General features: G+C 64.0%; 49 protein-coding genes and 3 pseudogenes (1 of these 52 running past the window's edge). 11 read left to right on the top strand and 41 right to left on the bottom strand.

Going from position 1 to position 56,780, the window contains the following annotated elements; all coding sequences use genetic code 11:
* Positions 1-279 precede the first annotated feature (279 nt).
* The 6 genes and pseudogenes from O7A05_RS00005 to O7A05_RS00030 form a co-directional block, all read right to left on the bottom strand.
* Complete coding sequence (locus tag O7A05_RS00005; protein ID WP_224709358.1) at positions 280-687, bottom strand: carboxymuconolactone decarboxylase family protein; 408 nt, start codon at positions 685-687, stop codon at positions 280-282.
* Positions 688-1,055: 368 nt separating this feature from the next.
* Positions 1,056-2,552 carry a sugar ABC transporter ATP-binding protein gene (locus O7A05_RS00010; RefSeq protein ID WP_337090902.1) on the bottom strand — a complete coding sequence of 499 codons (1,497 nt, stop codon included), beginning with the start codon at positions 2,550-2,552 and terminating at the stop codon, positions 1,056-1,058.
* The gene (locus O7A05_RS00015) at positions 2,552-3,607 is read right to left on the bottom strand and encodes an SMP-30/gluconolactonase/LRE family protein (RefSeq protein WP_337090903.1); all 1,056 of its coding nucleotides are present in this window, start codon (positions 3,605-3,607) and stop codon (positions 2,552-2,554) included. The genes O7A05_RS00010 and O7A05_RS00015 overlap by 1 nt, the downstream gene beginning before the upstream one ends.
* A pseudogene (locus tag O7A05_RS00020) lies at positions 3,604-5,726 on the bottom strand (ABC transporter permease). Before O7A05_RS00020 ends, O7A05_RS00015 begins: the two are co-directional and overlap by 4 nt.
* Positions 5,727-5,807: 81 nt before the next feature.
* Entirely contained in the window at positions 5,808-6,833 is a 1,026-nt protein-coding gene (locus O7A05_RS00025) for a sugar ABC transporter substrate-binding protein (RefSeq protein WP_337090904.1), read from the bottom strand.
* Between the two features lie 86 nt (positions 6,834-6,919).
* A complete protein-coding gene (locus O7A05_RS00030) occupies positions 6,920-7,906 on the bottom strand; it encodes an ABC transporter permease (RefSeq protein ID WP_337090905.1) in 987 nt (328 codons plus the stop codon).
* A gap of 444 nt (positions 7,907-8,350) precedes the next feature.
* Between O7A05_RS00030 and O7A05_RS00035 the strand changes: the two genes are divergently transcribed.
* Both O7A05_RS00035 and O7A05_RS00040 read left to right on the top strand, forming a co-directional pair.
* Positions 8,351-9,352, top strand: coding sequence for an ornithine cyclodeaminase family protein (locus O7A05_RS00035; RefSeq protein WP_224600711.1), 1,002 nt, complete (start codon positions 8,351-8,353; stop codon positions 9,350-9,352).
* Positions 9,349-10,845: an HAL/PAL/TAL family ammonia-lyase gene (locus tag O7A05_RS00040; RefSeq protein WP_337090906.1), complete on the top strand. Its 1,497-nt coding sequence runs from the start codon at positions 9,349-9,351 to the stop codon at positions 10,843-10,845. The genes O7A05_RS00035 and O7A05_RS00040 overlap by 4 nt, the downstream gene beginning before the upstream one ends.
* 18 nt (positions 10,846-10,863) lie before the next feature.
* Here the strand turns inward: O7A05_RS00040 and O7A05_RS00045 are convergent, their stop codons facing one another.
* The 13 genes from O7A05_RS00045 to O7A05_RS00105 form a co-directional block, all read right to left on the bottom strand.
* Positions 10,864-11,667 (bottom strand): 3-methyl-2-oxobutanoate hydroxymethyltransferase, encoded by an 804-nt coding sequence (locus O7A05_RS00045; protein ID WP_337090907.1) that lies wholly within the window; start codon positions 11,665-11,667, stop codon positions 10,864-10,866.
* Between the two features lie 34 nt (positions 11,668-11,701).
* Positions 11,702-12,016: a MocE family 2Fe-2S type ferredoxin gene (locus tag O7A05_RS00050; protein WP_337090908.1), complete on the bottom strand. Its 315-nt coding sequence runs from the start codon at positions 12,014-12,016 to the stop codon at positions 11,702-11,704.
* 29 nt (positions 12,017-12,045) lie between these two features.
* Positions 12,046-13,137 (bottom strand): fatty acid desaturase family protein, encoded by a 1,092-nt coding sequence (locus tag O7A05_RS00055; protein WP_337091413.1) that lies wholly within the window; start codon positions 13,135-13,137, stop codon positions 12,046-12,048.
* A gap of 24 nt (positions 13,138-13,161) precedes the next feature.
* Positions 13,162-14,076: a sugar phosphate isomerase/epimerase family protein gene (locus tag O7A05_RS00060; RefSeq protein WP_337090909.1), complete on the bottom strand. Its 915-nt coding sequence runs from the start codon at positions 14,074-14,076 to the stop codon at positions 13,162-13,164.
* Between the two features lie 50 nt (positions 14,077-14,126).
* Positions 14,127-15,215, bottom strand: coding sequence for a Gfo/Idh/MocA family protein (locus tag O7A05_RS00065; protein ID WP_337090910.1), 1,089 nt, complete (start codon positions 15,213-15,215; stop codon positions 14,127-14,129).
* Positions 15,216-15,292: 77 nt separating this feature from the next.
* Entirely contained in the window at positions 15,293-16,357 is a 1,065-nt protein-coding gene (locus O7A05_RS00070; RefSeq protein ID WP_337090911.1) for an ABC transporter ATP-binding protein, read from the bottom strand.
* Complete coding sequence (locus tag O7A05_RS00075) at positions 16,357-17,145, bottom strand: ABC transporter permease (RefSeq protein ID WP_337090912.1); 789 nt, start codon at positions 17,143-17,145, stop codon at positions 16,357-16,359. Before O7A05_RS00075 ends, O7A05_RS00070 begins: the two co-directional genes overlap by 1 nt.
* Positions 17,145-18,014 carry an ABC transporter permease gene (locus tag O7A05_RS00080; RefSeq protein ID WP_337090913.1) on the bottom strand — a complete coding sequence of 290 codons (870 nt, stop codon included), beginning with the start codon at positions 18,012-18,014 and terminating at the stop codon, positions 17,145-17,147. The genes O7A05_RS00075 and O7A05_RS00080 overlap by 1 nt, the downstream gene beginning before the upstream one ends.
* Positions 18,015-18,041: 27 nt before the next feature.
* Positions 18,042-19,106 (bottom strand): ABC transporter substrate-binding protein, encoded by a 1,065-nt coding sequence (locus O7A05_RS00085; RefSeq protein WP_337090914.1) that lies wholly within the window; start codon positions 19,104-19,106, stop codon positions 18,042-18,044.
* Between the two features lie 39 nt (positions 19,107-19,145).
* Positions 19,146-20,120, bottom strand: a complete 975-nt coding sequence (locus tag O7A05_RS00090) for a PfkB family carbohydrate kinase (protein ID WP_337090915.1) — start codon at positions 20,118-20,120, stop codon at positions 19,146-19,148.
* Positions 20,120-21,148, bottom strand: coding sequence for an ADP-ribosylglycohydrolase family protein (locus O7A05_RS00095; RefSeq protein ID WP_337090916.1), 1,029 nt, complete (start codon positions 21,146-21,148; stop codon positions 20,120-20,122). The genes O7A05_RS00090 and O7A05_RS00095 overlap by 1 nt, the downstream gene beginning before the upstream one ends.
* 2 nt (positions 21,149-21,150) lie before the next feature.
* The gene (locus O7A05_RS00100) at positions 21,151-21,876 is read right to left on the bottom strand and encodes a GntR family transcriptional regulator (RefSeq protein WP_337090917.1); all 726 of its coding nucleotides are present in this window, start codon (positions 21,874-21,876) and stop codon (positions 21,151-21,153) included.
* A gap of 152 nt (positions 21,877-22,028) precedes the next feature.
* Entirely contained in the window at positions 22,029-22,799 is a 771-nt protein-coding gene (locus O7A05_RS00105; protein ID WP_337090918.1) for an IclR family transcriptional regulator domain-containing protein, read from the bottom strand.
* Between the two features lie 100 nt (positions 22,800-22,899).
* Between O7A05_RS00105 and O7A05_RS00110 the strand changes: the two genes are divergently transcribed.
* Genes O7A05_RS00110 through pcaF form a run of 3 tightly spaced genes read left to right on the top strand, consistent with a single transcriptional unit; the run spans position 22,900 to position 25,763 of the window.
* Positions 22,900-23,757, top strand: coding sequence for a CoA transferase subunit A (locus O7A05_RS00110; protein WP_337090919.1), 858 nt, complete (start codon positions 22,900-22,902; stop codon positions 23,755-23,757).
* A complete protein-coding gene (locus tag O7A05_RS00115; RefSeq protein WP_337090920.1) occupies positions 23,754-24,557 on the top strand; it encodes a CoA-transferase subunit beta in 804 nt (267 codons plus the stop codon). Before O7A05_RS00110 ends, O7A05_RS00115 begins: the two co-directional genes overlap by 4 nt.
* Positions 24,558-25,763, top strand: coding sequence for a 3-oxoadipyl-CoA thiolase (gene pcaF / locus O7A05_RS00120; RefSeq protein ID WP_337090921.1), 1,206 nt, complete (start codon positions 24,558-24,560; stop codon positions 25,761-25,763).
* A 41-nt stretch (positions 25,764-25,804) separates the two neighbouring features.
* Here pcaF and pcaD read toward each other — a convergent pair whose 3' ends face one another.
* From pcaD to O7A05_RS00150, 6 genes are all read right to left on the bottom strand, one after another.
* Entirely contained in the window at positions 25,805-26,602 is a 798-nt protein-coding gene (pcaD, locus tag O7A05_RS00125) for a 3-oxoadipate enol-lactonase (RefSeq protein ID WP_337090922.1), read from the bottom strand.
* Between the two features lie 95 nt (positions 26,603-26,697).
* A complete protein-coding gene (locus O7A05_RS00130; protein WP_337090923.1) occupies positions 26,698-27,552 on the bottom strand; it encodes a sugar phosphate isomerase/epimerase family protein in 855 nt (284 codons plus the stop codon).
* A 1-nt stretch (position 27,553) separates the two neighbouring features.
* Positions 27,554-28,330, bottom strand: a complete 777-nt coding sequence (locus tag O7A05_RS00135; protein WP_337090924.1) for an ATP-binding cassette domain-containing protein — start codon at positions 28,328-28,330, stop codon at positions 27,554-27,556.
* Positions 28,327-29,319 (bottom strand): ABC transporter permease, encoded by a 993-nt coding sequence (locus O7A05_RS00140; protein WP_337090925.1) that lies wholly within the window; start codon positions 29,317-29,319, stop codon positions 28,327-28,329. Before O7A05_RS00140 ends, O7A05_RS00135 begins: the two co-directional genes overlap by 4 nt.
* Before the next feature lie 67 nt (positions 29,320-29,386).
* A complete protein-coding gene (locus O7A05_RS00145) occupies positions 29,387-30,376 on the bottom strand; it encodes a sugar ABC transporter substrate-binding protein (protein WP_337090926.1) in 990 nt (329 codons plus the stop codon).
* 61 nt (positions 30,377-30,437) lie between these two features.
* Entirely contained in the window at positions 30,438-31,514 is a 1,077-nt protein-coding gene (locus tag O7A05_RS00150) for a LacI family DNA-binding transcriptional regulator (protein WP_337090927.1), read from the bottom strand.
* A gap of 146 nt (positions 31,515-31,660) precedes the next feature.
* On the opposite strand from O7A05_RS00150, the gene O7A05_RS00155 reads away from it, so the two are divergent.
* A complete protein-coding gene (locus O7A05_RS00155; protein WP_337090928.1) occupies positions 31,661-32,692 on the top strand; it encodes a hydroxyacid dehydrogenase in 1,032 nt (343 codons plus the stop codon).
* Between the two features lie 161 nt (positions 32,693-32,853).
* Here O7A05_RS00155 and otsB read toward each other — a convergent pair whose 3' ends face one another.
* From otsB to O7A05_RS00175, 4 genes are all read right to left on the bottom strand, one after another.
* Positions 32,854-33,639 (bottom strand): trehalose-phosphatase, encoded by a 786-nt coding sequence (gene otsB / locus O7A05_RS00160; RefSeq protein WP_337090929.1) that lies wholly within the window; start codon positions 33,637-33,639, stop codon positions 32,854-32,856.
* Positions 33,636-35,429, bottom strand: a complete 1,794-nt coding sequence (locus tag O7A05_RS00165) for an alpha,alpha-trehalose-phosphate synthase (UDP-forming) (RefSeq protein WP_337090930.1) — start codon at positions 35,427-35,429, stop codon at positions 33,636-33,638. Before O7A05_RS00165 ends, otsB begins: the two co-directional genes overlap by 4 nt.
* Positions 35,430-35,576: 147 nt before the next feature.
* Positions 35,577-37,739: an amylo-alpha-1,6-glucosidase gene (locus O7A05_RS00170; protein ID WP_337090931.1), complete on the bottom strand. Its 2,163-nt coding sequence runs from the start codon at positions 37,737-37,739 to the stop codon at positions 35,577-35,579.
* Positions 37,740-37,890: 151 nt separating this feature from the next.
* The gene (locus O7A05_RS00175) at positions 37,891-38,949 is read right to left on the bottom strand and encodes a glycosyltransferase family 4 protein (protein ID WP_337090932.1); all 1,059 of its coding nucleotides are present in this window, start codon (positions 38,947-38,949) and stop codon (positions 37,891-37,893) included.
* Between the two features lie 121 nt (positions 38,950-39,070).
* Here O7A05_RS00175 and O7A05_RS00180 point away from each other — a divergent pair, with 121 nt between their 5' ends.
* Positions 39,071-39,487 carry a hypothetical protein gene (locus tag O7A05_RS00180; RefSeq protein WP_337090934.1) on the top strand — a complete coding sequence of 139 codons (417 nt, stop codon included), beginning with the start codon at positions 39,071-39,073 and terminating at the stop codon, positions 39,485-39,487.
* Here the strand turns inward: O7A05_RS00180 and O7A05_RS00185 are convergent.
* The 3 genes from O7A05_RS00185 to O7A05_RS00195 all read right to left on the bottom strand — a co-directional run bounded on the left by O7A05_RS00185 (position 39,459) and on the right by O7A05_RS00195 (position 42,763).
* Positions 39,459-40,805: a PQQ-dependent sugar dehydrogenase gene (locus O7A05_RS00185; protein WP_337090935.1), complete on the bottom strand. Its 1,347-nt coding sequence runs from the start codon at positions 40,803-40,805 to the stop codon at positions 39,459-39,461. The two genes, O7A05_RS00180 and O7A05_RS00185, sit on opposite strands and share 29 nt — an antisense overlap.
* Positions 40,792-41,244 carry a DUF2231 domain-containing protein gene (locus O7A05_RS00190; RefSeq protein WP_337090936.1) on the bottom strand — a complete coding sequence of 151 codons (453 nt, stop codon included), beginning with the start codon at positions 41,242-41,244 and terminating at the stop codon, positions 40,792-40,794. The genes O7A05_RS00185 and O7A05_RS00190 overlap by 14 nt, the downstream gene beginning before the upstream one ends.
* A 142-nt stretch (positions 41,245-41,386) precedes the next feature.
* Positions 41,387-42,763, bottom strand: a complete 1,377-nt coding sequence (locus tag O7A05_RS00195) for an aspartate aminotransferase family protein (protein ID WP_337090937.1) — start codon at positions 42,761-42,763, stop codon at positions 41,387-41,389.
* 206 nt (positions 42,764-42,969) lie between these two features.
* Here O7A05_RS00195 and O7A05_RS00200 point away from each other — a divergent pair, with 206 nt between their 5' ends.
* Entirely contained in the window at positions 42,970-44,082 is a 1,113-nt protein-coding gene (locus tag O7A05_RS00200) for an NAD(P)/FAD-dependent oxidoreductase (RefSeq protein ID WP_337090938.1), read from the top strand.
* 1 nt (position 44,083) lies between these two features.
* On the opposite strand, the gene fghA is transcribed toward O7A05_RS00200, so the two are convergent.
* Positions 44,084-44,917: an S-formylglutathione hydrolase gene (gene fghA, locus O7A05_RS00205; protein ID WP_337090939.1), complete on the bottom strand. Its 834-nt coding sequence runs from the start codon at positions 44,915-44,917 to the stop codon at positions 44,084-44,086.
* A 154-nt stretch (positions 44,918-45,071) separates the two neighbouring features.
* On the opposite strand from fghA, the gene O7A05_RS00210 reads away from it, so the two are divergent.
* Complete coding sequence (locus O7A05_RS00210; RefSeq protein ID WP_337090940.1) at positions 45,072-46,568, top strand: aldehyde dehydrogenase family protein; 1,497 nt, start codon at positions 45,072-45,074, stop codon at positions 46,566-46,568.
* Positions 46,569-46,604: 36 nt separating this feature from the next.
* Here the strand turns inward: O7A05_RS00210 and O7A05_RS00215 are convergent, their stop codons facing one another.
* From O7A05_RS00215 to O7A05_RS00225, 3 genes are all read right to left on the bottom strand, one after another.
* Complete coding sequence (locus O7A05_RS00215; RefSeq protein ID WP_337091414.1) at positions 46,605-47,669, bottom strand: maleylacetate reductase; 1,065 nt, start codon at positions 47,667-47,669, stop codon at positions 46,605-46,607.
* Between the two features lie 332 nt (positions 47,670-48,001).
* Entirely contained in the window at positions 48,002-48,994 is a 993-nt protein-coding gene (gene ftsZ, locus O7A05_RS00220; RefSeq protein ID WP_224514728.1) for a cell division protein FtsZ, read from the bottom strand.
* A 222-nt stretch (positions 48,995-49,216) separates the two neighbouring features.
* Positions 49,217-50,257, bottom strand: coding sequence for a proline racemase family protein (locus O7A05_RS00225; protein ID WP_337090941.1), 1,041 nt, complete (start codon positions 50,255-50,257; stop codon positions 49,217-49,219).
* A 126-nt stretch (positions 50,258-50,383) separates the two neighbouring features.
* Between O7A05_RS00225 and O7A05_RS00230 the strand changes: the two are divergent.
* Positions 50,384-50,636, top strand: a pseudogene (locus tag O7A05_RS00230) (pyrroloquinoline quinone biosynthesis protein PqqE); the annotation flags it as partial.
* Positions 50,637-50,674: 38 nt separating this feature from the next.
* Here O7A05_RS00230 and uxuA read toward each other — a convergent pair.
* Complete coding sequence (uxuA, locus tag O7A05_RS00235) at positions 50,675-51,859, bottom strand: mannonate dehydratase (protein WP_337090942.1); 1,185 nt, start codon at positions 51,857-51,859, stop codon at positions 50,675-50,677.
* Positions 51,860-52,028: 169 nt separating this feature from the next.
* On the opposite strand from uxuA, the gene O7A05_RS00240 reads away from it, so the two are divergent.
* Positions 52,029-52,814, top strand: a complete 786-nt coding sequence (locus O7A05_RS00240) for an SDR family NAD(P)-dependent oxidoreductase (RefSeq protein ID WP_337090943.1) — start codon at positions 52,029-52,031, stop codon at positions 52,812-52,814.
* A 153-nt stretch (positions 52,815-52,967) separates the two neighbouring features.
* Here O7A05_RS00240 and O7A05_RS00245 read toward each other — a convergent pair.
* The 4 genes and pseudogenes from O7A05_RS00245 to O7A05_RS00260 form a co-directional block, all read right to left on the bottom strand.
* Positions 52,968-54,166: pseudogene (locus O7A05_RS00245) on the bottom strand (mandelate racemase/muconate lactonizing enzyme family protein).
* 9 nt (positions 54,167-54,175) lie between these two features.
* Positions 54,176-54,502 (bottom strand): NIPSNAP family protein, encoded by a 327-nt coding sequence (locus O7A05_RS00250; RefSeq protein WP_337090944.1) that lies wholly within the window; start codon positions 54,500-54,502, stop codon positions 54,176-54,178.
* A gap of 103 nt (positions 54,503-54,605) precedes the next feature.
* A complete protein-coding gene (locus O7A05_RS00255) occupies positions 54,606-55,961 on the bottom strand; it encodes a mandelate racemase/muconate lactonizing enzyme family protein (RefSeq protein WP_337090945.1) in 1,356 nt (451 codons plus the stop codon).
* A 64-nt stretch (positions 55,962-56,025) separates the two neighbouring features.
* A protein-coding gene (locus O7A05_RS00260; protein ID WP_337090946.1) for a mandelate racemase/muconate lactonizing enzyme family protein crosses the window boundary here: on the bottom strand, positions 56,026-56,780 show its 3' portion. The gene runs 565 nt beyond the window's last position; only the last 755 of its 1,320 coding nucleotides appear in the window; the start codon falls outside the window, past its right edge; the stop codon is at positions 56,026-56,028.

A 56,780-nucleotide genomic window follows, 5' to 3' on the forward strand; every position in this document is an offset into this window, starting at 1 on the left:
AGGTGCGTCCAGCATCCGGCCTGAGGCCACACCGCCACCCTCAATTCCACCCCAAAGCCAAAACGGAGCGAGACCTCGCGACCAAATCGCTCCGCGAGCCTGTCCTCGCTAACTGCGCAACAGGCCCCCTGTGGGAGAAGGTGGCCTCGCGAAGCGAGGTCGGATGAGGGGTGTTCCAAGGAACGCTAACGTCTCACTCCGCTGGAGCACCCCTCATCCGTCTCGGCGCTTCGCGCCGATCCACCTTCCCCGACAAGGGGGAAGGAAGAAGCCGGCGCCTCACTTCACCTCGAACTGCGGATCGAGCGGTATCTGCATTGCCGTCACCAGATGGTTCGTCTGCCCTGCCAGGCCGATGATCGACACAAGCTCGCCATGCTGCGCGTCGGTCATGCCCTTGGCCCGCGCCGCGGCAGTGTGCGAGTGGACGCAATAGGAGCAGCCATTGGCGGTTGAGACCGCGATATAGATCATTTCCTTGGTCAGCGGATCGATGGCACTGTCGGCGACCATCACCGCCTTGAGCTGCTCCCACACCCGCTTCAGCGCCGCCGGATCGTTGGCCAGCCCGCGCCAGAAATTGTTGACGAAGTCGGATTTCCGAGTCGCGCGGATATCGTCGAACACCGCCTTCACCGCCGGGATCTTTTCGACCTCGGCATCGCTGAGAAGCTTTGTGGTGGCCATGGTGTGGTCCTTTCGTTTGAATCGCTGGTCGAGGTCGTTGAATCAAGTGTTGCGCATAGACGGCTAACCTCTTTGTCCGATTCAGTTTTAGCTCGAAACGACACACTGCCGCGGAAGTTGGCCGAAGCACCTCAGCATCGTCATTCTAGGGCGGAGCAAGGAGCGAAGCGACGCGCCCAGACCCTAGAATCCATTCCGTGACCTCGCACGAAGGGCGCAGCGAAGCAGAATTTTGCACCGGAGCGGCGCCTGAAAGTCAACGAATGGATCCTCGGGTCTGCGCGCGTCGCTTCGCTCCTTGCTTCGCCCGTGGATGACGAATGGACGGGCGTCCGGCCAGTTGTCGACATACGCACCGGCCAGTACCCCTAGTGCACGGCCGCGTACATGATCTTCTCCTCCGTCGCCTCCGCTGGCGAGAACTCTTCCACGATGCGGCCCTGTCGGCAGACCAGGATGCGGTCGGACAGGTTCATGATCTCCGGCAGGTAGGACGAGATGACGACCACGGCGAGGCCTTCGTCCGCCAGCCGGTTGATGATCTGGTGAATCTCGGCGATGGCGCCGACATCGACGCCGCGGGTCGGCTCGTCGAGGATGACGATGCGCGGCTGCTGCACCAGCCCCTTGCCGATCACCACCTTCTGCTGATTGCCGCCGGAAAGCTCGACCACGCGGGCATTGTCGTTGATCGCCTTGATGTTGAGCGTCTTGGTCCATTCGGCCGAAAGCTGCCGCATCTCCTGCTGGTTGATCACCCAGGCCTTTTCGCGGCCGGCGGCAAGCAGGCCGCCGAAAAGGTTCTCGGCGATGCCCATGGTCTCGAAGATGCCTTCGCTCTTGCGGTCCTCGGTGACGTAGACGATGCCGTCGGCCACCGCCTCGCTCGGCACGAGGTAGCGTACCGGCTTGTCGTCCAATTCAATCGCGCCGCCGCGCAAAAAGTCGCGCTTGTAGATACCCGAGACGATCTTGAAGGTCTCGGTGCGGCCGGAGCCGATCAGCCCGAACACGCCGGTGATCTGGCCTTCGAAGATCGAGAAGGAATTGTTGCGCACGATGTTGCTCATCGAGATGTCCTGCACCGAGAGCACTTTCTTGCCGGCCTTGCGCAATTTCGTCTCGTCGCGCTGACGGTAGATCTGGCCCGTCAGCGAGCGTCCGACCATGGCGGCGACGATCCTGTCGCGGTCGAAGGCCGATGTCTCGTCGGTGATCACCAGTTCGCCGTCGCGCAGGATGGTGATGCGGTCGGCGATCATCAGCGCCTCTTCCAGCGCGTGGCTGATGAAGACGATCGACACGCCGCGCGCTTTGAGCCTCCGGATCAGCGCGAAGAAATGGCGTTTCTCTTCCGGGGTCAGCGTCGCCGTCGGCTCGTCGAAGATGATGATCTCGGCATTGTGATGGACGGCGCGCGCGATCTCGACCATCTGCCGCTTGGCCGCGCCCAGCGTCGCCACCATCGCATTAGGATCAACCGGAAAATTCAGCGACTGCAGGAATTGCTGCGCCGAAATATAGGTGCCGCGCAGCCGGTTGAGGAATTTCTCGGTGCCGAGATAAAGGTTCTGCGCCACCGTCATCGACGGCACCAGGCTGGTCTCCTGGAACACCATGGCGATGCCCGCTTCCAGCGCGGCGTGCGGCGAAGCGTAAGCCGTCTCGACGCCCTTGTGGAACATCTTGCCCGAAGTCGCGTCGACCACGCCGGCGATGATTTTGGTCAGCGTCGACTTGCCGGCGCCGTTCTCGCCAAGCAGCGCATGGATCTCGCCCTTCCTCAGATCGAAGCTGACATTCTTCACGGCCGGCACGCCGCGATAAGTCTTGGTGACGTTTTCCAGACGGACGATCAGCTCCATCAGAAACCTCCCGAAGCGAGGTCGATGGCAAGCACGCAATCGCCACCTTTCGAGGCGACGAACAGGCGACCGTCCTTTTCCGCCATGCTGCAGATGCCGTGCCGCGTGCCGTTGGCGCGGCTGTGCAGGCTGAACTGCGGCTGCAGGGCCTGGTCGAGCTTCACGACGAGTCCATAGGAGCGGCTGGGCGACCACGGCTTGTGGATGCCCATGGTGCGGATGCCGCCGCATTGCAGCGGCTCGAGGAAGCTGCGGTTGGAAGCCAGCGCCGGCGCGATCCAGTAGGCAGGCGGCACCTGGTCGATCATGTCCTGGCGATAATGCTTTTCCTGCAGCACGAATTCGATCAGCCGGTTGCGTGGCGCAAACAGCGTCAGCCACACCCCGCCGTCGCCGGCAGGCACCAGCCGCGAAGGATAGCCGGGCAGATGCGTCAGCACCGTCGAGCGGTTTCCGTTCGCGCCGTCGAAGCACACGAGTTGGTGGCGCCAGCTTTCGCTCACCAGCACGTCGGCGCCGACCGGGTGAAGTCCATAGGGAAAGGCGATGTCGCCGGCGATCTTCTGAAAACCGATGCCTCCCGGCCCGCACCGCCACAGCGTGCCGGACGCGCCCTTCTTCATCAGGTCGGCCGCCCATTGCGACGGCGCATGCGCGCCGGAGCCATTGGCCAGCCACAACGTGCCGTCGTCCGCATAGGCAAGCGCGGTGATGCAGCGGATCTCGGCCGGCAACGAAACCTCCTTGCCGGCGATCAGCAGCTTGCCGCTCTCCAGGCCGACCGTCAGCTCGCCCGATGGCGACAGCGCCAGCGCGGTGATAGGGGATTGAAAGGTCTCGACCGCGACGGGCTCGGAACCGGCCGCAACCGCCAGGATAGCGTTGCCGCTGGAGACAAGCAGCCGCCCGTCAGACACCAGCAGATTGTCCGGCTCGCTCAGTTCGGCGAAAACCGTCGCGTCGTCCAGCCGCGTGTTGGGACGGAACGCGCCGTCGAGCGGCGGTATGGTGACCGCCTTGCCGCGAAAGACGTCCAGGATCGGATCGAGGATCATGGTTTCGCCCCCCAATAGGAAGCGGGGCTCGTCCAGTTCTGGTCCGCGTCACTGATTTTGTAGCGCCCGATGCGGTTGTTGAGGATGCCGCCGACGAAGAGATAGCCCTTGTGCTCACGCATCGAGGTGACCATCGGATGCGCGTTGCCGGAAAGATCGCCGAGCGTCTCGACGATGCCGCCCTTCTCGTTGAACTTCACCACGCCGCCGGTGTTGATGTTGGGAAACAGCCATTCGTCCTGCGGCAGGCGGCGCGTCATGCGCTTGCGCATGTCGGGATGCCGCAGCGACAGGTCGAAGCTCGGCGTGCGCATGCCGAGCCAGGCCATCCAGTAATTGCCGTCCGAGGCACGGTTGATGTTGTCGGGGTAGCCCGGCATGTCGCGGATGACGCATTCGGCCGTGCCGGCCTTCGGTCCCTCCAGCCAGTAGCGATGCACGCGGCAGGCCCAGCTTTCGGCAAAGAACAGCGACTTGCCGTCATGTGCCATGCAGACGCCGTTGGTGTAGCGGTAGCCGTCGAGCAGCGTCTTGGTCGATCCGTCCTTCGGATCGTAGACCAAAAGGCGGCCCGTGGCGCGGTTCTCGATCGAGTCCAGCGCCCAATCATGGGCATCGTATCGCTTGGTCGAATCCGTGAAATAGATGCGGCCGTCGGGCGCGATGTCGCAATCGTTGGGGTCGCGCAAGCGCGCATCGTCGACGATCGAGGTCCAGGAACGTGCCGTCTCTGCCGAGAGGCGCTTCACCTCCCGGTCCGGCGAGACCGAATAGAGCCCCATGGCGCCAACGCAGCTGATCAGATTGCCGTCCCGGTCGAAGGCCAGGCCCAGCGGAAAGCCGCCGATATGGGCAAAGACTTCGGAACGCCGGTAGTGCGGTGCGAAGAAGCGGACGATCTCGCCATGGCGCGTGCCGCAATAGAGATGGTCGTCGCGGTCGAGGATGACGTCCTCTGGCCCTTCCAGCTCGCCGAGCCCGATATGGTCCGCCGCCGAGAGCCGATTGTCGAGCTCGTAGGACGTGCCCGAACCGGGCGCCGCCGATTGCGTCTCGCCCATCTTGAGGTAGACCGGCGCGACATAGACCTCGTTCAGCACCTTGTGGCGGTTCTTCAACCAGCGGATGTCGATGGTGACGGCGACGGCCAGGAGGATGCCGAGCACCATCTGGTTGGTGCCGGTGCCGTAGCCCAGCCGGATCAGGCCGTTGGTCATGGTGAGCACGATCATGGCACCCATCAGACCCTTGACCACCGAGCCGCGTCCGCCGCCCAGGCTGACGCCGCCGACCACCGCCGCCGTCAGCGCCATGATTTCCAGATTGAGGCCGGTGCCCGGCCCTGCCCGCTCAACCGGCAGGCGATCAGGAAGCCGCCGATCGAGGCGCAGAAGCCCGAGAAGACATAGGTCATGAACACGGTGCGCCGCACCCGGATGCCGGCATTATGCGCCGAGCGCCGGGAGCCGCCGACCGCCAGCACATGCCAGCCCGGGCGCGATCGCGTCAGCGCGATATGAGTGACGATGGCCAGGATGATGGCCAGCCAGACCGAAACCGACAGGCCCCAGAACGTGCCGTCGCCGATGAAGTCGAGCACATCGGAGCTTGCCTGCGAAAGCTGCACGTCGGCGGCATAGGTGGTGACAAGAATGTCGAACAGTGCCCGCCCGAAGATGAAGGTAACCAGCGTGGTGAGAAAGGCGCGCAGCCTGAGGTACCCGACGAGGTAACCGTTGATGGCGCCGAAGACGAGACCCGTGCCAAGCGCGGCCGCCAACGCCAGCCAGATCGACTGTTCGAGAATGAAGAAGACATAGACGGCGGAAAAGCAGGACAGCGCGAAGATTGAGCCGACCGAAAGATCGATGCCGCCGCCCAGCATCACCACGGTCATGCCGATGACCACCAGCGAGAACTCGCCGAGCTGGCGCGTCGATTCCTGCAGCGAGGTGAGCTTGAAGAAGCCCGGAATGATCGAGCCGAACACGCCGAGAGTCGCCACCAGCGCCAGAAACGGTATGGCGTTGTCGGTCCAGCGTTTGGTCAGGATCTCGCCGACCAGATGGTCGGGCAAGAGGTTGTAGCGCCAGGCCTGGAGGCGTTCACGGAAATTCATCGGCTGCCGCTGTCATTAAAACGGGACAGAGGTGGCCGGAACGATCCGGCCACCTCACGGGCTGCTCTTGGGCGGCGCGACCTATTTCGCCGCCGCTTCGGCCTGCAGCGCCTTCAGGTCCCAGCAGCTGTCGGGCTTGAGGTCGGCCTTGGTCGTCGCCTTCTCCAGTGTGTAGATATAGGTGTGCGAGGTGCCGGCCGGTTGCCCGCTCTGCAGCAGGAACTTGATGATGGCGTTCATGTCGCCCGACTGGCGGGCAAGATCCGTCATCACCACGGCGCCATAGGTGCCGTCTTCCAGCTTGTCGCAATCGGCTGCCTTCTCGCCGCCGCCGGTGGTGACCAGGAACACCTTGCCGTCTAGCTTGGCGTCGCGGATCGCGGCCGAGGCGCCGGTGGCGTCGCCGTCCCAGAAATCGATGATCGAGCAGATGTCCGGGTGCTGCTGCAGCATCGTCGTCGTCACGTTGCGCGAGGTTGTCGCGTCCCAATTCGAGTCGGGCTTTGCCACCACCTGGAAGTCGGGATGCTTCTCCAGCACCTTCATGATGCCGGCATACTGGTAGAGGCTCGACGAGTTCGCCTGGTCGCCCTGCACCAGGCCGATCTTCTTGGACGAATTCTTGCCGCAGCCCTTGATCGCCGCTTCGGCCTCGAGCTGGCCGAGCTTGTCCCAGTCGCTGCCGACGAAGGCGTCGGCCGGGAAGTTGGCCGGATTGTCGACCAGGATCACATAGGTGCCGGCGGCCTGCGCCTTCTTCATCAGCTTCGAATAGGAGTTGAGGTCGGGCGCATGGATGATCAGCACGTCCGGCCTGGTATCGGAAGCGATGGCGTCGGTGATCGCCTGCGCGCCGGCATCGACCACCCAGTTCGGGTCACGGGTCTCGAACGTGCCGCCCCAGGCCTCGACTTCCTTCTTCAGATAATGCGCCCAGCCCTGTGCCAGGTCGAAGCCCATCGCCAGCGGCACCAGCATGACGCGCTTGCCGTTGAGCGCCTTGGCATAGGCGGCGGGGCCTGGATCGTCGGCGGCGAAGCCCGGCGCCGCGAAGGCGGTGACGGCGAGCGCCGTGGCGGCGGCCATCAATGTCCTGATTAGTTTCATGTCACACCTCTGGTTCGGTTTTCATTGCCGGCCGATCGTTGCGATCGCGCCTGGTACCCGAGAGCAAGATGGCCTTGCCATCTGCTCTAAATGTCGCCTTGTTGCGCCGTCTGCTCGTCGCGCGGATTGATGATGCCGTCGACGATGATGGCCCCGAGCAGGATCGCCGCCTTGATCAGGTTCTGGTAGAGAAGCGGAATGTCGATAATCGTCATGGCGTTGAGCAGGATGCCGATCAGCGCCGCCCCCACCAGCACGTTGCGCACCCCGCCCCTGCCGCCCGAAAGTCCGATGCCGCCGATCACCGCCACCAGGACGATGTCGTAGAGCAGCGTCGAGTTGACGATGCGGGTGTTGATCGAATGCAGGCTGGCTGCCGTCAAAAGCCCGGCGATCAGCGCCACGAAGGCCGAGAGCACGTAGCGCAGCACCAGCATGGGCCGCACCGGAACGCCGATGTTGCGGGCAGCGACCGGATTGTCGCCGGCGAAATAGATGAAGCGGCCCCATTTGGTGTAGCGCAGGTACAGGAAGACCAGGAAGGCCAGCCCGGCGAAGACGAACACCTCGACCGGAATATCGAGGAAGCGGACGCCGCCGAGCAGCTCGACCCAGTGTCCGCCGGGCACCGGCACGGCATCCTGCGTGATCAGTTGCGAGCGCACATAGCCGAACACGAAGGAGCCGGTCGCCAAAGTCACGAAGATCGCCGGCACGTCGGCATAGGCGACGAGAAAGCCGTTGAGCAGCCCGATGGCTAAAACGCCTGCCAGCACATAGATGAAGGCGAGCCCGTCCGAGGTTCCGGTGTTGAGCAGTTGCAGATACCACGCGACCGACATCGCCATGATCGCCACCGCCGAGAGGTCGATGCCGCGGCCGATGATGACGACCGCCATGCCGAGCGCCAAGATGCCGAGCACCGAGACCGAGCGGACAATGGCCACCAGATTGTCGGCGGTCAGGAACCCGGGCAGGCCCACGGCAGCGGTGGCGAACAACAGGATGGCGATGGCAAAGACGATGCCTTCCTGATTAAGGCGCCTCCAGTTCGGCCAGCCGATCCCATTCATCGCTTATGTCTTTCGCCCCGAGGGCAAGGCCTTGCCGGCCCTCACCCCGCATGAAAGCTAATCGGCTCAACAGCGGCTCGTCAAATGAATCCACGTTCAAGAACCGCGCCTCTCCGACTATTTTCCGAGTGGACGCATCGATTGCCGTAACTGGCGCAATAGGCGGAAACTCTTGGGCATTTTGGCGGTTCGTTGCCGCGATCGCACGGCCGGCGGAAGAACCCGTCTCGGCCGCCGCGGGACCGGCGCAATTCGAGTCCGCAGAATACACCCGGCGCGACGTCAATTGTTCGCTGAATGGCCTGAAACCTCGGCGCCTGCATCGGACGGCAGGAGCATGCACACATCGCCGTGACGCCCGGTCCAGTCCGGAGCTTATCCAACAAACTTCCGTGTCGCCGTTTCGCCTGTTATGGATGAGCCCGGGGTAGCAGAGGAAACCGCATGAAGCCCATCTATATCGACTACCTCAATGCTCTCGACATCGAGGCGCTTGCCATGACCGACGCCGAGATCATCGGCGCCGTCGAAGCCGGGCTCGTCGCGCAGGGCAACGGCCAGACGGTGATCGAGCCGCGCGTCCATCTTGAGCCCGACCCGTCCTTCCACGGCCACTTCAACGTCCTGCGCGGCTACGTGGCGCCGCTCGACGCCGCCGGCGTGAAGATCGTCGGCGACTATGTCGACAACTACAGGCATGGCCTGCCGTCGGAATTCGGCATTCTCAATCTTTTCGACCCGCGCACCGGCACGCCGCGCGCCATCCTCGACGCCACCGTCATCACCGACATGCGCACCGGCGCGGTCACCGCCATCGGCGCCAAGCATCTGGCGAAGAGGTCGTCCAAGGTGCTCGGCCATATCGGCGCGCGCGGCACCGCCTATTGGAACGTGCGCCTGCTCGACCACCTCTTCGACTTCGACGAGATCCGCGTCCACTCCCGCCGGCCCGAAAGCCGCGATAGCTTTGTCGCGAGGCTGGCGGCCGACCTCGGCAAGCCGGTCATGGCCGTGGCTGACTGGAAAAGCTGCGTCGAGGGCGCCGACATCGTCGTCGAAGCCTCGCGGCTGCCGGAACCGCAGCCGCTGCTCAAGACCGAATGGATCAAGCGCGGCGCGCTGGTGGTGCCCTATGGCACGATGAGCGCGGTTGAGCTGTCATTGACCGATGTCATGCAGAAAATCGTCGTCGACGACTGGGGCCAGTGCAAGGGCGGCAAGTTCGGCTCGCTGCGCGCCCATGTCGAGACGGGCCGGCTGAGCGAGGCGACGCTGCACGCCGAACTCGGCCAGATCGCCGCCGGCCTCAAACCCGGCCGGCAAAGCGATGGCGAGACGATCCTGTTCTGGCATCGCGGCCTCTCGCTCTCCGATATCGCGCTCGGCAAGGCCATGCTCGCCAAGGCCGGCGAAAACGGCATCGGCCAGAGGCTGCGCTTCGCATGAGCCCGCTCGTTCTCACCGGCGCCGGCGTCAGCATCGAGGATGTGGTTGCCGCCGCGCGCAAAGCCTGCAAGGTCGAGATCACGCCTGCCGTCCTCGAAAAGCTCGACAAGGCTCGCCAGGTCCTCGATGCCGCCGCGGCCGCGGGCCAGCAGATCTACGGGCTGAACAGAGGCCTCGGCGCCAATCTCGTCACCGCGGTCGAAGGCGACGCCAGCGCCTTCCAGCGACAGTTGATCGAAGGCCGCAGCGCCGCCGTCGGCGAGGCCCTGCCCATGCCGGCGGTGCGGGCGGCGATGTTCGCCCGCCTTGCGATGCTCGCCGCCGGCGGCTCGGGCATGTCGCCGCGCGTGTTCACCGCGCTGGTCGAAGCGCTCAATGCCGGCGTGCATCCCGTGATGCCGTCGCTGGGTTCGATCGGCGCCGGCGATCTTCTGCTGATGACGGCGGTCGCTCGCGTGCTGATCGGCGAAGGCGAAGCCGAATATCAGGGTCGCCGCATGCCTGCCGCCAAGGCGCTGATGATGGCGCGGCTGGCACCGGTCACTCTCTCGCCGAAGGACGGTCTCTCGCTGATCAACGCTTCGGCGGTTTCCACCGGGACCGCGGCGCTGGCGCTGACCGATGCGCTGTCGGCGCTCGACCAGCAGCAGCAGGCCGGCGCGCTGACGATGGAAGGCATTGGCGCCAACCGCACCATCCTCGATCCGCGCCAGCATCAGGCGCGCCCGGGCGCCTGCCAGCAACTTGCGGCGAAGGCGCTGCGCGACCTTCTGGTACGCGATGAGGCGCCGGCGCCGACCACCATCCAGGACCCGCTGTCGATCCGCTGCATGCCCTCGATACACGGCGCGCTGATCCAGGCGATCGACCAGGCCAGGCTGGCTGTCGAGATCGAGCTCAACGCCGCCGCCGACAATCCGCTGGTGCTTGCCGAGGATGAGCTGGTCATGTCGACCGGCAACTTCCATACCGCGTCGCTGGCGCTCGCCTTCGAGACGCTTGGCCTGGCGATCGCGCAATGTGCGGCAGCGTCCGCCGCCCGCTTCGTCCAGCTCACCGGCTCGACGCGTCACGGCCTGCCGAAATATCTGTCGCCGGTCGGCGGCGCCTCGGCCGGCTTCGTGCCGTTGCAGAAGACGGTGACGGCGATCCTGGCCGCGATCCGCCACAAGGCCAATCCGGTGATGCTCGATTTCCTGCCCGTGTCCGAGGGTGTCGAGGATCACGCGACGCAGACGCCGCTCGCCGTCGCCAAATGCGCCGAGATGATCGTGCTGTGGCGGCGGCTGATCGCCTTCGAGCTGATGGCGGCGGCGCAGGCCGTCGATTTGCGCGAGGGCATAGCGCTCGCGCCGGCTACCGGCGCAATCCACGCGGCCGTGCGTTCGCATGTGGCGACGCTCAAGGAAGACAGAGCGCTCGGCATCGACGCCGAAGCTCTTTATGCCGCCCTCGCCAGTGGAATTTGGCAAGGCCCCCCGGCAACGGGCTGACGGTTTTCGACTCCTGGATCAGGACTTTGCGTCCACCTTCTTCATGAAAAGAGTGAGCTCCTCCGGATCCATATGCACGACATGCCTGTCTTCGGGATAGGCGCCGCTGTTGACGTCGGCCACATATTCCGAGAAGGCCGCGATGCGCTCCTGCTGCAGCCGGTCATATTCGGCGGCGAAGTTGCGATAGACTTTCGAGTGGCGCGGCATGTGACCGCGATTGGTGCCGAGAATATCCTCGGCGAACAGATATTGCGCGTCGCAGCCGGTGCCCGCGCCCATCGAGAGCATGATCAGCGAAGTACGCTCCGAGATCGCCTTCGCCACTTCCACCGGCACCACCTCGATCTCGGCCCCGATCGCGCCGGCGGCTTCGAGCTGCTTGACCGCCTCGAACACCTGCATGGCGGTATCCGCGGTCTTGCCGACCGCTTTGAAGCCGCCGGTCCAGGTCGCGCGGGAAGGAATGAGGCCGACATGGCCGATCACCGGAATGGCATCGTCGGCCATGCGCTTGATCGTGGCGTAGCCGGCGCTGCAATAGACGGCATCGGCGCCGGCCTTGTAGAGCCGGAACGACCAGCGCACGAAATCGTCGGCCGTGCCGATCTCGAAGAAATTGTCGCCCGGCATTGTGAAGAGGCTGGGCGCGGCGTCGCGATATTGCGGATTGAGCACCAGTTCCGGCGGCACCGAGTCGATGTCTACTCCTGCCCGCTCGGCAGCCTCGGCTTCCTCCAGCGTCAGCACGCGCAGCATGGTCAGCTGCCGCTTGCCCTTCATGGCGCGCAAATCGGCAACGGTCGGTCTCTTCCGGCTCATCGGCAACTCCTTGTTTCTGTTACTCTGACGGCTTTCAGCCGATATCGATCATCACCTTACCGGCCTCGACCTTGACCGGATAGGTCTTGAGGTTGACGCAGACGGGCGCGCCTTTGGCCTGGCCGGTCTTGTAGTTGAAGCGGCCATTGTGCTTGGGGCATTCGATGATGTCGTCCATCACCAGCCCGTCGGCGAGATGGGCCTTTTCATGCGTGCAGAAGCCGTCGGTGGCGAAGAACGCGTCGTCCGGCGAGCGGTAGATCGCGAAGGTGCGGCCGCCATGGTCGAAGCGGATCACATCCTCCTCGTCCACATCCTCGACCGCGCATGCTTCGACCCACTCCGCCATCGCCTGTCTCCAGCTTGCCCGCGCGACGCCTATTCGGCCGCCGCGGCCGTTATGTCGAGATCATGGAATTCGCCGCGATAGGGCTTGGCCGTCGGCGGCAATTCGCGCTTGAGATAATAGTCCTCGTATTTCAGCTGCCTGAGCAGCACCGGCCAGACCTCGCGATAGGCGTGCCACATCGACGGGTTCGCGATCGGCAGATCGTGCTTGATCAATTCATGCAGTTTCGGCAGCGCATGGTACGGAACCATCGGGAACATGTGATGCTCCACATGGTAGTTCATGTTCCAGTAGATGAACCGGCTGATCGGGTTCATGTAGACGGTGCGGGTGTTCAGCCGGTGATCGGTGACGTTGTCGGCCAGCCCGATATGCTGCAGCAGCCCCGTCAGCACCATGTGCCAGGTGCCGTAGAGGCGCGGCAGGCCGATCAGCACCAGCGGTATCCATGACCCAAGCGCGATCGCGATAGCGATCGTCGCGGCATACACCACCATGTGCCAGCGCGCCGCGGTCACCGCCTTGTGCTGCTCCATCTCCGGAATGTAGCTCTTCTCGTCGTCCGACAATGTGCCGAAGGCCTGGCGAACCAGCGTCGGCAGCGAATAGCGGAAATCGAGGATGCCGGTGAAGGCTAAAGCCGCCTTGATGAGGTCGGGCGGCCGCATCACCGCGATCTCGGCGTCGCGGCCGACGATGATCGTGTCGGTGTGGTGGCGCGCATGGCTCCAGCGCCACTGCAACGGATTGCGCATCAGCATGAAGGAGGCGATGTGATAGACGACGTCGTTCATCCAGCGCGTGCGGAAGGCGGTGCCGTGGCCGCATTCGTGCCAGCGCGAGTCGCTCGACGAGCCGTAGAGCAAGCCATAGACGAACAGGAACGGCACGACCCACCAACTGCCCCAGAACCAGACGATGCCGGCCGCCGAGCCCAGGATTGCAACGATCCAGATGATGGTGTCGCGGATCGCCGGCCCGTCGGAGCGCTGCATCAATTCCTTCATGGTCTTGCGCGGCACGTCGGTATGGTACCACTCGGCCGAGGCGAGCCCGGTCTCGATCGCAAGCCGAGTGCTTTCGCCGACAAGGCTGTAGTCGCGCTTGGTGCTGCCGGCCATCGCCATCGTCATATTCCCCAGCCGTCAAACTCCGTTGGCGCAGAATTTCTCATCGAGGAATTTTTTCGCGCGCGGCACGTCGTCCTCGGTCAGGTGCTCGATGATCACCGGGATGTTCGGATGCTTCTCGCTGAGCCGCTTCAGATAGAGGTCGTAGTTCAGCGCGCCGAGGCCCGGCGCCGGCAGCTCGATCTCGCCGACGCCGCGGAAGGTAAGCCCCTCATGCGCGTCCGCGTCACCGATATCGGCATGCTTTTCGGTTTTGTCGCTGCCCGAGCGCTTGACGTCCTTGGCATGCGCGATCCTGATCTTGTCGCTCAGCGTGTCGAACACCTGGTTCAGCACCTGGTCCATGCGGTCGATGTTGTGCGCCTCGAAGTAATTGGTCGGATCCATCAACAGGCCGAGGCCGGGGTGGTCGACCTGTGCGAACATCCTGACCGTCTCCTCGACCGAACCGACGACGTTGTTCACATAGGTCTCAAGCAGAAACACTGCGCCGTGGTCGTAAGCCGTCCGGGCAAGGTCGGAAATCACTTTGCGGCATTCCTCGAACCCCTCCTCGGTCTTGTTCTTCGGGTGGTGAACCCAGTCGGATTCGGTGTTGTAGGTACCGGTCTCCGAGATCACGTAAGGGCTGCCGAATTCGCGCGCGTTGCGGATAATCTCCTTCAGATACGCCAGTCGCCTGTCGCGCTCGGTCTTGTCCGGATGAATGATGTTGGTGTAGCCGGACACGCAGCAGACTGGCAGGTTATGATCGCGAAAAGTGTCACGCACTTTCCGCGCCTTGTCCGTGGAGATCTGCCCGGCCGACAGGTCGATATCCTTGAAATGCAGGTCGAGCTGCACGGTGTTGAAGCCGAGCGCACGGATGCGCCTGGCGGACTCTTCCAGCTCGTAGGGAAAATAGCCTGTGAAGATACCTGCCTGCATCATGAGGTGAAGTCCTCTGGGTAAGCGATTCAGTTGCCCTGCCTTTTAGTCGCCTAGTCGACAGAGATTTCGGACAGCCTGATCGTGCGACCTTCCGCCATCGAGCGGTAGCCGGCCTCGACCAGCGCCATGGTCTTGACGTTGTCGGCGACCGACAGCGCCGGCGGCGTGCCGGTCTTCAGCGCGTATTGCAACTGCTCCATGACGCCGATGAATGCATGCGGGAACCACATCGTCTCCCAGCTTGGGGTGACCCATTTGCCGCCCGTCGTTTCGCTCGAGGCATGGGTCAACGTCGACGCGACGCCCTTCGGCCATCCAATCGTGCCCTTGGCGACGCCCTTGATGCCGTCGACCCGCCAATTGATGTGCTGATCGTCCTCGTAACCCTCCTGGCGCGGGCCGGACCAGACGTCCTCCAGCGAAACGGCAAGCACGCCCGAGGGGAAGCGCAGCGTCGACACGGTGATGCCGTCCGAGTGCTCGAACGCCGTGCGCGGATCTTTGCGCGTCAGCGTGGTTATCTCCTCCGGTTCGCCAAAAAGGAAACGCAGCACGTCGAGGTGGTGCACGCTCATATTGGCGAGCGTCAGCCGGTCGTAGCCCTGGAGGAAGGTCTGCCAGTGCGGGATCGCGTGCATGTCGATCTGCGCAAAGACGATGTCGCCAAGCGCGCCGCTGTCGATGATCTGCTTCAAGACGCGCATCGACTGATCGTAGCGCATGTTCTGATTGACCGAGAGGATCTTGCCGGAGGCCGCCGCTTCGTCGCGCAGCTTCACAGCTTCCTCGACCGAAAGCGCCAGCGGCTTCTGCGCCAAAATCGCTTTGACGTGCGGCTGCTTCAACGCATGGCGGATCAAAGCCGGTTGCTGATCGGGCGGAAAGGCCAGATCGACGATCTCGACCTGGCTGTCCTCGATTAACTGCTCCGGCGTCTCGTGGACAGTCGCGATATTCCAGCGATCGGCGACCTTCTGAGCATTGGCCTTGGTGCGCGATGCTATGGCGACCACCGGAAAACCGGCTTCGTGATAGGCGGCTAGATGGCATTCGGCCATGATCATGCCGGCGCCGATGCAGCCGATCCGGTATTCCCTGACCCGAACTGTCACGTCCGGTTCGAAGCCTATACTCGCCATCCATTCCTCCCTTGGAGGATGGATATAACGCCATGGTCCGGACCTCAGCCAAGGCCCGCGCCATCATTTCCCATCAGTCAGGCCGCGATCAGCACCGTGCTGTCCGGCGACCAGCTCAGCACCACAGGCTGGCCTTCGGCCAGGCGCTCGGCGCCGGTGTTCTGGACGATCACCTTCAGCGTCTGGCCGAAGCGGTCGACGAAATAGGTGCTGTTGTTGCCGGCAAAGATGCGTTTCGAGACCTGCCCAGTAAGCGTGTTGGCATTGGCTTGATCGGGCTTTGCCGCGCCGGGCGAAATCCGGATGCGCTCGGGCCGAACCGCGCAGCTCGCCTTGGTGCCGGCCGGCACCGCTGCGCCTGTCGAAGCCGCGATCGTCGTGCCGTCGGGCAGCTTGATCCCGGAGCCGGTCGCGTCGCCGCGAAAGATATTGGCGTCGCCGAGGAAGGTCGCGGCGAACTCGCTTTGCGGCCGGTCGTAGATCTCCTCCGGCGGCCCTTCCTGCACCAGCCTGCCGTCACGCAATATGCCGATGCGGTCGCTCATCGTCAGCGCCTCTTCCTGGTCGTGTGTGACGAAGATGGTGGTGATGCCGATCTCGCGCTGGATGCGCTTCAGCTCGATCTGCATGTCGACGCGCAGCGCCTTGTCGAGCGCGCCAAGCGGCTCGTCGAGCAAGAGCACGCGCGGCTTGGTGACGATGGCCCGCGCCAGCGCTACGCGCTGGCGCTGGCCGCCGGAGAGCTGGTGCGGCTTTCGCCCGCCAAGCTTGCCGAGCTGCACGAGATCGAGCGCGCGCTGCACTTCCGTAGCGATCGTCGCCTTCGGCTCGCCGCGCACCGAGAGGCCGAAGGCGACATTTTCGGCGACGCTCATATTGGGAAACAGCGCATAGTTCTGGAACACCATGCCGATGCACCGCTTTTCGACCGGCACGCGCTCGACGCTCTCGCCGCCTATGGCGATGCTGCCGGCGTCGGGAAAATCGAAGCCGGCGATCTGGCGGAGCAGCGTGGTCTTGCCGCTGCCCGAAGGGCCGAGCAGCGCATAGAACCCGCCGTCGGCAAAGTCGATCGAGACATCGTCCAGCGCCTTGTGCGCGCCGAAGCTGCGCGAGACGTTCGCGACCTGGACGCCAGCCATTATTTCTCTCCGCCAAACTTGAAGAAGCGCGCCGTGAGCAGCATCAGCGCCATCGACACGACAATGATGATCGTCGAGACCGCATTGATCTCGGGCGTAAAACCCTTGCGGATCGCGGCATAGATTTCGACCGGCAATGTCGTCTGTCCCGGCGTCGACAGGAAATACGAGACCACGAACTGGTCGAACGACACCGCGAAGGCGAACAGCCCGCCGGCTATAACCCCGGGCATGATCCAGGGCAAAGTCACGCGCATGGTCACCTGCCACTGGTTGGCGCCGAGCGAGCGCGCCGCCTCCTCCAGCTCAGGTGCGAAGGTCTGCAGCCGGGCCGATACCACGACGATCACGTAAGGCAGCGCCAGCGCGACATGGCCGAGCAGGATAGCAATGAGCCCGCGGCCGATGCCGACGCCGAAGAAGAAGATCAGCATTGCCGTGCCGGTGATCAGCCACGGAATGGCGATCGGCGGGAAGAGCAGCGCCTGCAGGACTTTCTTGCCACGGAACTCGTAGCGATAGAGCGCCAGCGAAGCCATCGAGCCCAGTACCGTCGAGATCAAAGTGGTGATGACGGCGATCTCGATGCTGTTCCAGGTCGCGGCGATCAGCTGGTCGTTCTGCCAGAGCGAGGCGTACCAGTCCGTCGTCCACTCGAACGGCAACTGGTAGAAAGGCGAAGCATTGAAGGACATTGCCGCCATGATGATGATCGGCAGGTAGAGGAAGCCCAGCAAAAGCACGATGTAGAAGCGCCCGAGCCATTCGAGGATGCGCGTCGTCGCCATCACGCAGTCCTCCGCAGGACAGGCGCCGCCAGCGCCAGGATGATCAGCACCACCGCGAGCAGGATAAAGGAGAGTGCCGCGCCCAGCGGCCAGTTGAAGACGGCGACGAACTGATCCTCGATGACGGTACCGTAGAAAGTGCCGGTGCGGCCGCCGAGGATACGCGGCTCCATGAAGGAGCCGACCACCGGCACGAAGATCAGCGCGGCACCTGCGATCAGGCCCGGCATCGACAGCGGAATGATCACCCGCCACAGCACCTGCCGCCGCGACGCGCCAAGCGAGCGACCGGCCTCGATCAGCGAGTCGTCGATGGCCTGCAGCGTGAGATAGCAGGTCAGCACCATATAGGGCACATAGGAGTGCACCAGGCCAATGATGACGGCAGGGTAGGAATACATGAGATCAATGTTGATCTTGAACGGCAGCACGGCGTTGAGGGCCGTATCGAGGATGCCGCCTTCGCGCAGCACCATCGCCCAGGAAAAGATGCGCACCAGCCCGTTCGACCAGAACGGCAGGATGACGAGCAGGAAGATCGCCTCGCGGCTGCGCCCTTTCAGCACCTTTGCCAATACATAGGCCGCCGGGTAGCCGATAACGACGCACCACAGCGTCACTTCGAGCCCGAGCCGCAGCGATGAAAGCAACAGCGTCGAATAGAGGCTCTGCGAGAAGAAGGCTGCGTAATTGCCGAGCGTGAACGACCATTCCTTTCCGGCCAGTGGCAGGTCGGTCATGAAGGAGAAGAAGACCATGGCCGACAGCGGCAGGAAGATCGCTACCGTCAGCCAAAGATAGGCGGGAAGGAGAAGCGGCAGGGCCGGCTTCAGTCCGCGGCGCGAACCGATCGCAAGCTGGTCAGCCATAGTTGCCTCTCCTCCCGAAAGACGTGATTACTTCACGTTGACCTTCAGCTCCTGCCACAGCGCCAGGTACTTCTCGCGCTGCGCGTCGGTGATCGGCGCCTGGAACTGGATACGCTTGGCGACATCCGGGCTACCCATGACCTTGCGGTTGAAGGCGTCCTCGGGCAGCGCGTCGACCGCCTTGGTGTTGGCCGAAACCGGCGCGCCGACCTTGGTCACCCATTCGACGTAGAATTTCGGGTCAATCATATAGTTGATGAAGGCCTCGGCGCCCGCGACATTCTTCGAGCCGACCGGGATCGAGAAGGCGTCGAGCCAGGCGACGGCGCCTTCCTGCGGGATGACCAGCGAGACCGGCAGCTTGAAATGGGTCTTGGCGCGGTCGGCCGAGCCGCTCCAATAGGTGCCGATGTCGATCTGGTTGGAGGCGACCATCTGGTTCCAGTCGTTCTCCGAGCTCCAGAAGGTCTTGATCTGCGGCATCAGCGAGGTGAGCTTCGCCTTGACCGCGTCCATATCCTTGATGTCGTTGATGTCCTGACCCGAAGCGATCGCGCCGAACTGCACCGCCTCGACGGCGTCGTCGCGGATGATGACGCGGCCCTTATGCGCCGGGTTCCACATCTCGGCGATGCTCGTCGGCGGCTTGTCGAAGGACTTGTCGTTGATCGCCAGAGCCGTCAGGCCCCACACCCACGGCACGCCGTAGACCTTGCCGTCATGGTTGAGCATCGGCGAGCTGGCCTTGTCCTTAGCGATGTCGGCATAGTTGGAAAGCTTCGAGACATCGATCGGCTGGATCAGCTTGCCGGCCATCGCCTGGTCGTTGAAGGCGGCGTTGATCATGACGACGTCGTAGAGGCCGGGATTGGTGCGGATCTTGGTCAGCATCTCCTGTTCGGAGTTGAAGAAGTCGTTGACCACCTTGAAGCCGGTCGCCTTCTCGAAATTGGCGACCGCCCATGGCTCGTCGGCGCCATAGCCTTTCCAGTTGAGCACATGCACTTCCTCGGCGGCCCGTGCGGCCAGCGTGAAGGCTGAGACGAAGACGGCCGTTGCCGTCAGGAAAGCGGTCAGTCTGGGCATGCGCATGTTCTTTTCCTCTCATTGTTTGCCCGATTGACGGGCTTGTTAAGTTGCAGTCGCTTCCGCCCGGCCGAGCGCGGTCGTCGCTTCGCCGCGCTCAGTCAGGAATTCCTGGATTTCCATGTCGGTCGGCGCCGAAGACCCGCCATGGCGGGTGACCGAAAGCGCGGCGGCCGCATTGGCATAGCGTGCCGCCTCGCAAGCGCCCATGCCGCGCGAAAGGCCGCTGACGAAGGCGCCGATATGCGTGTCGCCGGCCCCATTGGTGTCGACGGCTTCCACCTTGAAGCCAGGCACCGCGCGGGTGCCGCCATCGGCCATGCGCACGAGACAGCCATGCGCGCCGGCGCGGATGACGACGCCTTCAGCCCTGGGGCAATGCTCGGCGAGCAATCGGATCGCGACGGTCTGGGCATCGCCGGCGCCGGCAATCTCGGCGGCCTCATTGGTGTTGCAGCTCAGCCAGGTCGTACGCGCCAGAACCCTGTCCAGGATCGGCCGTGGAATGTCGGCGATCACCGGCGTCGGATCGAAGACGAAAGGAATGCCAGCCGGAAGCGCCTCGATCCAATCGGCAAGCGCGTCGCGACTGCCGGGATAACTCAGCGTATAGCCGGAGGTAAAAACCCAATCGCCCGGAACGACTTGCACTGGCTTCATCATGTCCGGCGTGAGCCGGCTCTCGGCGCCCGGCCAGGAGACGAAAGTGCGTTCGGCGTCGCCGCTGATCATCGCGACGCAATTGCCGCTGTCCATCGAAGGCGATGGCGGCGTCAGCGTCTCGATGCCTTCGGCCGCGAAGGCTTTGCGCAGGAAGTCTCCGTCCGGCCCGGTGCCGAGCTGGCCGCCGAACACCACCTTCATGCCGGTGCGGCTCGCCGCCACCATCATATTGAAGCCGCCACCGGCGACCCGCGCGTAAGCTGACGCGGTCTTTTCCGTGCCGGCCGCCGGCAACGCATCGATGCGGTAGACATAGTCGACCACGGCGCTGCCGACATGGACGAGCCGCCCGCTCATCAGGCAACCTCCTGGCCTGGGCCGGTCTTGGAGCCGCGTCCGGCGAGCAGATCCCCAGCCAGCGCACGGACGTCCGCAATGTCGATGCCATGCAGCCGGGCGATGCGGTCCGGCGGCAGCCTCGACAGGCCGGCGCAGGCGCCGGCCATGCCGGCGGCAATCGCACCGATCGTGTCGGTGTCGCCTCCGAGATTGGCTGCGATGACGGCCGCTCGCCACGCATCGCCTTGCGCGACCTCCAGCACGGCGAAGGCCGCCGGCACCGACTCCTGGCTGGCGACGCCGGTGCCGACCAGGTCGACGATCAGCTTGATGGCTTCCTTCTCCGCCTTGCCGCGGACAAGCTCCTGTGCCCAGACGATGCGCGCGGCGATGTCGCCGCCGGTTACCCAATGGCCGAGCGCAGCACCTAGCCTTGCGGCGGCGACCGCATGATCGGAAGCGACACGCCAATCGCCGCCCGAGACACCGAGGCTGACGGCGGCGGCGACAGCGGCAGCCGATGCGATGGCGATCGAGGTGTTGTGCGTGGCCCGGCAGGTTTCCGCCACCTTGGCCACGAGCGCGGCGAGCGGCTCCGGCGGCATCATGATGCCGACCGGCGCGATGCGCATCGCAGCGCCATTGGTGTCGCCGCTGCGCCCGGCCTCCTCCGCCGGCACGCCGCCATTGATGGCATCGATGGCGCGCTTGGTCGATGGTCCAAGCAGGTCGTAGCTGCCGCGCGCCTTGACCTCGCGCTCCCAGTCGAGCAGCGCGTTGACCCAGCGCGCATGATCGAAACGCTCGCCGGACTCGACCAGGATGCGGCCAAGCAGCAGCGCCTGTTCGGTATCGTCGGTGATCGCGCCGGCCGGCAGCCCTTTCGACACCGGGTGATCGGCGGCAGGCGCGACGAACTCCTCGACATGGCCGTAGAGCTCGGCGATGCGGGCCGGCGACAGAAGCTGCGTCGGCATGCCGAGCGCATCGCCCAGCGCCCCGCCGATCAGCGCGCCTATAGCCCGATCCATCGCGTCGGCCACCATGCTCAGAACTCCAGGTGCAGCGCGAAATGCGCCGGATTGAGCAGGCTGGTGACGAATTCGATGGCACGCCCGTCGGCGGCGCGCGTCAGGCGGCGTGTGCGCAGGAACGGCGTGCCGGGAGCGCAGGCGAGGATCGCCGCGTCGGCGGCGCTCAGCATCTCGATGTCGACCCATTCCTCACCGTGATCGGGAACGAGCCCTGCCCCGCGCAGCGTCTGGTGCAGCGAGCCCTCCCGTAGTCCGCGCAGCGGTATGTCTTCCAACTCCGGCGACAGCGGCAGCCGGCTGCGCTCGATCGAGATGGCATGACCGTCGTCGGCATTGGTCCGGGCGCGATCGACGGCGATGAAGGACGAGCTCTCGACGCCGAGCCTGGCAGCCAGTTCGGCGTCCTCGATGATCTCGAGCCGCAATGTGCGGGTCTCGGCATTGGCGCCCGCATTGGCAAGCGCGCGCGACCAGCCGATCGCGTCGTCGACCGGCATGCCGTCGAAGGTAACGAACGAACCGATGCCGACCTTGGTGGTGATCAGCCCGCGGCTCGACAGTTCCTCGAGCCCCTTGCGGACCGTGTTGCGGCTGACGGAAAAGCGCTGGACGAGCTCGTTTTCGCTCTGCAGGCGGTCGCCGAAGCCGAGCAGGCCGGAGCGTATCTCATGCTCCAGAACCGTCGCGATCTGCTCGGGCTTGCCCGTGCCGGGAGTGATCTGCGTCGCGCGACGGGCCATATCGATACCTGTTCAATGGACCTGTATAATCCTGTTCAATATCGGATTTGAATTCCCCCGTCAACGAAGCTTCATCACGATTCAAGAATGAGGAGTTGGGCGCGGAATGAACATGGGGGCTGCATCAACCGGCAGGATCGGAGACGCGCCGTTCAAACGAAGAAGAACTCTTCGACGCGCTGCTTGGCCTGGCGCAGCACCGGCAGGATGTCGCGCTCCATCGCCTCGACCGAGAAACGCGCCGACTGCGTCGAGACGTTGATGGCGGCGACGGTGCGGCCGGCGCGATCGACGATCGGCACCGCGATCGAGCGCAGGCCGAGTTCCAGTTCCTCGTCGACGATGGCAAAGCCCTCTGCCCTCGCCTTGTCGACCGCCTTGCCGAGCGCGGCGCGGCCGGTGATCGTCTTCGGCGTCCGCCGCTCGATGGTCGCTTGCGCCAGGAAGGTCTTCAAGTCGTCTGCGGCCAGACCGGAAAGCAGCACTCGCCCCATCGACGTGCAATAGGCCGGCAGCCGCGTGCCGACATCGAGCGCGACGCTTAAGATTCGCCGCCCGGGGATGCGCGCGACATAGACGACATCCTCGCCCGACAGCACCGCCGCGTTGCAGGCTTCGTCGAATTTGCCCGCCACCTCGCGCATGATCGGCGCCGCGAACGTCCAGAGCGATGCGCCGCCGAGCCAGGTCCGCGCGACCGTCAAAAGACGCGGCGACAGCGAAAACAGCCGGCCGGACTGGGTCGCATAGCCCGTGGCGACCAATGTCAGCAGAAAGCGGCGGGCGCCCGCTCGGGTGAGGTCCGCCTGCTCGGCCATCTCGGTCAGCGTCATGCCGGCCGGATGGCGCGCGAGGATTTCCATCACCGCCAGGCCGCGTTCCAGCGAGCCGACATGGTCGCGTGAAATGGCTTCCTCTTCCACTCACCTCTCCGGGCTGGCGTTGACTCTATGCAAAGGTTGGAGCTAGAAGTATCTCATATAAAACATATGTTCGCAATGCGAACTTTCGCGGAGCCTGTAGATGGTCAAGTTCCTGCCGCTGAAAGAGGCGGTCGCGGAAAACCTGCATGATGGCGATACGGCGGCCTTCGAGGGCTTTACCCATCTGATTCCCACCGCCGCCGCGCATGAGGCGATCCGCCAGGGCTTTCGCGACCTGACGCTGATCCGCATGACGCCCGACCTGATCTACGACCAGATGATCGGCATGGGCATGGCGAGGAAAATCGTCTTCTCCTATGTCGGCAATCCGGGCGTAGGCCTGCTCAGGCGCGCCCGCGACGCCATCGAGAACGGCTTTCCGCGCGTCATCGAGGTCGAGGAGCACAGCCACGCCGGCATGGCCAATGCCTATGAGGCGGGCGCCGCCGGCCTGCCCTGCGCGGTGTTTCGCGGCTATCGCGGCGCCGGTCTTGCCGCGGTCAATCCCAACATCAAATCGGTCACTTGCCCGTTCACAGGCGAGGTGCTGGCCGCCGTTCCGGCGATAAGGCCCGACGTCACCTTCATCCACGCGCAGAAGGCGGACCGCAAAGGCAACGTGCTGGTCGAGGGCATCATCGGCATCCAGAAGGAGGCTGTTCTTGCCGCAAAGCGCGCAGTGGTGACGGTCGAGGAAGTGGTCGACAATTTCGCCGACCTCCACCCCAATCTCACCGTGCTGCCGAGCTGGACGATCGCGGCGATTTCCGTCGTGCCGGGCGGCTCGCATCCCTCCTATGCGCATGGCTATTACGAGCGCGACAACGCCGCCTATCTGGAATGGGACGAGATCGCCGCCGATCGCGACCGCTTCCAGGCCTGGATCCGGAAGAACGTCATCGACAGCAGCGCGGACGACTTTGCCTGCCGCGTCGAGCATTTGAGGAAAGCCGCATGAGCGACGCGGACAATCTGAGCTTCACCCCGAACGAGATGATGACGATCGCCGCCAGCCGCGCGCTGAAAAGCGAGGATGTCTGCTTCGTCGGCATCGGCGCGCCGTCGGCCGCCTGCAATGTCGCGCGGCTGACCCATGCGCCCGACATTACGCTGATCTATGAGAGCGGCACCATCGGCACCGCGCCCGACGTCTTGCCGCTGTCGATCGGCGACGGCGAATTGTGCGAGACGGCGGTCACCACTGTCGCGGTGCCGGAGATGTTCCGCTACTGGCTGCAGGGCGGCCGCATCTCGATCGGCTTCCTGGGCGCCGCCCAGCTCGACAAATTCGGCAATATCAACACCACCGTCATCGGCGACTATGCGCATCCCAAGATCCGCCTGCCCGGCGGCGGCGGCGCGCCGGAGATCGCCACCTCGTCGAGGCAGGTCTACATCACCATGGCCCAGTCGAAGCGCGGCATGGTCGAGAAGATCGACTTCTTCACCTCCTTCGGCCATGGCGACGGCGGCGATCATCGCAAGCGGCTCGGCATCGATACCGCCGGGCCGACGCTTTTGATCACCGACCTCGCCATCTGGAAGCCGGACCCGGTGACCACGGAGTTTACCGTGGTGTCGCTGCATCCCGGCGTCACACGCGAGCAGGTGCAGGAGACCTGTGGCTGGACGGTCAAGTTCGCGGAGGCCCTTGACGAGACGCCGGCGCCGACGGAACTCGAGCTGAAGACATTGCGCGACCTGCAGGCCCGCACCAAGGCGGCGCATCAAGGGACCGCCGAAGGGAGAGCTGCATAGATGGCCGAAGCCTTCATCTGCGACTACATCCGCACGCCCATCGGTCGCTTCGGCGGCGCGTTGTCCTCCGTCCGCGCCGACGATCTCGGCGCAATCCCACTGAGGGCGCTGGTCGAGCGCAATGCCGGCGTCGATTGGGCGGCCGTGGATGACGTCGTTTATGGCTGCGCCAACCAGGCCGGCGAGGACAACCGCAACGTGGCGCGCATGGCGCTGCTGCTTGCCGGCTTGCCCCAGGACATTCCGGGATCGACCGTCAATCGTTTGTGCGGCTCTGGCATGGATGCCGTCACGATCGCCGCGCGCGCCATCAGGGCCGGCGAGGCCGAGCTGATGATCGCCGGCGGCGTGGAATCTATGAGCCGCGCGCCCTTTGTCATGCCGAAGGCGGACGCCGCCTTCTCGCGCAACGCCGAGATCTACGACACCACCATCGGCTGGCGCTTCGTCAACCCGCTGATGAAGAAGCAGTACGGCGTCGATTCCATGCCGGAGACCGGCGAGAACGTCGCCGAGGACTTTTCCGTCAGCAGAGCCGACCAGGACGCCTTCGCGGTCCGTAGCCAGGACAAGGCGGTCGCCGCGCAAGAAAATGGCCGGTTGGCGAAGGAGATCACGCCGGTGACGATCCCGCAGAAGAAAGGCGATCCGATCGTCGTCGCGAAGGACGAACACCCCCGCGCGGGTACCACCATCGAGGCGCTGGCCAAATTGCCGACTCCGTTCCGCCAAGGCGGCACGGTGACCGCCGGCAATGCTTCCGGCGTCAATGACGGTGCGGCGGCCCTCATCATCGCTTCGGAATCGGCGGCGAAGAAGCATGGCCTGACGCCGATCGCCCGCATCCTCGGGGGTGCCGTCGCCGGCGTGGCGCCGCGCATCATGGGCATCGGTCCGGCGCCGTCCACCAAGAAGCTTAGCGCCCGCCTCGGCCTGACGCCCGAACAGTTCGACGTCATCGAATTGAACGAAGCCTTCGCCTCCCAGGGCATTGCCGTGCTGCGCCAGCTCGGTATCGCCGAGGATGCCGCGCACGTCAATCCGAATGGCGGCGCGATCGCCCTTGGTCATCCGCTCGGCATGTCCGGCGCGCGCATCACCGGCACGGCGGCGCTCGAACTGCGCGAGCGCGGCGGCAAGCTCGCTTTGGCCACCATGTGCATCGGCGTCGGCCAGGGCATCGCCATCGCGCTGGAGCGGGTTTGAGGTCCGGCGCGGTTATGGCCTGTCCTGAACGGTATCTAATCTCACTGACCATTAAGCGAGGCGACAAAGCCTCGGATAAGAGCGGTCAGCGCTTCGGGCTGCTCGATGCAGGGAATGTGCCCGGCATTGCGGATCACTTCGAAGCGTGCGCCGGGGATCAGGTCGGCCAGCGAGCGGACGAGATCTGGCGGCGTCGAGCCGTCCTGGTGGCCGACGATGCAGAGTGTCGGCACCGCAATGCGCCGGGCGCTCTCGGTGAAATCGGCGTCGCGGACCGCCATGCAGGTGCCGATATAACCCGGCAGCGCCTGCCTAGTCAGCATGTTGCGGCAGCCGGCAAGATCCGCGGCGCGCTTGGCATGAAACTCCGGCGTGAACCACCCCTTGAGCACGGCGTCGGCGATCGCCTCGATACCGTCGCGCTCGACGGTCGCGATGCGGCTGTTCCAGCTCTCGGCGGTGCCGATCTTGTGCGCGGTGTCGCCCAGGATCAACGCATCGACGAGCTCGGGCCGCCGGGCACAGAGCCCTTGCGCGACCATGCCGCCAACCGACAGGCCGTAGAGCACCACCTTATCGAAACCGAAGTGATCTATAAGCGCGCTCAAATCCTCGACGTGGTCGTCGATCGAGCGAACACCGCTTCCAATATCCGAGAGCCCGTGGCCGCGTTTGTCGTAGACGAGCATCGGCATTTCGCCCGCCAGCTTCGCGACGATGTCGTCCCATATCCGGAAGTCGGTACCGAGCGAATTGATGAAGATGGTCGGACGCGAAGGGCCCTTCGCTTCTATGTAGCGGTGGTGCAGCGCGACGCCGCCTGTGCTGACGAATGGCACGATTTTCGATACTCCGAAGCCACATTGCACGAGGTATCCGGTTCGGCAAATAGCGCCGTCCAGGCTTCGGTCACTCTCGACTGCGCAACGCGATTCTATCCGAGCGTCAGTCCGGCCTTCTTCGCCTCCTCGCGCAGGAACGGCAGGCCGACCTCGATGACGTCGCGGGGATCTTCCGCCACCGGCCGCCACACGGCGAGCCCGCCGGCGATGTCGACATCGACATGGTTCATGCTTTCGAGCGTGATCGCGCCTTCGTAACCGATATCGGCGATTGCCTTCATGCAGGCCGCCCAGTTGAGCATGCCGCGTCCCGGCACGCCGCGATTGGCTTCCGACACATGCACATAGCCGAGATAAGGCGCCGCCGCCTCGAAGCCAACGGCAAAACTCTCCTCCTCGATATGCATATGATAGGTGTCGAGATGAATAAAAATGTTGTCGGCGCCGACGCGCTCGATGATCCGCGCCGCGTCGATGCCGCGGTTGATCAGATGCGTCTCGTAGCGGTTGCAGGGCTCGATGCCGAGCTTGAGGCTGCGCGCCTTCGCCGATTTCGCCGCCCGTTCGAGGAAGCGGCACATGCCGTCGATCTCCCTTTGTGTCGGCGCCCGGCCAGTGGTCTTGCCGATCGTGCCATAGGTGACGCCGCCGAGCGCTTCCGCACCCACCTCGTTGCAGACCTTGAAGGCCGGCTGCAGGAAGTCGAGCGCCTCGTCCGGCCGCTCGACCACGTCGAGCGCGCGCGGTAGGCCGAGCGAGGGGATAAGTTGGACGCCGTAGTGATTGGCAAAGCTGCGCGTCCGCTTGGTGTCGATCTCCTCAGGCCGAAGCAAAGGGATCTCCATCAGCCCGATGCCATATTCCTTGAGCCTGTCCATCTGCGGCTCGATGCGGGCGAGGTCCCAGACCGGCGCGATGGCGAAAGTGTGCAGTCCGAAGGTGTTCATGTCAGCCTCGTTGCTCATGCGCCGCCGCTGCGGCCGTATCGCCGCCGCCGACGATGCGGCTGACGACTTCGTTCATGTTGGTGTTGGCGGTGACGAGATCGGCATCCGCCCTGCCGTGGCGCAGCACGACGATGCGGTCGGTGACCGACAGCACGTCGTTCAGCCGGTGCGAGATCAGGATGACGGCGATGCCTTCCGACTTCAGCCGCCGGATGAGGTCGAGCACGCTCTGCACCTCGCGCACAGCAAGCGCCGCCGTCGGCTCATCCATGATGACGAGCTTCGGGTTGAAGGTGAGCGCACGCGCGATCGCCACCGTTTGCTGCTGGCCTCCGGAAAACGAACCGACCGATCGGTTTATCGACGGCAGGTGCGCGCCCAGCCGCTCAATCATTTTCGCAGCCTGACGATCCATCTCGCTTTTATCCACAAAACCGGGGAACAGGCCGAACAGCCTTTTCGTTGGCTCACGTCCGAGGAAGATGTTCGAGGCCACGTCCTGCTGTTTGGCGAGAGAAAGATCCTGGTAGATCATCTCGATGCCGAGCCGGCGGCGCTGGCCGGGATCCAGCGCCAGTATGTCCTTACCGTCGAATTCGATCGAGCCGGTGTCGGCACGGTAGATGCCGGTGATGGTCTTCATCAGCGTCGACTTGCCGGCGCCATTGTCGCCGACCAGCCCGACCACCTCGCCGACTGCGACCGAAAGGTCGACCCCATGCAAAACATCGACCGCGCCAAAACTCTTGCGGATGCCGCGAAGCGAAAGCAGGGTCATACGCGCGACTCCTTCCGCACCTGGTACTGGTCGATGAAGACTGCGAGGATCAGCACCGCGCCGATCGCCATCTGCTGGTAATAGGATTGCACGGCAAGCAGCGTCAGACCGTTCTGCAGCACGCCCATGATCAGCGCGCCGATCATCGTGCCGAGGATCGAGGCGCGGCCGCCGAACAGGTTGGTGCCACCGATAATCGCCGCCGTGATTGCGGTAAGCTCGTAGTTGATGCCGGCCGTCGGATCGCCGGCATTGACGCGGGCGGTGAAGAGCAGGCCGGCGAGCCCGGCAAGCGCGCCCGACAGCGTGTAGATGATGCGGCGGTGATGCTCGACACGGATGCCGGCCGCGCGGGCAGCTCCTTCACTATCCCCCAGCGCCAGCGTGTGTCGGCCGAAGCGCGTATAGGCGAGCACCGCATGCGCGACGATCGCGGTGAGCACGAAGATGATGACCGGCATGGGGACACCGAAGGGCCGGCCCTGACCGATATAGACGATCTCGGGCGGCAGGCCGTAGATCGCCCTGCCCTTCGAGATGACCAGCGCCAACCCGCGCGCCAGGCCCAGCATGCCGAGCGTGACGATGAAGGCCGGCACGAAGGCACGGGTGACCAACTGGCCGTTGATGTAGCCGGCGATCGCGCCGGCCAGAATGCAGGCGATCACCGCCAACACCGATGGCCAGCCGAGATTGACCGCCACGAAGGCGCCGGCCACGCCGGCAAGGCCCATCACGGAGCCGAGCGACAGGTCGAGCCCGCCCGAACCGATGACGAAGGTGGCGGCAATCGCCAGCACGCCGATCGTCGAGGTGGCCAAAAGGATGTTGAGGAAATTGCTGAGCGACAGGAAATAGGGCGACAAGAGCGCCATCGCCGTGCTCAGCGCCAGAAGCACCACCAGGGACTCCATCCTGATGTGGAGCCTTTCGACGGATGCGCGCTGCACCCGAGCCCAGAAGCCGGGCTGCGTCGTTTCGGAAGCCATCTTGCCTCGCTATTGCAAAAAAGTTGGCTGGCGCAAGGGTAGACTGGCGCCAGCCAGTCCGGGAGGACTATTTCACATATTGCAGCATCGGCTCCTTGCCGGCGTCGAGCACGTCCTTGGTCAGCACCAAAGTCGACACGGCAATGCTTTCCGGGACCTTCTCGCCGCCGAGCGCCTTCTTGACGTTCTCCACCGCCTGCTTGCCCACGAGATAGGGAAGCTGCGCGACAGAGGCGTTGAGGCGGCCTTCCTTGATCGACTTCACCGCATCGACATTGCCGTCGACGCCGATGATCGTCACCTGCGAACCCTTGCCCGCCGCATAGACCGACTCGACCGCACCAAGCGCCATGCCGTCATTGGCACAGAAGATGGCGACGAGATCGGGATGCGCGGTCAGCGTGTCGGTGGCGATCGAGGCGGCCTTGCCGCGGTCCCAGTCGCCCGGCAGCGAGGCGACGATTTCAAGGCCGGGCGCGAGTTCCTTCAGCTTGTCGGCAAAGCCTTTGGCGCGCTTCTCGCCGGTGATGTTACCCGAGAGGCCTTCGATCACCAGCACCGGACCCTTGGCGTCCTTGCCGAGCTTGTTGGCGAGATATTCCGCACCCTGCGCGCCGGCGGCGATGTTGTCGGAGCCGATATGGAAGGTGACCTTGACGCCTTCCTTGTCGAGCACCGCCTGGTCGAGATTGTTGTCGAGATCGACGATCTTGATGCCGGCCTCCTGCGCCGACTTCAGGCAAGGCAGAAGATTGGTCGAGTTGATGGCGGCGGTGATCATCGCCACCGGCTTGCGCTCAAGCATGGTGTTGCAAAGGTTGAGTTGCGGCTCGGCCGCTTGGTCGCTCTCGGCCGCCTGCTGGAAATATTTCACCCCGGCTTCCTTGGCGCCGTCCGCGACACCCTGCGCCATCGCGCCCCAGAACGGGTTGGCCAGCGTCTTCATCAGCACGCCATATTCCCCGTCCTCGGCCTTGGCGACGCCGACGGCGGAGAACGCAAGCGCGACGCCTACGGCAAGTGTAAATCGATTTATCTTCAAGAAATGCGATATCATTCGATCCTCCGTTCGATCTTTGGCGCCGGATGCCACGGCCAGGGCCGGCGCATGCTTCCGCTCACGACAATGGGGGCTGTTGTCGATCTCCTCCCCCGGAATGCGGGCCGCTGCCTGGCGAGCCAACGGATTCCCGCATCAACACCTGGCAGGGCTCGAGTCGCGCCGTGGGTGGTCCCGCATCACCCTCGACCCTGCGAAACAGAAGGTTCATCGCCTCGCTGGCGATCTGGCGCACCGGCTGCACCACGGCCGCGATCGCCGGCCATGTCACCTGCATCCATTCGGCGTCGTCGAAGCCGACCAGCGAGATATCGTCCGGGCAGTGCCAGCCGCGCCGGCGGAATTCCGACAGCGCGACAAGCGTGCCCTTCAAAAGCAGCGAATAGACCGCGGTCGGCCGCTCGCCGCGCCCGAAATAGTCGCGCAGCGACGACCGCAGCGGCGCGACGCTGACTTCGGACGTGATGACGTCGATGCGCACCGACGGGTTGAGCGCCAGCGCCTGGCTGCGAAAACCTTCCAGGCGCGCCCGCACGGTCGCCGCCTGCTCGGCAAGGCCGATGACCAGTATATGGCTGTGCCCATTGCCGATCAGCATCCGCGCCACTTCGGCGCTGGCCGCGAAGCTATCGGCCGAGACGGTATCGAAGGCGTCGTCGGACAAGACGCGGTCGATCAGCACGCCCGTCATGCCATGGGCTTTCATGAAGGCAGCGGCCGGCCCGTGCTCATTGCGCACCGGCGCCAGCACTACGCCGGCAACGCGCCAGTCATGCATGCGGGCGAGAATCTCTTTCTCGCGCGCCTCCGATTCACGGCTCGACGCCGCGACCAGCGTATAGCCGCGCTGCTCGGCAAGGCCTTCCAGCTCGGTGACCATCGAACCGAAGAACTCGCTTTCGAATTCCGGCATGATCGCGCCGATGATGCGGCGCTTAGCCCTGCGCATGTCGGAAGCTAGAGGATCGACGCGGTAGCCCAGGCGTTCGACGGCATCGAAGACGCGCTGCGCGTTTTCAGGCTTTACCGTGGTGACGCCGGCCAGCACCTTGGAGACAGTGGCCGCGGACACGCCGGCATGGCTTGCCACGTCATGGATCGACGGACGCCTTTGCCGCGCTTCCTGTTGCGCCATTGACTTCCTCCCGAGGGCAGGCAGCCGATCAGCCACCTCGCCATTCCATTCGATAAATCGATTTTTCGTTCTTGTAAATCGTTTCACCGGGAGTAAGACTGGAAAGAAGTGATTGACGCGATCCAATCGTGTCCCGGGAGGAAAACATGTCCGACAACACCTTGCCGCTGGTGATCAGCGCACCCGAACCGCGCACGCTCGACCTGATCTTCACGCCGCCGCAACTGGCACGCCTGCGCAGCCACTATCGCATTGTCGAGACCACGCCGGAAGACGTTTCCGCCCTACCCGCCGAAACTTTGGCCGAGGCGCGTTACATCATCGGCCAACCGCCGATTTCCTCCGACACCCTGGAAAAGCTGAAGGCGCTGCGCTGCATCTTCAACGTCGAGACCAACCTCCTCAATAACATGCCCTATGAGACGCTGTTCGCGCGCGGCATCCATGTCGTCACCACCGGGCTGGTTTTTGCCGAACCTGTGGCGGAGCTTGGCCTCGCCATGGCGCTGAACCTCGCTCGCAACATTGTCGACGCCGACCTCGCTTTCCGGCAGGGCAACGAATTGTGGGGCGGCGACGGCAACCAGACCGCGCGGCTTCTCTCCGGCGCCGACGTGGGCATCATCGGCTTCGGCGATCTCGGCCGCGCGCTCAACCGCCTGCTGACCGGTTTTCGTACCCGCACCAAGGTCTATGATCCGTGGCTGCCGCCGTCGATCCTGGTCGACAATGGCGTCGAGCCGGCCTCGCTGGACGAGGTGCTGTCGCAAAGCGATTTCGTCTTCGTCGTCGCTTCCGTCACCAGCGAGAACCAGGGCTTTCTGGGTGCCGATGCCTTTGCCAGGATGCGCAAGGGCGCGGCCTTCATCCTGCTCAGCCGCGCCGGCGTCGTCGATTTCCCGGCATTGATGCAAGCGGTGAAGAGCGGCCACATCGTCGTTGCAAGCGACGTCTTCCCGGAGGAGCCGCTGGCCAAGGATCATCCCGTCCGCACTCTCCCCGGCTTCCTGCGTTCGGCGCATCGCGCCGGCGCGCTCGACATCGCCTTCAAACGCATGGGCGACATGGTGCTGGAGGACATGGACCTCATCGACCGCGGCCTGCCGCCGCTGCGCTCCAAGCGCGCCGAACGCGAGACGGTTTCGCGCATGCGCTCCAAGCCGGTCGACAGGAATTAGGGCTGGTTCGACATACCGACGCGCCAGCGCGCGCCTCAAGGCAAGTTGGCGGCCGCGTAAATCGCCACCTTCCGTGCGCGAGACGAAGAAGACCGACAAGAATGAGATCATCGCCACGATCACGGGCTGCAGCAGCAATAGCTGTGGAGCATTTGGCCGGTTTAGGCGACGAGATTGCGGCTGACCGTTGGTGCGACCGGCTCGCCGAAATTGGCTTCCAGCCAGGCAATGGCGCTCGCAACGTCCTCGATGACGAAGCGGGCAGCCGTCTCGCCCTGCGGCTTGACGCGGATCGAGATCCCGCCCGCGGCATTGACCGTGTCGAAGCCGTTCTCGTCGGACGTGTCGTCGCCGAGGAACACCGGGCGCCTGCCGGTGAAAGGATCGAGCTGCATGAAGCGGCGGATCGCGGCGCCCTTGGCGGCTTCGAGCGGCATCAGCTCGACGCCGGCATTGCCGGCGATCACGCGGTAGCCCTGCGGCAAGCGCGCGAGCGCTGCCTCGACCAGCTCCGTCGCCCGCGCCAGAAGCTGCGGCGCGGCCCTTGTGTGGATGGCGAGCACCGGGCCCTTGCGCTCGACATAGACGGCCTTGCTTGCCAGCTCCAGTTCGATCTCGTCGGCAAGTGCCGCCATATCCGCCGGTTCGTCGGCGGCTTCGATCTTTCCGTCCGGCCGAAGTCTGTGCTCCAGCCCGTAGAGGCCGGCAATCCGCAGTTTCAACGGATCGAACAGATGGTCGACGGCTGCTATCGAGCGGCCGGTGATGAAGGCGAGTGCGCCATCGAGCCGTCGCTCGATCCGCTCCAGAAGAACGCGCAACTCCTGGCTGACCGAGACGGCGTCGGGATGCGCCGCGTGCTCCAGCAAGGTCCCGTCGATATCGAGGAAAAGCGCCCACCGGCCTTCGGGAAGCGGTGGGGTAAGGCCTGCCTGACTATTATTCATCGGAATCCGACTGCCTGTTTGCGTTCGAACATGGAAACGACATTGTCGCCGGTGACGCCTGCCGGCCGGTCGTACAAGGCGGTGACCCGGTCGAGCTCGCCGCGTTTTCTCAGCCGCGCCGCGTCGAGCAGCATGCTGCCGGCCCAGCGAAAGACATTGTTGTCGCGCACGATCTCGCGCATGCGCCGCATGCGCTCGTGCTGCTCGTCTGGCCCCATGATCAGCGCCTGCAGCATCGCCTCGCTCATCATCGCCGCGTCGTAAGGGTTGACGATCAGCGCCTCCAGCAGCTCGCGCGAGGCGCCGGCGAAGGTGCTGAGCAAAAGCACGCCCTGCTCGTCATCGCGCGAGGCGACGAACTCCTTGGCGACAAGGTTCATGCCGTCATGCAGGCTGGTGACCAGGCAGATGTCGGCGGCGCGATAGAGTTCATAGACCGCAGCCTGCGAATGGTGCTCGGCCACCATGACCACCGGCCGGTAGGATTGGCTGCCGTAGCGCTGATTGAGCTCCTCGGCACGGCGCAGACATTCCTCGTGCAGCTGTTTGTAGGCCGGCAACGTACCCCGGCTCGGCGCCGCGACCTGCAGGAACACGACTTTACCCACCATTTCAGGATGGCGAATGAATAACTCCTCCAGCGCGTGGAAGCGATCGAGGATGCCCTTGGTGTAATCGAGACGCTCCACACCGACGCACAGCTTGGCGCCGGCTGGAATCCTGAACCGCTTTCGAACGCGCATCCGGCATTCCTCGACGCTGGGCAGGGCGTTCAGGAGATCGACCGGCCATTCGATCGAAATCGGATAGGAATGCACCAGCGTCACCTGGCCGCCATAGGAAATGGCGGCATCGGCACGCTCGATGCGGCTTTCCATGAAGCGGTCGACGCTCTCGGTGAAGTTGTTGGCGTGGAACTGGGTGTGGAAGCCCACGATCGAACTGCCAAGCAGGCCGTCGAGGATGCGCTCGCGCCACGGGCATATGCTGAACACTTCCGAATTCGGCCAGGGGATATGCCAGAAGGTGATGACGATCGCCTCGGGCAGGCGCTCGCGGATCATGCGCGGCAAAAGCGCGAAGTGATAGTCCTGGACGAGCACGATCGGCCGCTCGTTGCGAGCCTCGGCAACCACCGTCTCGGCGAATTTGCGGTTGACGGCTTCATAGGCCTCCCAGTCCGACTCGCGAAAAATCGGCCGCGTGAAGGCGATATGACAGAGCGGCCACAGGCCTTCATTGGCGAAGCCGAGATAATAACCTTGATACTCATCCTCATTGAGCCAGACACGGCGCAGCGTGTAGGAGGGATGGCCAGGCGGCACTTGCACGCGGTCGTTTCCATCGACCACCGTCCGGTCGGCGGTGCCGCCGCCATAGGCGATCCAGGTGCCAGCGCAGGCACGCGTGATCGGCTCCAGGGCCGAGACCAGTCCGCTCGCCGGCACGACAAGTTCGACGCCGCCATCATTCGTCTCATTGTGGATATAGGGTTCGCGATTGGACACGACGATCACCTGCGCTCCCGGCAACTCGTCGGCGAGGATCTTGCGCAGCGTGTCAGGCGACCACGTCACCAAAGCCGCGTCGACCGACTGCCCGTTCTTCTCGAATTCGCGCAGCACCTTTCGCGCCGCCTCGGTGGCAAAGTCGTCGCCGGAACCCGCCATGGCCGAGGCCCTGGGGTGATTGCGACGGTACCGGGATATCGAAATGAAAATCGCTAGTGCGGATAATCCGAGGCTTGCGAGAATAAGGACCAGTAACAGGTCGACGCCATATTGTGTCATTGAAATGCCAGGTTGCCTCCGGCCATACATTCATTGTTTTCGTTCTTGCCGGCCGCGGAGGGGCAAGCCGGGTCACGTTTGCAACGCGCAAACCAGCGATCAGTTCCGACTTTTCCGATTGTTGAAGGCGGGGTCGCAGTGCTTCATTTACGTGCGCACGATGAGCGGCACCTGGCCCTCGTGCCGGTCGGGTAGGAAGGCGGCGACGCGGTCACCAACCCGTTGGAAGGTGAGGTCGATCGCCTTTTCGCCGACGGTCAGATGCCTGATCGTGAGAGTATCGATGCCGATCGGCAGCCTCGGTCGCGTGACATGCAATTCACCCTCCCAGCCATCGATTTCCAGACCCAGGCATGCCTGCATCAGCATGAAAGTGGAGCCGGCCGACCAGGCTTGTGGCAGGCAGGCGACAGGATAGGCGATGGGCGCCTCGCCGGGCGCCCGGGCGAAACCGCAGAACAGTTCCGGAAGCCGCATGTTGAAATGCACGGCCGACTCGAACGTACCACTCATCAGCCGCACCACGCTGTCGCGCTCGCCGTAACGCGCAAGGCCCACGCCGCAAAGCGCCGTATCATGCGGCCAGATCGAGCCATTATGGTAGGACATCGGGTTGAAGAACACCGCATCGTCGGCGAGCGTCCGCAGCCCCCAGCCGGAATGGAAGGAGGCCGACAGCAGTTGGTCGGCGATCAGCCTGGCGCGCTCGGGCTGCGGCAGCCCGACGAAAAGCAGGTGCCCGGCATTTGACGTTCGGATCTTGCAGGGCTGACCGTCGCCGTCGATGGCCAAGGCGTAGAAGTTCATATCGTCCAGCCAGAAGTCGCGTTCCACCGCGACCCGCATTTCCTCGGCGCGGCCTTCCCAGTGCTCGGCGTCCGCGAATTCGCCGCGGCGGCGTGCGAGCGCCGCCATGCCGCGGAAGGCGGCAAAGACATAGCCCTGCACCTCGACCAGCGCGATCGGTCCTTTGGGGATGCGGCCATCGGCGTGAAAGACAGAATCGAAACTGTCCTTCCAGCCCTGGTTGGCGAGGCCTGACTCGGCGGCGCGCTGGTAAGTGACGAAACCGGTGGCGCGGCGCGCCTCCTCCATCCATTCGGCAGCGGCCTTCAGCGAAGGCCAAAGCTTGTCGATGAAGGCCATGTCGCCGGTGCGGTCTGCATAGGCGGAAGCCAGATGGATGTAGAGCGGCGTTGTGTCGACGCCTCCGTAATAGCGGCCGAAAGGAAGTTCGCGCAGCGCCGCCATCTCGCCCTTACGTGTCTCATGCATGATCTTGCCGGGCTGCGAATCCGAAAAGGGCGACGTTTCGGTCGCCTGGTGCTCGGCCAGGAAAGCAAGCACCCCGCGCGCCAGGCCGGGATTGAGCCAAAGCATCTGCAGGCTCGAGATCACGCCGTCGCGGCCGAACGCCGTCGAGAACCACGGGATGCCGGCATAGGGATAGGGGCCGGTCGGAAGCTCGGTGGTAAGCAGCGCGACATCGGCGCGGGCGCGCTCGACCCAATCGTTGAAGACGCGGCCCGAGCTGTGCACGGTGGCGCCATGCCTGCGCTTGGCGCGCATGCCGAAGCGGGCACGTGCCGCCGCGGCGCGGAAACGGTCGCGATTGGGAGTCTCCGAAGCTTCCGGGCCGACTTCGACATAAAGTACTTTGCTGCTGCGCTTGGTCACCGCGATCAGGAAATCGGCGCGGTTGTCGCTTAATTTGTCGGGAGCCTGCGAAAAGGCGATCACGGAAAGCCTCGGCAGACCGTCGAGGCCGTCATAGCCGAGCAGCGCCGAGGTCTTGTCGGTCTTGATGACATGCGTCGTGCCGCGCTTCACCCGCGTCGAGCCGCGCACCTCGAACATGTCGCGAAAGTCGGCGGCAAAATGCAGCGAGACGGTGATGGTTGAATGCTCGCGGCTATAGTTGGAAAGCGTGATGCGCTCGAACAGCCTGTCCTGCCAGAGGAGCCTGAGGCGTTCGATATGGATTGCACCCTGCGGGAGATCGCGGCCTGCGGCAGTCTGGATCGGCAGGTTGGTGAGGTTCGACGTGAACAGCACATTATCCTGGCTGAGCGAGGCTCCGAGCAGCGACATCGGCCTGCCGCCGACAGTCAGCCGGAATTCGGAAAGCACGCGGGTGTCGTCGCGAAAGAAGCCGTCCCCCGCCCCTCTGATGTCGCCATAGGCGTCGGCGACGGCAAAGCAGTCGCCCTGCTTGAGGGCAAAAAGCCGGTGCGGTTCGCGTGGCGCGATCTCGTCGAGCGAAGAAAGGGCTACGGCAGGATCGAGCTTGCGCTCGTCGAGCTCCGTCATTCGTCACCTCTTCGTTTTGCCCCGCCCTAGAGCATGATGCCGAAAAGTGTGAACCGGTTTTCGGACGATATCATGCTCTATCTTTGATTTAGAGCCGGATTTAGGTCCCAGGTCGACCGGACCTGAAATCATCCGCCCCAAGGCATAAAGATCAGGAGGCCTTCGCCTCCGGCGTGCCGGTCAGACGCATATAGGCAGCAAGATAGTCGCTTGCCATTCTTGTCGCCGAGAACCTTTTCTCGAAGACCGTCCTCACCTGCCGCCGGTCGAGATCGAGAAGCGCGGGTATCGACGCGGCTGCAGCGTCCACACTGTCGACGACGAAGCCGGTGATGCCATCGTCGACGATCTCCGGCAAGGCGCCCTGGTCCCAGGCAATCACCGGCGTGCCGCACGCCATGGCCTCGATTGCGACGAGGCCGAACGGCTCCGGCCAGTCGATGGGGAACAGCAGGCCCGCCGCATTGCCGAGAAACCCGGCCTTCTCATCTTCGGTGATTTCGCCGACATAGTCGATGCGGTCGCCATCGATGAGCGCCTCGATGTTGTCGCGGAAATAGGCGCGGTCGTCGTCGCCGATCTTGGCCGCCAGCTTCAGCTTCAATCCGGACCGACGCGCGATCTCGATGGCGCGGTCCGGCCGCTTGTCGCGCGACAGGCGTCCGAGGAAGGCGAGATATGGTTCTTCCGCCTGCGGCTCATAAGTCGGTTGGTAGGCGTCGAGCGGCAGTCCGTGATGAATGGTAGCCAGCCAGTTCGCGTCCGGCAGGCCGCGCTTCTGGCTATACGAAATCGAGATCATCGGAAAACGCGGAAAGCATTTATAGGCCGGCGCCAGATCCACATAATCGAGCCGGCCATGCGGCGTCGTCACCGTACGCCCCGCGATCTCTTCGAAGAAAGGAAAATGCAGGAAGTGGCTGAGATGGAAATGGATCACGTCGAACTCGCCGGCGCGCTTGCGCACATCGGCAAGCATCGCCAGATGCGCGGCGATCTCCGATTTCTTCGGCCGCGGATCGAGGCGTATCGCCTGGTCGCGTCCAGGCACCAGCCGCGCCGACGTCTCGCTGTCGCCGCTCGCGAACAAAGTCACATCATGTCCGAGTTCGACCAATGCTTCGGTGATGTAGAAGACGATCCTCTCCGTCCCACCATAGAGTTTCGGCGGCACGGATTCGTAGAGCGGCGCGACATGGGCAATGCGCATTGGGTCCCTCGGCTGTTGACGCGAGGCAAAATGCGTCAGCCGCGAGATCGTTCCTGCCCAATTGGCCGCGGGCTCGGTTGAAGTCCGTTCGACAGGGATGACAAGTCGGGAGGATTCACCCTTGCCGAGCACTGCGCTCGACGCCGAGCGCAGTGCAGGAGGCGGCCTGGCTATTACGCCCGGATGCAACACTGAAAGGCGCGCGGCCAACCGGCCGTCCCTACTCTATCAATCCCGACGGCGGCATTCGATCGGCCTGCAGCTCGACCATCAGCTTGCCGTGGGCGTCGTGACCGACCTCTCCGGCACGATGCGAACCCGCATCGAGAAAAATGTCGACCGCCCTACGCCTGTGGAGGCCATGCCGCTGCTTGCCGCCATCTCAAGCGAGCTGATCGCGACCTCTCGGCTCGATCACGCTGATGTGCCTGCGCGAACGCAGCGGCGGCAAGCCCGTGCGCGCCTTCCTCGACATGGCCCGCTCGATGTCGGAGGATTGAGCCCGGGTGTTACGTGGATCCGGGTGCCGCCGCGGTGACCCGCCACACCGTGTTGCCGACATCGTCGGCAATCAGCAGCGCACCGGACTTGTCGACGGCAACGCCGACCGGACGGCCCCTTGCCTCACCCTTGTCGTTGAGGAAGCCGGTGACGACATCCTGCGCCTTGCCGTTCGGATGCCCGCCGCTGAACGGCACGAAGATCACCTTGTAACCATTGAACCGGGAGCGGTTCCAGCTGCCATGCTCGCCGACAAAGGCGCCGCCGCGATAGGATTGCGGCAGGTTGTTCGCGGTGTAGAAAGCAAGCCCGAGCGGCGCGACGTGCGAGCTCAGCGCGTAGTCCGGCGGGACGGCTTTCGCCACCATGTCCGGCCGCTGCGGCATCACGCGCGGATCGACATGCTGGCCATAGTAGCTGTAGGGCCAGCCATAGAAGGCGCCGTCCTTGACCGACGTCATGTAGTCCGGCACCAGGTTCGGCCCGAGCTCGTCGCGCTCGTTGACCACCGTCCAAAGCGCCTTGCTTTCAGGTTCGAACGACAGGCCATTGGGATTGCGCAGCCCGCTGGCAAAGATGCGTTTGCGGCCGGTGGCGCGGTCTACCTCCCAAATTGCCGCGCGGTCCTTCTCGGCCTCGATGCCGTTCTCGGTGATGTTGGAGTTCGAACCGACGCCGACATAGAGCAGCGAGCCGTCCGGGCTCGCCACCAGGCTCTTCGTCCAATGGTGATCGATAGGACCGCCCGGCAGTTCAGTCAGCACCTTGCCCGGCGCCGTGATCTTCGTATCGCCCGGCTGATAGGGATAGCGTACGATGGCATCGGTATTGGCGACATAGAAGTCGTTGCCGACCAGCGCCACGCCGAAGGGCGCGTTGAGATGGTCGAGGAACACGCCCTGGTAATCCGGCCTGCCGTCGCCATTGGTGTCGCGCAAGAGCGTGATGCGGTTGCTCGGGCCGGTGTCGCCGCCGGAGGTGACCCAGCTTTCGACCAAGCCCATGACGATGTCCTTCGGCCGCTTGACCGATGCTTCGTTCGGCGCCTTGGACTCCACCACCAGGATGTCGCCATTGGGCAGCACGTAAACCGAGCGCGGATGCTGGAGCCCCTTGGCCATCGCCTCGATCTGCAGGCCTTGCGCGACGGTCGGCTTTTCATCGTTTTTCCAGCCGACCACGGAGGCTAGATGCATCGGCGGGAACAGGTATTGCTTTATCTCCGGCAGTTTCGGATTTGGGCCGATCTGCGTGTTCGGGTCGGTGTTGTCGTCGCTGCAGCCGGCAACGCCCAGGATGATTGCGCAGCAAAGCGCCGCGGTCGTCCATTTGATTACGCTGTCAAGTCGTCTCATCGGCCACTCCTACATGATGGCGATAGACCAGCGCCCAGCCAAGCCAGCCCGTGAAGATCAGGATGACCACCACCAGCGCCGACAAGATCAGCCCGGTCGGCACGACGGACGTCCAGGCGTCGCGCGTGTGGACGAGCATGTTGAAGAAGGACAGCACGAGCACGATGAGGTTACCCGCCATGTGCAGCCATGCAGTCGGCTGAGCACGTATCCTGCGGTCCCCAAGAAAGTCGGTAAGCCCTGCAATGGCGGCCAAAATGGCGACAATGACACCCACGGTCAGGAGCCAGGCCGAGAAATTGGCCCAGGTCATTTCGGCTGTCCGCCAATAGGCGATATCGGTGAGCAAGGTCCCGACGAAACAGGCGATCGGGATGGTGACGAGCATGGGGTGAATGGGATGGCCGGCTATGCTTGCCGTGGATCGCGGATTGTCCATGCGGAAGCTCCTTTCCGCGCTGTTGCGTGGATGTAACAGCGCGAAAAGGCGAATGTTCCGTCGGAAAATCTAGCCCTCACCAGAAGGTGAACGAACCGGTTGCCAGCCCAAGCTACCGCTGGCTAGGCCTTCGGAGCCTCCGTCAGCTCCGCGGGTGAACCTGCGGCAGGGCGGCGTCGAGTGATCGCTCGAAAGCATCGACCAAGGCGTCGACCTGCGCCTCGGTGATGATCAGCGGCGGACAGAAGGCGATCGCATCGCCCATGTTGCGCGAGATGACGCCGTTCTGCTGCAGGAAGCCGTTGACCAGCGCGCCGAGCGCCGCCGGCTTGCCCCAAGCCGCTTTGGTTGACTTGTCGGCGACGAGCTCGACGGCGGCGATGAGACCGACGCCGCGCACCTCGCCCACCAGCGGATGCGAGGCGAGTTGGCGCAACCGCGCCTGCAGATGCGCGCCGACCTTGCGCGCATTGCCGACGAGGTCGCGCTCCTCGATCAGCTTGATGTTCTCCAGCGCGACGGCCGCGGCGACCGGATGACCGCCGCCGGTGAAGCCGTGGCCGAAGGTGCCAATGCGGTCGCTCTCGTCGGCGATCGGCTCGAACACACGATCGTTGATCAGCAGCGCCGAGATCGGCAGGTAGGAGGACGAGATCTGCTTCGACAGCACCATGATGTCGGGCTTGATGCCGAAGGTCTGCGAGCCGAACATCTCGCCGGTGCGGCCGAACCCGCAGATCACCTCGTCGGCCACCAGCAGGATGTCGTGTTTCGCCAGCACCGCCTGGATCTTTTCCCAATAGCCGGCAGGCGGCACGACGACGCCGCCGGCGCCCATGATCGGCTCGCCGATGAAGGCGGCGATCGTTTCAGGCCCCTCGGCGAGGATGAGCTTTTCAAGATCGTCGGCGAGCCGCGCGGAAAACTGTTCCTCGCTCTCGCCGGCCTCCGCGTCGCGCCAGTGATGCGGCGTCGATGTGTGCAGGATATTGGCGATCGGCAGGTCGAAGGAGAGATGGTTGTTGGGCAGACCGGTCAGGCTCGCCGAGGCGATGGTGACGCCATGATAGCCGCGCTTGCGGCTGATGATCTTCTTGCGCGCCGGCTGTCCAAGCGCGTTCGACCGATACCAGATCATCTTGATCGCGGTGTCGTTGGCCTCGGAGCCGGAATTGGTGAAATAGGCCTTGCTCATCGGCACCGGCACCATCTGCACCAGCTTCTCCGCAAGATCGATCAGCGGCGAATGCGCCTTGGAGCCGAAGTCGTGATAGAAGGGCAGCTTCGACATCTGTTTTGTCGCCGCTTCGACCAGTCGCTTTTCGGAAAAACCGACGGCGACGCTCCACAGGCCTGCCATCGCCTCGATGTAGCGGTTGCCGGCGATGTCCTCGACATAGATGCCGTCGCCCTTTTCGATGATCAGCGGGCCGGTTTCCTGATGCCTGCGGGCGTTGGTATAGCCATGCATGTGATAGCGGATGTCGCGGGCTTCAGGGGAATTCGGTGTGGCGTCCATCGTGGTGGCTCCTGTCTACAGGCGTCCAAAGCGGAAATAGGACCGCCTCTCTGGTTGAGAAGTCCGAAGGATTCCGCCTTGCATTATGTCGGTTGATGCCTCATCGCGCTGGCTGATCGCAAGAGCCGCGATGTTGGGATCGATAGCGCCAACAAGCCTCCGCCTGTCTCGGCAATGATATACAGGACGCGCAGCAGGATTAGGACATGGAACAGATCGATTGCATCATCGCGGGCGCCGGCGTGATCGGTCTGGCGATCGCGCGCAAATTGGCGGCGCTTGGCCTCGAAACCTTAATCGTCGAAGCGGCGGACGCCATCGGCACCGAAACGAGTTCGCGCAACTCCGAAGTCATCCACGCCGGCATCCATTACCCGCAGGGTTCGCTGAAAGCCCGGCTCTGCCTACCGGGACGCGACATGCTCTACCGCTACTGCGCCGAACGTTCGATCCCGCACCGCCGCACCGGCAAGCTGATCGTCGCGACCGACGAGACGCAGGAACCGATGCTGGCCGCCATTCGAGCCAACGCTAATGCCTGCGGTGTCGATGACCTACGCTTCCTGACCGCCCAGGAGGCGCAAGCGCTGGAGCCTGCTCTCCACTGCACGTCGGCACTGCTCTCGCCCTCGACCGGCACTGTCGACAGCCACGAGCTGATGCTCGCCCTGCTCGGTGATGCCGAGGAAAGCGGCGCAATGCTCTCGCTCAATACCCGCATCGTCTCCGGCCGCGTCGAGGCCGGCGGCATCGTGCTGCGGACGATGGATTCGGCAAGCGGCGCAGAGTTCGAGATCGCCGCATCGCGTTTCATCAACGCGGCCGGCCTCGGCGCGGTCGCGCTCGCCGGCTCGCTCGAAGGCTTCGGCCGGCAATTCCTGCCGGCGCTTCGCTACGCCAAAGGCAATTATTTCTCGATTGCCGGGCGGGCGCCGTTTTCACATCTTGTCTATCCCGTGCCCGAGCCCGGCGGACTCGGCGTCCATCTGACCCTCGACCTTGCCGGCACCGCCCGTTTCGGGCCTGATGTCGAGTGGACGGACACAATCGACTATCGCGTCGATCCCTCGCGCGGCGAGCGGTTCTATGCCGAAATCCGCAAATACTGGCCCGATCTGGCTGACGACAGCCTGCAGGCTGGCTATAGCGGCATCCGGCCGAAATTGTCAGGCCCGGGCTACGCCAACAGCGACTTCGTGATCCAGGATGCCGCGACGCACGGCATCGACGGGCTGGTCAACCTCTTCGGCATCGAAAGTCCCGGCCTGACCTCCAGCCTGGCGATCGCCGACCATGTGACCCGCCTCGTCACGTCGTAGATTACGCAAGCCTCGCGGCATGCCACTTCAGGTGATCGTCCATGAAGGTCGAGATGAAGTTGTAGGAATGATCGTAGCCTTCCTGCATGCGCAGGGTGAGGTCGATGCCCGCCTTCTTGCAGGCCTCTTGGAGCAGCCATGGACGAAGACCGTCCTCGAGGAAGCCGTCCGCCGCGCCCTGGTCGACGAGGAATTCCGTATACCGCTTGCCGTCCTCGATCAGCAGCGTCGCGTCATAGGCGCGCCAGCTCTTTTCGTCCGCTCCGAGATACTTCTCGAATGCCGGCCGCGACCAGCCGGCCGTCGACGGCTGCACGATCGGCGCGAAGGCCGAGCAGCTCCGGTAGCGCTCGGGATTTTTGAGCGCGATCGTCAGCGCGCCATGTCCGCCCATCGAATGGCCGAAGATCGCCTGGCGTGACATGTCGACCGGAAAATTGGCGCCGACGAGCGCCGGTAATTCCTCGGCGATATAGGAGTACATCCGGTAGTTCTTCGCATAAGGCTCTTGCGTCGCATCGAGGTAGAAGCCGGCGCCGCAGCCGAACTGCCAATTGTTCTTCTCGTCCGGAACGTCGGGTCCGCGCGGGCTGGTGTCGGGACACACGATGATCAGCCCGAGCTCGGATGCCGCCCGCCGGTACTCGCCCTTGTCCATGACATTTGCGTGCGTGCAGGTAAGGCCCGACAGGTACCACAGGACCGGGAGCCGTCCATCCTTGGCCTGCGGCGGCACGAACACCGCAAAGGTCATGTCGCAGGCGCAGACTTCGGAAGCGTGCGAATAGACGCCCTGGATTCCGCCATGCGATTTCGATATGGAAACGACCTTCATCGGTTCTGCCTTTCGTCAGGAATCTCGATCCGGCATAATCGCCGGTCGGGACTTGCGCAACCTTCGCCACATCTGAACGACCTTTTAGCTTTCCTTGTTTGAGCTCGCCGGCAGCGGGAGTAATAGTCGCTTCGGATTTCGTGAGGAGGAGACGATGACGCTGAACTTCGACCCGAGGGCGAAGGCCGCCACGCTCTACCATGGCGAATTCCGGCCGATGTTCATCGGCGGCAAGTGGGTCGCGGCGCAATCCGGTGAAGAAATGCAGGCGCTGAACCCGGCGACGGGCGAAGTGCTGGCCACCGTGCCGCGCGGCGGAGCCTCGGATATCGACGCTGCAGTGGCCGCGGCGCGCGCGGCCTTCGAAGGCCCATGGTCGAAATTCTCGCCTTACGAGCGGCAATGCGTGCTTCTGCGGATCGCCGACCTGTTCGAGAAGCATTGGGAAGAGCTCAGCGTCTCCGACACGCTCGATATGGGATTGCCGATCACCCGCACGCTGGCCAACCGGCGCCGGGTCATCGGCATGCTGCGCTTCTATGGCGGCATGGCGACCGCGCTGCACGGCGAGGCGATCGACAATTCCATACCCGGCGAGATCGTCACCTTCACCCGGCGCGAGCCCGTCGGCGTCGTCGGCGCGATCATCCCGTGGAATGCGCCCACCGCCGCCTCGATCTGGAAGATCGCGCCGGCTCTCGCCACCGGCTGCACGGTCGTCCTGAAGCCGTCGGAGGAAGCGTCGCTGACGCCGCTGCTGATCGCCAAGTTGATGCAGGAAGCCGGCGTCCCCGACGGCGTCGTCAACATCGTCACCGGGACGGGCGCCGAGGCCGGCTCGCGGCTTGCCGAGCACCCGGACGTCAACAAGATTGTCTTCACCGGCTCGACGCTGACCGGCCAGACGATCGCCCGCGCCGGCGTCACCAACCTCAAGCGCGTTTCGCTGGAGCTCGGCGGCAAGTCGCCGATCATCGTCTGCCGCGACGCCGATATCGACAAGGCCGTGCCGGTCGCGGCGATGGCGGTGTTCGTGCATTCCGGTCAGATCTGCATTGCCGGCTCACGCCTGTTCGTGGCGCGCGAGATCCATGACGAGTTCGTGCGCCGGGTCGCCGAGTTTGCCGGCAAGCTTCGCATCGGCCACGGCATCGAGGCGGAGACCGAAATCGGGCCGCTGATCAATGCAAGGCAGGCCGGCAAGGTGGAAGGCTACATCAAGGCGGGCAGCGACGAAGGCGCCAAACTGGTCGCCGGCGGCTCAAGGCTGACGGGCGAGCTCTATGACGGCGGCAATTTTATCGCCCCGACCGTCTTCGGCGCGGTCTCTGACAAGATGACCATCGCGCGCGAAGAAATCTTCGGGCCGGTCATCCCGGCCCTGCCCTTCGACACGCTGGATGAGGTTGTCGCGCGCGCCAACGCAACGCCTTACGGCCTTGCGGCAGGCATCTTCACCACCACTCTCGGCACCGCGCACAAGCTCGCGCGCCGCGTCAAGGCCGGCTCGATCTGGGTCAACATGTACCATGCGATCGACCCGGCCGTGCCGTTCGGCGGCATGAAGATGTCCGGCTACGGCCGCGAGGGCGGCATCGAGCATCTGCATGAATATCTGGAGACGAAAGCTGTCTGGATCCAGACAGATTGATTTTCAGGTGGAGGCCGGCCTGCGACGCTCGGTTTCTCAGGCCTGCGGCGGCTCGCCGGCATAGGCGCGCGCGATGAGAGCCCGGATCGGCTCCCGCTCCAGCGCCCGCGGATTCCAGTACGGATTGGCCAGCGCACGGTCCGTGGCGATGTCGATCCCGTCTGGCGGCATTCCAATCTGCGACAGAGCGCGCTTAGCGCCGATCCGGCCGGCGAGATCGTAGAGAGCCATGGCAGGATCGTCCGCCTTCAGCACGGCCCGCAGGGTTTCCATGGCGGCCGGAACGGCGGGGGCGTTGTAGGCCAGCGCATGCGGCAGCACGATCGCATGGGTCGCCGCATGCGGCAGATCGAAACTGCCGCCGAGCGTGTGGCACAGCTTGTGGTGCAGCGCCATGCCGACCGAGCCGAGGCAGATGCCGCAGAGCCAGGCGCCGTAGAGCGCCTCGGAGCGCGCGTCGCGGTCATGCGGGCTCCCGGCGATGACCGGCAAGGCTCGCACCAGCGCGCCGATGGCCTCAACGGCCATCAGGTTTATCACCGGGTTGCTTTCTCTTGCATAGAGCGCCTCGACCGCATGGGCGATGGCGTTCATGCCGCTCGTTCCCGACAACGCGGCAGGAAGCGTCATCGTCAGGTCGACATCGTAGATCACCACTTCCGGCAACACCTTCGGGCTAGACTGGGTGACCTTCACGCCATCCTTCGTCTCGCCGAGGATCGGCGTCATCTCCGAGCCGGCATAGGTCGTGGGCATCACGATCTGCGGCAGGTCGGTGCGCAAGGCGATCGCCTTGGCGAGGCCCGTCGTGGAGCCGCCGCCGACCGCAACCAGCCCGTCGACCTGGAGCTCCGCCACGACCCGCAGCGCGTCCTCGGTCACCGACACGGGCGTGTGCATCGTCGCCCCGGCAAAGATCCCGGCCGCCACGCCGCCGAGCGATCCGGCAAGACGCCGCGCATCGGCCTCATGCGGCGGCGTTGCCAGCACGAGCACGCGTTTCAGCCCCAGCCGATCAATCTCCTCCGGCAGCCGGGCAATGGTGCCCGATCCGAATACGACGCGTGCCGGCTGGCCGTTATAGACGAAGCTTTTCATCAGGCCCCTCCCCGTCAGGTCCGCTTGTAGGCACACAGCAGGTGGACGGCAACGAGCAAGATAGTCCTCCCGGGCAGGCGCAACGCTTCACCGATCGTCGCGAAATTCTACTCCTCCCCGTTGGAACTTAAATCGACTCCTGTCGAACAGGCCGGTTAATTAGTCCAATATGGACAGACCCTAGCCGAATGCCGCCGTGAGGGCCCGCGACGATGAGGCGCGCAAAGGCGTTGACCGATCGCGCGGGTCCTGGATTGCTCGCCACTGGAAGCGGACATCGAGCGGTTGCACCGTAACGTCGGGGACACAAGCGCCGCCGCGAGATCGCCGTGGTCTCAGGCGATCCTCTGCTCGAATTGCGCGATGTCCGCGCTCTTGCGCAGACCCGTCGCGACGACGGACACGCGGAACTTTCCCGCCAGTGCCTGGTCGAAGATGGCGCCGACGATGATGTCGGCATCGGCGTCGACTTCTTCCCTGATCCGCGTCGCGGCTTCGTCGACCTCGAACAGCGTCATGTCCATGCCGCCGCAGATCGATACGAGCAGCCCCCTGGCGCCGGACATGGAGGCTTCATCGAGGAGCGGATTGGCGATCGCCGCCTCGGCCGCGATCTTGGCGCGCCCCTCTCCGGAAGCCTCGCCGGTTCCCATCATCGCCCGGCCCATGTCCCGCATCACCGACTTCACGTCGGCGAAGTCGAGATTGATCAGGCCTTCCTTGACGATGAGATCCGTGATGCAGCCGACGCCCGCGTAGAGAACGCGGTCCGCCATGGCGAAGGCGTCGGCGAATGTGGTCTTGGCGTCGGCGACCCTGAAGAGGTTCTGGTTCGGAATGACGATCACGGTGTCGGCGCTCTCGCGCAGCCGTTCTATGCCTTCCTCGGCCGCCTGGGTCCTGCGCTTGCCTTCGAAGACAAAAGGCTTGGTGACGACGGCCACCGTCAAAATGCCGGCGTCGCGCGCGGCACGCGCAATCACGGGCGCAGCACCCGTTCCGGTGCCGCCTCCCATCCCGGCGGTGATGAAGCACATATGCGTTCCCGCAAGGTGATCCATGATCTCGTCGATGGATTCCTCCGCGGCGGCACTGCCGACCTGGGGCAAGGACCCGGCGCCGAGGCCCTCGGTCACATGCGCGCCCAGTTGGATCAGCCGCGACGACTTCGACATGGTGAGCGCCTGCGCGTCGGTGTTGGCGACAACGAACTCGACGCCCTGCAGCCCTTCGGCGATCATGTTGTTGACGGCGTTGCCGCCGGCGCCGCCGACCCCGACGACGGTGATCTTGGGCCTCATCTCCAGGATTTCCGGCTTGGCGGTCATTTTCTCATCTTTCTACCGAAGGTACCTGCTCCTCCGCCGCACGATCATGCGGAACCGGAACAACGAGCACACGAATCAGGCGATCCCCACCAACCGCAGGGAATCAGAGCAGGCGCCTCCCTGCAAGGTCCGCTGACATTCTGCAAGCGCAAACGCCTCGGCCGACAGCTGGAAAGCGTCCGGGCGCTCGAATGATCCCAGCCGGCGTCGTTGCAGGAAATTCTATTGCGTCACCGAAGTCGAGGTGCCCCAGGTGTCCGACAGCACGTAGCCTTGCGGGTACGGATCCGTCGGATCGAGGTAATAATTGTGCTCTCCTGTGATCCAGGCTCTGCCCGTTATCTGCGGCACGATCGCCTTGCGCCCGGCGACTTCGGTGAGTTCGAGGATTTTGCCGGTGAAGCGCGAGCCGATGATCGATTCATGGATCAGCACCTCGCCTTCCTTCATCTGACCCCGCGCCTGCAGCACAGCCATGCGGGCCGAGGTGCCGGTTCCCGTCGGGCTGCGGTCCGAGCGCCCGGGCGAAACGATGCAGGTGTTGCGGGTGACGTTACCGGGCCCTTGGAACGGCATCGCGAACTGGACGATGGACACACCGCGCACATTGTCGAACTGCGGATGCACGACATCGAGCTGCTCGCGCGCCGCGCGGCGGACCTTCTCGCCGACCACTGCCAACTCGCGCGCCTCGTCGGGCGTCACCGAGAAGCCGAGCGCGGGCGCATCGACAATCGCGTAAAACATACCGCCATAGGCAATATCGACCATGATCGTGCCAAGCCCTTCCACCTCGATGTTGGCATCGAGGCGCTCGGCGAAGGCGGGGGCATTGCGCAGCGTGATCGACAGGCATTTGCCGTCGCTGCATTCGGCGCGCACCTCGATGACGCCGCCGGGCATATCGAGCTTGAAGCGCGTCTCCGGCTCCTGCATCGGCACCATGCCGGTCTCGAGCAGCACCGTAGCGACGCAGATCGTGTTGGAGCCGGACATCGGCGGATATTCGGTCGGCTCCATGATGATGGCGCCCGCAGCGCAATCCTCGCGCGTCGAGGGCAGCAGGAGATTGACATGACGGGCAACGCTGCCGCGCGGCTCGCAGATCAGCATGCGCCTGATATGGTCGTGATCGCGCTCCATCGTGATCATCTTTTCCATCATCGTGCGCCCCGCGGGCGGCAGCACGCCTCCCACGATGACATCGCCGATCTCGCCCTCGGCATGGCAGCCGACGACGCGGATGCTGGTTTTGGTGCGCATTGTTTTTTCTCCCTGTCGGCCATGCCGTCCGCCTGGCAAGTGGCGCTGCGTGGAGACAAACTGATCAATCCGCGCGCCAGCCTCAAGGAAAATCCTGAACGACGCTACCCGTCCGCCAGCGCCGTCACCGACCGGATGCAGGAGCCGTGCCGAAGCTGCGAGCGCCGCAAGGTCGATTGGAGCGGCTGCAGGTGTCAGGCGATGGCGATTGCCGGCGATGCCTCGGCAACGGATCCGGCCTGCATCGCCGATCCACAAGCGAATGGCGATACTGACCGACGTTGCGCAGGCAGCGCCGGAGGGAAATGAAAGCTTCATTTTCCGGCAGATCGGCGCCACGACCCCACCTGACACGCGCGCTGAGCCTGGCCACCGATAACGGCCCGAAGGATACCCCTCGCCTTGGTGGCAGTCGCCTCAAGCTAGCCCGAACCGCTCGACCGCCCGCATGATGCCGCGCAACTCGGCAAGGCCCTTGAGCCGTCCGATCAGCGAGTAGCCGGGATTGATCCTGGTCTTGCCGATGTCGTCGGCTAGGAGGTGGCCATGATCGGGCCGCATCGGAATGCGCCAATCGGCCCGGCCTTCCTTGCGGCGGCGCGCCTCCTCCTGCATCAGCGCGAGGATGACATGCGCCATGTCGGTGCCGCCTTCGAGATGCTCGGCCTCGTGGAAGGAGCCGTTATCCTCGATGGTGACATTGCGCAGATGGACGAAATGAATTCGCTCGGCGAATTCCTTGACCATGGCGACAATGTCGTTGTCGGAGCGTGTGCCGTAGGAGCCGGTGCAGAACGTCAACCCGTTGGCCGGGCTGTCGACAACATTGAGGATGAAGCGCGCATCCTCGGCGGTCGAGACGATGCGCGGCAGGCCGTAGAGCGAGAATGGCGGATCGTCGGGATGGATGCACATGCGCACCTCCTCCTCCTCGGCCACCGGAATGATCTCGCGCAGGAACCAGGCGAGATTGTCGCGCAATTCCTTCGGCCCGATTGCATCATAGTCAGCCAAGGCCTCGCGAAAGCTGTCACGGTTGTAGGCGCGCTCGGTGGCCGGCAGGCCGGCGATGAGATTGCGCTCGATCTTGTCGATCTTCTCGTCGCCAAGATCCTTCAGCCGCGCCTCCGCCTCGGCGATGCGGGCAGGCGTGTAGCTAGCCTCGGCATTCCGGCGCTTCAGCACGAACAGATCGTAAGCGGCGAAATCGATCGCATCGAAGCGCAGCGCATAACCTGTCGTTGGCAGGCGATAAGCCAGATCCGTCCGCGTCCAATCGACCACGGGCATGAAATTGTAGCAGACCGTCGCTATGCCAGCCTTCGCCAGGGCGCGGATGGTATCCTTGTAGAAGCCGACATAGCGGAGCCGCTCCGGCGAACCGATCTTGATCGAGTTGTGGACGGGAATGCTCTCGACCACCGACCAGGTCAGCCCCGCCGCCTCGATGATGCGCTTGCGCTCGAGGATGTTTTCCAGCGGCCAGACGCGCCCGTCATAGATGTCGTGCAGGGCCGTGACAACGCCTGTCGCGCCCGCCTGCTTGACATGATCGAGTGTCACCGGATCGTCCGGGCCATACCAGCGCCAGCACTGTTCCATTGCCGCTTTCCTCCGCGAGGTGGGCAACTTATTGTTGGACCACAATGAGAGTCAAATACGCGCGCGACAGGCTGGCTTACGCCTATCTGATGAGCCGCCATCTCGATTTCGCCCTGCGGTTCCTGCCTGAAGAACCGGCTTCCGAGACGTGACCAAAGGAGTTTCAGCAATGAAGGATTTTGACGGCAAGGTCGCGCTGGTGACCGGAACGACCGGGATCGGTCTCGCAACCGCCAGGCGTCTTGCCGCCGGGGGCGCTGCGATCGTCGCCTGCGGCATCGACCGTTCGGCCAATGCGGCGATGAGAGCGGAGTTGGAAAGCTCCGGGGCCGGCGCGCTGGTCGTGGACACCGACGTCTCCGTGCCTGACCAGGTTCGCGATGCCATCGCGGCCGGCGTCGAGCGTTTCGGCGGCCTCGACGTGATCGTCAATTCGGCGGCGGTCCATCCCTATGGAACCGCGATGACGACGGACTGGGAGACCTGGAACAAGACGATGACGGTCAATGTCGGCTCGATCTATCTGACCGCCCATTTCGGCATTCCGCAAATGATCAAGCGCGGTGGCGGCGCCATCGTCAATGTCGCCTCGGTGCAGGGTTTCGCCTGCCAGCAGAACGTGGCTGCGTACGCCACCACCAAGGGTGCCATCCACACGCTGACGCGTTCGCTGGCGCTCGACTACGCATCAGCCGGTATCCGGGTCAATTCGGTCAGCCCCGGCTCGATCCGCACACCGATCCTCGAGAAGGCCGCGCGCGGCGACAACGGCAGCGATGCCGATGTCGAGGAGGCCTACAGGCGCTTCGGCGCGGCCCATCCGCTCGGCCGCATCGGCGAACCCGAGGAAGTGGCGGAACTGATCGCCTTTCTGTGCTCGTCGAAGGCGAGCTTCTGCACCGGCGCGGACTACAAGATAGACGGCGGCCTGACCGCCGGCATCGGCGTGAAATGACCATGAGAACTCTTCGACGCGGTGGTCGGCGACGTGATGGACATGCTTGGGCTGCAGCATCATTTCCTGCCGCCGGTGTTCAGCCCCGTCGAAGAGAAGACGCGATTGCTAGGCCGGGGTATGCTTGTCGCTCAAAAATGGGCAGCGGGTAAGTCAGTCGAAGAAGCCCGCATCCTCTTCCCTGAGATACTTCCTGGCGGCTTCGGCATCGATATCGAGCCCCAGTCCCGGTGCTTCCAGCAGATCCACCATGCTGTCCTTCACGATCTGCGGCGGCAGGCCGATCACAAGGTCTTCCCACCACGGGTCTGAGGCGCTTGGATATTCGAAGGCGATGTAATTGGCGGGCAAGGTCGCGCAGACATTGATCAGCGCGCCGAGGCCGAGCAGGCCGTTTGCCGTGCCGTGCGGCGCCATCAAGATCGAGTGCATGTAAGCGTGCTCGGCCACCCATTTGAGCTCGGCGATGCCGCCGATATCGGCCGGATCGGGGCCGATGACGCGCACCGCCTGCGTCTCGATCAACTCCTTGAAATTATGCCGCAGATAGATCTGCTCGCCGGTATGGATCGGCGTCGAGGTGGAAGTGGTCAGCTCCCGATAGGCCTGCGGATTGACCCACGGCACATAGTCGCCGGTCAGCATATCCTCCAGCCACATCAAATTATACCTCTCGACCGCGCGAGCGAATTTGATGGCATCGGGCAGCATCCAGCCCGGGCCGCAGTCGAGCGCCAGGCTCACCTTGTCGCCCAGCACTTCCTTCATCGCGATTACGCAGTCGAGCATGTGATTGAAACCGCGCTCGCTGATGACGCCCTGATCCATCGCGCCGTGATAGCCGGCCTTCTTCTGCGTCACGCCGTAGTGAAAGCCCTCGACGCTGTCCTTCATATTGGAGTGGAACGAGATACCCTGCTTGACCATGAAAAAGTTCTGCGGCTGCTCCATCATCCATTTGACGTCTGCAGCGTAATCCTCAGGCCGGTCGCCGTCCGCTTGCGCCGGATCGAGCCGTTATAGACGCGCACCTTGTCGCGCACCTTGCCGCCGAGCAGCTTGTAGACCGGAACGCCCGCGGCCTTGCCGGCAATGTCCCACAGCGCATGCTCGATGGCGCTGACCCCCGCGCCATAGGGCTTGAAGGAGCCGCGCTGGCGAATCTTCAGCATCACCCGCTCGACGTCGGTCGGATCCTCGCCGATCAGCGCCTCGCGGAAATGCAGCACAAAGGGCTTGAGATAGGTCTTTGTGAACTCGACTTCGCCAAGGCCGTAAAGACCTTCGTCGGTCACGATGCGCACGATCGGATGCTTGCCGATGACGGCGCAGCGCAGATCGGTGATCTTCATGGCGCAGTCCTACTTCACAGACGAGAAAGCTGTCGGCGTGAGCAGCTGGCTGCTGATATTGGCAATGATCTGCCCGTCGCGCTCAGACTCGTCCCGGGCCCTGTGCCATGCCGGATCGGTGACGAAAGCCGCCCATTTCGCCTCGCGCTCGGCCAGCGATTCCCAGGCGAGGAAATAGGTGAGGCGATTGCTGTTTTCGCCGATCGCTGTGGTGAAAAACCCGGCTTGGCGGATGCCATGCCTCTCCCAGATGGCCAGCGTTTGGTCGGAAAAGCGCTTGAGCAAAGCCTGCAGCCTGCCCGGCAGGCAGGCATAGATGCGCAGTTCGTAGATCATGGTTTCGTCCGTTTCTTTCTTCGCCTCTCCCTTGGGAGAGGTCGACACCGAATGGTCGGTCGGTGGTCCTGTGAGCCTGGGGGAATGAGGGCAAGGGGGCGGGCTAACTCCAGATTCGGTCCCAGCTATATTCATTGTCCCAATGCTCGGTGGATTGCCATATCTCCGTGACACCGGGCTGCAGGTGCTGGCTGATCACCTCGTCGACCACATCGTCTATGCCCAGGCCCGGCTTGTCCGGAACGGTGATGAAGCCGTCCTTGACGAGCGGCGTGGGCAGGCCGGTGACGATATCATCCCACCAGTCGACATCAGCGGAATGGTATTCGAGCGCCATGAAGTTTTCGGTCGCCGTCGCCACATGTGCCGCAGCCATCGCCGCGATCGGGCTTTCAGCCATGTGAATCGCCATGGCGACGCCGTGGTCCTGCGCCATGTCACCGATCTTCTTGGTCTCGAGAATGCCGCCGCTGGTGAGCAGGTCCGGGTGGACAACGGAAAGGCCGCTAGCGAGCAGGGGTTCGAAGCCCTCCTTGAGGTAGATGTCCTCGCCGGTGCAGATCGGCACCGAGGTCGCTTGCTGCAGCTGCCGGTATTGCTCGGTGTACTGCCAGGGAATGACGTCCTCGAGCCAGGCCGGGACGTATTTCTCGATGCGACGCGACAGGCGTATGCCGTCCTGCAGCGAGATGTGGCCGACATGGTCGATGGCCAAAGGGATTTCGTAGCCGATGACCTCGCGAACCTCATGGATGTACTGCTCGAGCAGGTCTATCCCCTTTTCGGTGAAGTGCAGGCCCGTAAACGGGTGCTGCACGTTCTGAGCATCGTAAGCGAGGTTGCGGGCCTTGCGCTCCTCGAGCGTGCCGCCACGGCCGCGCGGATTGGCGTGAAACCCTTCGAGCGCGCCGGCGGGCGCGACCACGGCGCCCGGAATATGGGCGATCTGCATCAAGCCGAGATCCATCTTGAGGAAAGTGAAGCCGCGATCCATGCGTGCCTTGAGGCGCTTGCCGGTTTCGGTGCCGCTCGGCTTCTCCGCGTCGGTATCGCAATAGACGCGCACCTGATCGCGAAACCTGCCGCCCAGCATCTGGTAGATCGGCACGCCATAGGCCTTGCCGGCGAGGTCCCATAGCGCGATCTCGACCGCCGACACGCCACCGCCCTGCCGCCCATGACCGCCGAACTGTTTGATGCGTCGGAACAGGCGGTCGACATCGCAGGGATTTTCGCCGAGCAGCCGGCTCTTCAACATCAGCGCATAGGTGGCGCTGGCGCCGTCGCGCACCTCGCCAAGCCCGACGATGCCCTGGTTGGTATAGATCTTGAGCAGCGCCGAGGTGAACGGCGCGCCGACGATTTCGGCCACCCGCATATCGGTGATGCGCAGGTCGGACGGCCTGGAATTTATGTTGACCCGATTGAGAGCCTCGTCGGCTCCATCCGTCTTTGGCATGATTTGTCCTCGTTCTGCTCGGAGTGACCTGCCGCCCCGCCCGCCGGTCCTGCTTCAAGCAGTGCTAGACCAGCTCGATCTCGTGTGCTTGCAAGTAGTCGCGATTCATCTCGACACCGAGGCCCGGCTTCGTCGTCAGCCTGAGGTTGCCGTTCGAAACGTCGAGCGGTTTGTCGATGAGGTGATCGTATTTGGAGAGATTCCACTCGGACGTTTCCAGTTTGTAGAAGTTGGGAACAGTCATCATCACTTGCGCTCCTGCGATCACGTTGATCGGCCCGGCGGCGTCATGCGGCGAGACGGGAACATAGTAGGCTTCGCACAGAGCGGAAATCTTCTTCAGCTCGGTAATGCCGCCGGTCCAGGTGACGTCGGGCATGATGTAGTCGGCGAGCTTGCTCTCCAGCACCGGCACGAAATCCCATTTCGTGTGGCCGCGCTCGCCCCACGAGATGGCGGCGCTGACCTTCTCACGCACCTGCTTGAGAGCGTTGAGGCTCTCGGGCGGGCAAGGCTCCTCGAACCAGTCGATCTGGCCGGCTTCTTCGAGGCTCCGGCAAAGCCGGATGGCGGTCGGAACATCGAAGCGCCCATGCGCGTCGATGAGGATGTCGACATCGGGCCCCGCCGTCTCGCGGATGAGAGCGGTGAGCTCGGCCGCTTCGCGTTCGTCCTTGCGGGTCATGCCGCCGTCGAGATAGCCGTCCCGCCTTTCGCGGGGCACCCCGTCAACGCTGCGGCCCTGGTGGGGGAAAGGATCGAACTTGAGCCCGGTGTGCCCGGATTCGACGATATCGCGAATTTCGCGGACGACGGCCT

It is taken from the genome of Mesorhizobium argentiipisi (SeqCode) (assembly GCF_037179585.1).
In the GTDB taxonomy this organism is placed as follows: Bacteria; Pseudomonadota; Alphaproteobacteria; order Rhizobiales; family Rhizobiaceae; genus Mesorhizobium; species Mesorhizobium argentiipisi.

What these genes read in the sequence shown, in the direction of transcription:
- O7A05_RS00005 (WP_224709358.1), bottom strand. Translation starts at nt 687, where the DNA reads ATGGCCACCACAAAGCTTCTCAGCGATGCCGAGGTCGAAAAGATCCCG.
- O7A05_RS00010 (WP_337090902.1), bottom strand. Translation starts at nt 2,552, where the DNA reads ATGGAGCTGATCGTCCGTCTGGAAAACGTCACCAAGACTTATCGCGGC.
- O7A05_RS00015 (WP_337090903.1), bottom strand. Translation starts at nt 3,607, where the DNA reads ATGATCCTCGATCCGATCCTGGACGTCTTTCGCGGCAAGGCGGTCACC.
- O7A05_RS00025 (WP_337090904.1), bottom strand. Translation starts at nt 6,833, where the DNA reads ATGAAACTAATCAGGACATTGATGGCCGCCGCCACGGCGCTCGCCGTC.
- O7A05_RS00030 (WP_337090905.1), bottom strand. Translation starts at nt 7,906, where the DNA reads ATGAATGGGATCGGCTGGCCGAACTGGAGGCGCCTTAATCAGGAAGGC.
- O7A05_RS00035 (WP_224600711.1), top strand. Translation starts at nt 8,351, where the DNA reads ATGAAGCCCATCTATATCGACTACCTCAATGCTCTCGACATCGAGGCG.
- O7A05_RS00040 (WP_337090906.1), top strand. Translation starts at nt 9,349, where the DNA reads ATGAGCCCGCTCGTTCTCACCGGCGCCGGCGTCAGCATCGAGGATGTG.
- O7A05_RS00045 (WP_337090907.1), bottom strand. Translation starts at nt 11,667, where the DNA reads ATGAGCCGGAAGAGACCGACCGTTGCCGATTTGCGCGCCATGAAGGGC.
- O7A05_RS00050 (WP_337090908.1), bottom strand. Translation starts at nt 12,016, where the DNA reads ATGGCGGAGTGGGTCGAAGCATGCGCGGTCGAGGATGTGGACGAGGAG.
- O7A05_RS00055 (WP_337091413.1), bottom strand. Translation starts at nt 13,137, where the DNA reads ATGGCCGGCAGCACCAAGCGCGACTACAGCCTTGTCGGCGAAAGCACT.
- O7A05_RS00060 (WP_337090909.1), bottom strand. Translation starts at nt 14,076, where the DNA reads ATGATGCAGGCAGGTATCTTCACAGGCTATTTTCCCTACGAGCTGGAA.
- O7A05_RS00065 (WP_337090910.1), bottom strand. Translation starts at nt 15,215, where the DNA reads ATGGCGAGTATAGGCTTCGAACCGGACGTGACAGTTCGGGTCAGGGAA.
- O7A05_RS00070 (WP_337090911.1), bottom strand. Translation starts at nt 16,357, where the DNA reads ATGGCTGGCGTCCAGGTCGCGAACGTCTCGCGCAGCTTCGGCGCGCAC.
- O7A05_RS00075 (WP_337090912.1), bottom strand. Translation starts at nt 17,145, where the DNA reads ATGGCGACGACGCGCATCCTCGAATGGCTCGGGCGCTTCTACATCGTG.
- O7A05_RS00080 (WP_337090913.1), bottom strand. Translation starts at nt 18,014, where the DNA reads ATGGCTGACCAGCTTGCGATCGGTTCGCGCCGCGGACTGAAGCCGGCC.
- O7A05_RS00085 (WP_337090914.1), bottom strand. Translation starts at nt 19,106, where the DNA reads ATGCGCATGCCCAGACTGACCGCTTTCCTGACGGCAACGGCCGTCTTC.
- O7A05_RS00090 (WP_337090915.1), bottom strand. Translation starts at nt 20,120, where the DNA reads ATGAGCGGGCGGCTCGTCCATGTCGGCAGCGCCGTGGTCGACTATGTC.
- O7A05_RS00095 (WP_337090916.1), bottom strand. Translation starts at nt 21,148, where the DNA reads ATGGTGGCCGACGCGATGGATCGGGCTATAGGCGCGCTGATCGGCGGG.
- O7A05_RS00100 (WP_337090917.1), bottom strand. Translation starts at nt 21,876, where the DNA reads ATGGCCCGTCGCGCGACGCAGATCACTCCCGGCACGGGCAAGCCCGAG.
- O7A05_RS00110 (WP_337090919.1), top strand. Translation starts at nt 22,900, where the DNA reads ATGGTCAAGTTCCTGCCGCTGAAAGAGGCGGTCGCGGAAAACCTGCAT.
- O7A05_RS00115 (WP_337090920.1), top strand. Translation starts at nt 23,754, where the DNA reads ATGAGCGACGCGGACAATCTGAGCTTCACCCCGAACGAGATGATGACG.
- pcaF (WP_337090921.1), top strand. Translation starts at nt 24,558, where the DNA reads ATGGCCGAAGCCTTCATCTGCGACTACATCCGCACGCCCATCGGTCGC.
- O7A05_RS00130 (WP_337090923.1), bottom strand. Translation starts at nt 27,552, where the DNA reads ATGAACACCTTCGGACTGCACACTTTCGCCATCGCGCCGGTCTGGGAC.
- O7A05_RS00135 (WP_337090924.1), bottom strand. Translation starts at nt 28,330, where the DNA reads ATGACCCTGCTTTCGCTTCGCGGCATCCGCAAGAGTTTTGGCGCGGTC.
- O7A05_RS00140 (WP_337090925.1), bottom strand. Translation starts at nt 29,319, where the DNA reads ATGGCTTCCGAAACGACGCAGCCCGGCTTCTGGGCTCGGGTGCAGCGC.
- O7A05_RS00145 (WP_337090926.1), bottom strand. Translation starts at nt 30,376, where the DNA reads ATGATATCGCATTTCTTGAAGATAAATCGATTTACACTTGCCGTAGGC.
- O7A05_RS00150 (WP_337090927.1), bottom strand. Translation starts at nt 31,514, where the DNA reads ATGGCGCAACAGGAAGCGCGGCAAAGGCGTCCGTCGATCCATGACGTG.
- O7A05_RS00155 (WP_337090928.1), top strand. Translation starts at nt 31,661, where the DNA reads ATGTCCGACAACACCTTGCCGCTGGTGATCAGCGCACCCGAACCGCGC.
- otsB (WP_337090929.1), bottom strand. Translation starts at nt 33,639, where the DNA reads ATGAATAATAGTCAGGCAGGCCTTACCCCACCGCTTCCCGAAGGCCGG.
- O7A05_RS00165 (WP_337090930.1), bottom strand. Translation starts at nt 35,429, where the DNA reads ATGACACAATATGGCGTCGACCTGTTACTGGTCCTTATTCTCGCAAGC.
- O7A05_RS00170 (WP_337090931.1), bottom strand. Translation starts at nt 37,739, where the DNA reads ATGACGGAGCTCGACGAGCGCAAGCTCGATCCTGCCGTAGCCCTTTCT.
- O7A05_RS00175 (WP_337090932.1), bottom strand. Translation starts at nt 38,949, where the DNA reads ATGCGCATTGCCCATGTCGCGCCGCTCTACGAATCCGTGCCGCCGAAA.
- O7A05_RS00185 (WP_337090935.1), bottom strand. Translation starts at nt 40,805, where the DNA reads ATGAGACGACTTGACAGCGTAATCAAATGGACGACCGCGGCGCTTTGC.
- O7A05_RS00190 (WP_337090936.1), bottom strand. Translation starts at nt 41,244, where the DNA reads ATGGACAATCCGCGATCCACGGCAAGCATAGCCGGCCATCCCATTCAC.
- O7A05_RS00195 (WP_337090937.1), bottom strand. Translation starts at nt 42,763, where the DNA reads ATGGACGCCACACCGAATTCCCCTGAAGCCCGCGACATCCGCTATCAC.
- O7A05_RS00200 (WP_337090938.1), top strand. Translation starts at nt 42,970, where the DNA reads ATGGAACAGATCGATTGCATCATCGCGGGCGCCGGCGTGATCGGTCTG.
- fghA (WP_337090939.1), bottom strand. Translation starts at nt 44,917, where the DNA reads ATGAAGGTCGTTTCCATATCGAAATCGCATGGCGGAATCCAGGGCGTC.
- O7A05_RS00210 (WP_337090940.1), top strand. Translation starts at nt 45,072, where the DNA reads ATGACGCTGAACTTCGACCCGAGGGCGAAGGCCGCCACGCTCTACCAT.
- ftsZ (WP_224514728.1), bottom strand. Translation starts at nt 48,994, where the DNA reads ATGACCGCCAAGCCGGAAATCCTGGAGATGAGGCCCAAGATCACCGTC.
- O7A05_RS00225 (WP_337090941.1), bottom strand. Translation starts at nt 50,257, where the DNA reads ATGCGCACCAAAACCAGCATCCGCGTCGTCGGCTGCCATGCCGAGGGC.
- uxuA (WP_337090942.1), bottom strand. Translation starts at nt 51,859, where the DNA reads ATGGAACAGTGCTGGCGCTGGTATGGCCCGGACGATCCGGTGACACTC.
- O7A05_RS00240 (WP_337090943.1), top strand. Translation starts at nt 52,029, where the DNA reads ATGAAGGATTTTGACGGCAAGGTCGCGCTGGTGACCGGAACGACCGGG.
- O7A05_RS00250 (WP_337090944.1), bottom strand. Translation starts at nt 54,502, where the DNA reads ATGATCTACGAACTGCGCATCTATGCCTGCCTGCCGGGCAGGCTGCAG.
- O7A05_RS00255 (WP_337090945.1), bottom strand. Translation starts at nt 55,961, where the DNA reads ATGCCAAAGACGGATGGAGCCGACGAGGCTCTCAATCGGGTCAACATA.